Source organism: Hyphobacterium vulgare, from assembly GCF_042643335.1.
Lineage (GTDB): Bacteria > Pseudomonadota > Alphaproteobacteria > Caulobacterales > Maricaulaceae > Hyphobacterium > Hyphobacterium vulgare.
In genome coordinates this window covers 125,386-181,894 of record NZ_JBHRSV010000016.1, presented here as the reverse complement: position 1 = coordinate 181,894, position 56,509 = coordinate 125,386, and the positions used below count along the sequence as shown (strand labels likewise).

The 56,509-nt window shown below is 66.7% G+C and carries 52 protein-coding genes (1 of these 52 cut by a window edge); 26 read left to right on the top strand and 26 right to left on the bottom strand.

Annotated elements, in window-relative coordinates:
* The 3 genes in view from polA to ACFOOR_RS09045 are tightly spaced (at most 16 nt apart) and all read left to right on the top strand, a layout consistent with a single transcriptional unit that may run on beyond the window.
* Window positions 1-2,575: the 3' portion of a DNA polymerase I gene (gene polA, locus ACFOOR_RS09055; protein WP_343164566.1), read on the top strand. 212 nt of this gene lie to the left of the window's left edge; only the last 2,575 of its 2,787 coding nucleotides appear in the window; its start codon lies beyond the left edge, outside the window; it ends in the stop codon at window positions 2,573-2,575.
* A gap of 16 nt (window positions 2,576-2,591) precedes the next feature.
* Window positions 2,592-3,362 (top strand): hypothetical protein, encoded by a 771-nt coding sequence (locus ACFOOR_RS09050; RefSeq protein ID WP_343164565.1) that lies wholly within the window; start codon window positions 2,592-2,594, stop codon window positions 3,360-3,362.
* Window positions 3,359-4,525, top strand: coding sequence for a glycosyltransferase (locus ACFOOR_RS09045; protein ID WP_343164564.1), 1,167 nt, complete (start codon window positions 3,359-3,361; stop codon window positions 4,523-4,525). The genes ACFOOR_RS09050 and ACFOOR_RS09045 overlap by 4 nt, the downstream gene beginning before the upstream one ends.
* A 125-nt stretch (window positions 4,526-4,650) precedes the next feature.
* Here the strand turns inward: ACFOOR_RS09045 and rimM are convergent, their stop codons facing one another.
* From rimM to ACFOOR_RS09020, 5 genes are all read right to left on the bottom strand, one after another.
* Window positions 4,651-5,151 carry a ribosome maturation factor RimM gene (rimM, locus tag ACFOOR_RS09040; RefSeq protein WP_343164563.1) on the bottom strand — a complete coding sequence of 167 codons (501 nt, stop codon included), beginning with the start codon at window positions 5,149-5,151 and terminating at the stop codon, window positions 4,651-4,653.
* A gap of 152 nt (window positions 5,152-5,303) precedes the next feature.
* Window positions 5,304-5,798 (bottom strand): 30S ribosomal protein S16, encoded by a 495-nt coding sequence (rpsP, locus tag ACFOOR_RS09035; RefSeq protein WP_343164562.1) that lies wholly within the window; start codon window positions 5,796-5,798, stop codon window positions 5,304-5,306.
* 1 nt (window position 5,799) lies between these two features.
* Window positions 5,800-6,255: a hypothetical protein gene (locus ACFOOR_RS09030; protein ID WP_343164561.1), complete on the bottom strand. Its 456-nt coding sequence runs from the start codon at window positions 6,253-6,255 to the stop codon at window positions 5,800-5,802.
* Window positions 6,252-7,775 carry a signal recognition particle protein gene (gene ffh, locus ACFOOR_RS09025; RefSeq protein ID WP_343164560.1) on the bottom strand — a complete coding sequence of 508 codons (1,524 nt, stop codon included), beginning with the start codon at window positions 7,773-7,775 and terminating at the stop codon, window positions 6,252-6,254. Before ffh ends, ACFOOR_RS09030 begins: the two co-directional genes overlap by 4 nt.
* 173 nt (window positions 7,776-7,948) lie before the next feature.
* A complete protein-coding gene (locus ACFOOR_RS09020; protein WP_343164559.1) occupies window positions 7,949-8,581 on the bottom strand; it encodes an NYN domain-containing protein in 633 nt (210 codons plus the stop codon).
* Window positions 8,582-8,709: 128 nt separating this feature from the next.
* On the opposite strand from ACFOOR_RS09020, the gene ACFOOR_RS09015 reads away from it, so the two are divergent.
* A complete protein-coding gene (locus ACFOOR_RS09015) occupies window positions 8,710-9,717 on the top strand; it encodes a succinylglutamate desuccinylase/aspartoacylase domain-containing protein (RefSeq protein ID WP_343164558.1) in 1,008 nt (335 codons plus the stop codon).
* On the opposite strand, the gene ACFOOR_RS09010 is transcribed toward ACFOOR_RS09015, so the two are convergent.
* From ACFOOR_RS09010 to ACFOOR_RS08985, 6 genes are all read right to left on the bottom strand, one after another.
* On the bottom strand, window positions 9,684-9,851 hold the full coding sequence (locus ACFOOR_RS09010; RefSeq protein ID WP_343164557.1) for a hypothetical protein: 168 nt from the start codon (window positions 9,849-9,851) through the stop codon (window positions 9,684-9,686). The two genes, ACFOOR_RS09015 and ACFOOR_RS09010, sit on opposite strands and share 34 nt — an antisense overlap.
* 24 nt (window positions 9,852-9,875) lie before the next feature.
* Window positions 9,876-10,208: a hypothetical protein gene (locus tag ACFOOR_RS09005; protein ID WP_343164556.1), complete on the bottom strand. Its 333-nt coding sequence runs from the start codon at window positions 10,206-10,208 to the stop codon at window positions 9,876-9,878.
* Window positions 10,209-10,400: 192 nt separating this feature from the next.
* Complete coding sequence (locus ACFOOR_RS09000; protein ID WP_343164555.1) at window positions 10,401-11,681, bottom strand: dicarboxylate/amino acid:cation symporter; 1,281 nt, start codon at window positions 11,679-11,681, stop codon at window positions 10,401-10,403.
* A gap of 98 nt (window positions 11,682-11,779) precedes the next feature.
* Window positions 11,780-12,040, bottom strand: a complete 261-nt coding sequence (locus tag ACFOOR_RS08995; RefSeq protein ID WP_343164554.1) for a hypothetical protein — start codon at window positions 12,038-12,040, stop codon at window positions 11,780-11,782.
* Window positions 12,041-12,264: 224 nt separating this feature from the next.
* A complete protein-coding gene (locus ACFOOR_RS08990; RefSeq protein ID WP_343164553.1) occupies window positions 12,265-12,789 on the bottom strand; it encodes a carboxymuconolactone decarboxylase family protein in 525 nt (174 codons plus the stop codon).
* Between the two features lie 156 nt (window positions 12,790-12,945).
* Complete coding sequence (locus tag ACFOOR_RS08985) at window positions 12,946-13,497, bottom strand: peroxiredoxin (RefSeq protein ID WP_343164552.1); 552 nt, start codon at window positions 13,495-13,497, stop codon at window positions 12,946-12,948.
* Between the two features lie 151 nt (window positions 13,498-13,648).
* On the opposite strand from ACFOOR_RS08985, the gene ACFOOR_RS08980 reads away from it, so the two are divergent.
* A complete protein-coding gene (locus ACFOOR_RS08980) occupies window positions 13,649-14,548 on the top strand; it encodes a hydrogen peroxide-inducible genes activator (RefSeq protein WP_343164551.1) in 900 nt (299 codons plus the stop codon).
* Between the two features lie 111 nt (window positions 14,549-14,659).
* Here the strand turns inward: ACFOOR_RS08980 and ACFOOR_RS08975 are convergent, their stop codons facing one another.
* The gene (locus ACFOOR_RS08975) at window positions 14,660-16,882 is read right to left on the bottom strand and encodes a prolyl oligopeptidase family serine peptidase (protein ID WP_343164550.1); all 2,223 of its coding nucleotides are present in this window, start codon (window positions 16,880-16,882) and stop codon (window positions 14,660-14,662) included.
* 86 nt (window positions 16,883-16,968) lie between these two features.
* Between ACFOOR_RS08975 and dapF the strand changes: the two genes are divergently transcribed.
* From dapF to ACFOOR_RS08940, 7 genes are all read left to right on the top strand, one after another.
* A complete protein-coding gene (gene dapF / locus ACFOOR_RS08970; RefSeq protein ID WP_343164549.1) occupies window positions 16,969-17,778 on the top strand; it encodes a diaminopimelate epimerase in 810 nt (269 codons plus the stop codon).
* Between the two features lie 60 nt (window positions 17,779-17,838).
* Entirely contained in the window at window positions 17,839-19,317 is a 1,479-nt protein-coding gene (locus ACFOOR_RS08965) for a TrkH family potassium uptake protein (RefSeq protein ID WP_343164548.1), read from the top strand.
* 35 nt (window positions 19,318-19,352) lie between these two features.
* Window positions 19,353-20,663, top strand: a complete 1,311-nt coding sequence (gene mtaB / locus ACFOOR_RS08960; protein WP_343164547.1) for a tRNA (N(6)-L-threonylcarbamoyladenosine(37)-C(2))-methylthiotransferase MtaB — start codon at window positions 19,353-19,355, stop codon at window positions 20,661-20,663.
* Complete coding sequence (ftsY, locus tag ACFOOR_RS08955) at window positions 20,660-21,598, top strand: signal recognition particle-docking protein FtsY (protein ID WP_343164546.1); 939 nt, start codon at window positions 20,660-20,662, stop codon at window positions 21,596-21,598. The genes mtaB and ftsY overlap by 4 nt, the downstream gene beginning before the upstream one ends.
* Window positions 21,595-22,440 carry a DMT family transporter gene (locus tag ACFOOR_RS08950; RefSeq protein ID WP_343164635.1) on the top strand — a complete coding sequence of 282 codons (846 nt, stop codon included), beginning with the start codon at window positions 21,595-21,597 and terminating at the stop codon, window positions 22,438-22,440. The genes ftsY and ACFOOR_RS08950 overlap by 4 nt, the downstream gene beginning before the upstream one ends.
* A gap of 21 nt (window positions 22,441-22,461) precedes the next feature.
* Entirely contained in the window at window positions 22,462-23,112 is a 651-nt protein-coding gene (locus ACFOOR_RS08945; RefSeq protein WP_343164545.1) for an inner membrane-spanning protein YciB, read from the top strand.
* A 93-nt stretch (window positions 23,113-23,205) separates the two neighbouring features.
* Complete coding sequence (locus tag ACFOOR_RS08940) at window positions 23,206-23,760, top strand: MarR family winged helix-turn-helix transcriptional regulator (RefSeq protein WP_343164544.1); 555 nt, start codon at window positions 23,206-23,208, stop codon at window positions 23,758-23,760.
* A 95-nt stretch (window positions 23,761-23,855) separates the two neighbouring features.
* Here ACFOOR_RS08940 and ACFOOR_RS08935 read toward each other — a convergent pair whose 3' ends face one another.
* Window positions 23,856-25,532 carry a hypothetical protein gene (locus tag ACFOOR_RS08935; protein ID WP_343164543.1) on the bottom strand — a complete coding sequence of 559 codons (1,677 nt, stop codon included), beginning with the start codon at window positions 25,530-25,532 and terminating at the stop codon, window positions 23,856-23,858.
* Window positions 25,533-25,698: 166 nt separating this feature from the next.
* Between ACFOOR_RS08935 and ACFOOR_RS08930 the strand changes: the two genes are divergently transcribed.
* From ACFOOR_RS08930 to ACFOOR_RS08915, 4 genes are all read left to right on the top strand, one after another.
* Window positions 25,699-26,403, top strand: coding sequence for a response regulator transcription factor (locus tag ACFOOR_RS08930; RefSeq protein WP_343164542.1), 705 nt, complete (start codon window positions 25,699-25,701; stop codon window positions 26,401-26,403).
* Window positions 26,372-28,045, top strand: coding sequence for a stimulus-sensing domain-containing protein (locus tag ACFOOR_RS08925; RefSeq protein ID WP_343164541.1), 1,674 nt, complete (start codon window positions 26,372-26,374; stop codon window positions 28,043-28,045). The genes ACFOOR_RS08930 and ACFOOR_RS08925 overlap by 32 nt, the downstream gene beginning before the upstream one ends.
* A gap of 82 nt (window positions 28,046-28,127) precedes the next feature.
* The gene (locus tag ACFOOR_RS08920; protein ID WP_343164540.1) at window positions 28,128-28,535 is read left to right on the top strand and encodes a PTS sugar transporter subunit IIA; all 408 of its coding nucleotides are present in this window, start codon (window positions 28,128-28,130) and stop codon (window positions 28,533-28,535) included.
* Window positions 28,532-28,807, top strand: coding sequence for an HPr family phosphocarrier protein (locus ACFOOR_RS08915; protein WP_343164539.1), 276 nt, complete (start codon window positions 28,532-28,534; stop codon window positions 28,805-28,807). Before ACFOOR_RS08920 ends, ACFOOR_RS08915 begins: the two co-directional genes overlap by 4 nt.
* Before the next feature lie 12 nt (window positions 28,808-28,819).
* Here the strand turns inward: ACFOOR_RS08915 and ACFOOR_RS08910 are convergent, their stop codons facing one another.
* Window positions 28,820-30,418 (bottom strand): hypothetical protein, encoded by a 1,599-nt coding sequence (locus tag ACFOOR_RS08910; RefSeq protein ID WP_343164538.1) that lies wholly within the window; start codon window positions 30,416-30,418, stop codon window positions 28,820-28,822.
* A gap of 229 nt (window positions 30,419-30,647) precedes the next feature.
* Between ACFOOR_RS08910 and ACFOOR_RS08905 the strand changes: the two genes are divergently transcribed.
* From ACFOOR_RS08905 to ACFOOR_RS08895, 3 genes are all read left to right on the top strand, one after another.
* Window positions 30,648-31,109, top strand: coding sequence for an energy transducer TonB (locus ACFOOR_RS08905; protein WP_343164537.1), 462 nt, complete (start codon window positions 30,648-30,650; stop codon window positions 31,107-31,109).
* A 381-nt stretch (window positions 31,110-31,490) separates the two neighbouring features.
* Window positions 31,491-31,832, top strand: coding sequence for a hypothetical protein (locus tag ACFOOR_RS08900; RefSeq protein WP_343164536.1), 342 nt, complete (start codon window positions 31,491-31,493; stop codon window positions 31,830-31,832).
* Window positions 31,833-31,943: 111 nt separating this feature from the next.
* Window positions 31,944-34,433, top strand: a complete 2,490-nt coding sequence (locus tag ACFOOR_RS08895) for a sensor histidine kinase (RefSeq protein WP_343164535.1) — start codon at window positions 31,944-31,946, stop codon at window positions 34,431-34,433.
* Window positions 34,434-34,520: 87 nt separating this feature from the next.
* Here the strand turns inward: ACFOOR_RS08895 and ACFOOR_RS08890 are convergent, their stop codons facing one another.
* Entirely contained in the window at window positions 34,521-34,841 is a 321-nt protein-coding gene (locus tag ACFOOR_RS08890) for a 2Fe-2S iron-sulfur cluster-binding protein (RefSeq protein WP_343164534.1), read from the bottom strand.
* A gap of 115 nt (window positions 34,842-34,956) precedes the next feature.
* Between ACFOOR_RS08890 and tsaE the strand changes: the two genes are divergently transcribed.
* The 6 genes from tsaE to trxA are packed head-to-tail and all read left to right on the top strand — an operon-like array spanning window position 34,957 to window position 44,185.
* On the top strand, window positions 34,957-35,427 hold the full coding sequence (gene tsaE / locus ACFOOR_RS08885; RefSeq protein WP_343164533.1) for a tRNA (adenosine(37)-N6)-threonylcarbamoyltransferase complex ATPase subunit type 1 TsaE: 471 nt from the start codon (window positions 34,957-34,959) through the stop codon (window positions 35,425-35,427).
* Window positions 35,405-36,499 (top strand): aminoglycoside phosphotransferase family protein, encoded by a 1,095-nt coding sequence (locus ACFOOR_RS08880; RefSeq protein WP_343164532.1) that lies wholly within the window; start codon window positions 35,405-35,407, stop codon window positions 36,497-36,499. Before tsaE ends, ACFOOR_RS08880 begins: the two co-directional genes overlap by 23 nt.
* Complete coding sequence (locus tag ACFOOR_RS08875) at window positions 36,496-37,218, top strand: nucleotidyltransferase family protein (RefSeq protein ID WP_343164531.1); 723 nt, start codon at window positions 36,496-36,498, stop codon at window positions 37,216-37,218. The genes ACFOOR_RS08880 and ACFOOR_RS08875 overlap by 4 nt, the downstream gene beginning before the upstream one ends.
* Window positions 37,215-40,250, top strand: coding sequence for a double-strand break repair protein AddB (addB, locus tag ACFOOR_RS08870; protein WP_343164530.1), 3,036 nt, complete (start codon window positions 37,215-37,217; stop codon window positions 40,248-40,250). Before ACFOOR_RS08875 ends, addB begins: the two co-directional genes overlap by 4 nt.
* A complete protein-coding gene (gene addA / locus ACFOOR_RS08865) occupies window positions 40,247-43,789 on the top strand; it encodes a double-strand break repair helicase AddA (RefSeq protein ID WP_343164529.1) in 3,543 nt (1,180 codons plus the stop codon). The genes addB and addA overlap by 4 nt, the downstream gene beginning before the upstream one ends.
* Window positions 43,790-43,849: 60 nt before the next feature.
* Window positions 43,850-44,185, top strand: coding sequence for a thioredoxin TrxA (trxA, locus tag ACFOOR_RS08860; protein WP_343164528.1), 336 nt, complete (start codon window positions 43,850-43,852; stop codon window positions 44,183-44,185).
* An 87-nt stretch (window positions 44,186-44,272) separates the two neighbouring features.
* Here the strand turns inward: trxA and ACFOOR_RS08855 are convergent, their stop codons facing one another.
* The 11 genes from ACFOOR_RS08855 to aroA form a co-directional block, all read right to left on the bottom strand.
* Window positions 44,273-45,295, bottom strand: a complete 1,023-nt coding sequence (locus ACFOOR_RS08855; RefSeq protein ID WP_343164527.1) for a S41 family peptidase — start codon at window positions 45,293-45,295, stop codon at window positions 44,273-44,275.
* A 96-nt stretch (window positions 45,296-45,391) separates the two neighbouring features.
* On the bottom strand, window positions 45,392-46,714 hold the full coding sequence (locus ACFOOR_RS08850; RefSeq protein ID WP_343164526.1) for a bifunctional folylpolyglutamate synthase/dihydrofolate synthase: 1,323 nt from the start codon (window positions 46,712-46,714) through the stop codon (window positions 45,392-45,394).
* Window positions 46,715-46,720: 6 nt separating this feature from the next.
* Window positions 46,721-47,629: an acetyl-CoA carboxylase, carboxyltransferase subunit beta gene (accD, locus tag ACFOOR_RS08845; RefSeq protein ID WP_343164525.1), complete on the bottom strand. Its 909-nt coding sequence runs from the start codon at window positions 47,627-47,629 to the stop codon at window positions 46,721-46,723.
* Window positions 47,626-48,423 carry a tryptophan synthase subunit alpha gene (trpA, locus tag ACFOOR_RS08840; RefSeq protein ID WP_343164524.1) on the bottom strand — a complete coding sequence of 266 codons (798 nt, stop codon included), beginning with the start codon at window positions 48,421-48,423 and terminating at the stop codon, window positions 47,626-47,628. The genes accD and trpA overlap by 4 nt, the downstream gene beginning before the upstream one ends.
* 220 nt (window positions 48,424-48,643) lie before the next feature.
* Window positions 48,644-49,858, bottom strand: a complete 1,215-nt coding sequence (gene trpB, locus ACFOOR_RS08835) for a tryptophan synthase subunit beta (RefSeq protein ID WP_343164523.1) — start codon at window positions 49,856-49,858, stop codon at window positions 48,644-48,646.
* A gap of 196 nt (window positions 49,859-50,054) precedes the next feature.
* Window positions 50,055-50,693 carry a phosphoribosylanthranilate isomerase gene (locus tag ACFOOR_RS08830; RefSeq protein WP_343164522.1) on the bottom strand — a complete coding sequence of 213 codons (639 nt, stop codon included), beginning with the start codon at window positions 50,691-50,693 and terminating at the stop codon, window positions 50,055-50,057.
* Between the two features lie 68 nt (window positions 50,694-50,761).
* Complete coding sequence (gene mscL / locus ACFOOR_RS08825; protein ID WP_343164521.1) at window positions 50,762-51,181, bottom strand: large conductance mechanosensitive channel protein MscL; 420 nt, start codon at window positions 51,179-51,181, stop codon at window positions 50,762-50,764.
* Between the two features lie 75 nt (window positions 51,182-51,256).
* A complete protein-coding gene (locus tag ACFOOR_RS08820; protein WP_343164634.1) occupies window positions 51,257-51,592 on the bottom strand; it encodes an integration host factor subunit beta in 336 nt (111 codons plus the stop codon).
* A 94-nt stretch (window positions 51,593-51,686) separates the two neighbouring features.
* The gene (gene rpsA, locus ACFOOR_RS08815) at window positions 51,687-53,546 is read right to left on the bottom strand and encodes a 30S ribosomal protein S1 (RefSeq protein ID WP_343164520.1); all 1,860 of its coding nucleotides are present in this window, start codon (window positions 53,544-53,546) and stop codon (window positions 51,687-51,689) included.
* A 213-nt stretch (window positions 53,547-53,759) separates the two neighbouring features.
* Window positions 53,760-54,398 carry a (d)CMP kinase gene (cmk, locus tag ACFOOR_RS08810; protein ID WP_343164519.1) on the bottom strand — a complete coding sequence of 213 codons (639 nt, stop codon included), beginning with the start codon at window positions 54,396-54,398 and terminating at the stop codon, window positions 53,760-53,762.
* Complete coding sequence (gene aroA / locus ACFOOR_RS08805; RefSeq protein ID WP_343164518.1) at window positions 54,395-55,663, bottom strand: 3-phosphoshikimate 1-carboxyvinyltransferase; 1,269 nt, start codon at window positions 55,661-55,663, stop codon at window positions 54,395-54,397. The genes cmk and aroA overlap by 4 nt, the downstream gene beginning before the upstream one ends.
* A 162-nt stretch (window positions 55,664-55,825) precedes the next feature.
* On the opposite strand from aroA, the gene ACFOOR_RS08800 reads away from it, so the two are divergent.
* Complete coding sequence (locus tag ACFOOR_RS08800) at window positions 55,826-56,335, top strand: TIGR02300 family protein (protein ID WP_343164517.1); 510 nt, start codon at window positions 55,826-55,828, stop codon at window positions 56,333-56,335.
* The last annotated feature ends 174 nt before the right edge of the window (window positions 56,336-56,509 follow it).

The window sequence follows — 56,509 nt, the reverse complement described above, 5'->3', positions numbered from 1 at the left end:
TCATTCCGGCAAGTCCTTCCGCAACGATCTCTACGACCAGTACAAGGCCAATCGCCCGCCCGCGCCGGAAGACCTGGTGCCGCAATTCCCGCTGATCCGCGACGCGACGCGCGCCTTCGGCGTGCCGTGTGTGGAGCTGGAGAATTACGAGGCCGACGATCTGATCGCGACCTATACGCGCCAGGCCCGCGAGGCCGGGGCGCGGGTCACCATCGTGTCGTCCGACAAGGATCTGATGCAGCTGATCGAGGACGGTCAGGTCACGCTGTTCGACACGATGAAGAACAAGCGCATCGACTCCGAAGGCGTGCGCGAGAAGTTCGGCGTCACGCCCGACAAGGTGATCGAGGTGCAGGCGCTGATCGGCGACAGCGTCGACAACGTCCCTGGCGTGCCCGGGATCGGGCCGAAGACGGCGGCGGAGCTGATCGAGACCTATGGCGATCTGGAAACGCTGCTGGCCCACGCGGAAGAGATCAAACAGCCCAAGCGCCGGGAAAACCTGATCGCCTTCGCCGAGGCGGCGCGCCTGTCGAAGACGCTCGTCATCCTGAAACAGGATTGCGACCTGCCCGAACCGATGGAGGCGTTCGGCACGGCGGACCCGGACGCAGAGACGCTGACCGATTTCCTGAAATCGATGGAATTCCGCACGCTGACGCGCCGCGTCGAGGAGACGCTGGGCGCGCCGGTATCCGACGAGACGGGCAGCGCGACCGCACCGATCGACCGCTCGGCCTATGCCTGCGTCACCACGATGGCGGACCTCGAAGCGTGGATCGCAGAGGCGCAGTCGGCCGGGGTGATCGCGGTTGATACCGAGACCGACGCGCTGTCGGCCTGCGGCGCGAATCTCGTCGGCGTGTCGCTGGCGACCGCGCCGGGCCGGGCCTGCTACATCCCGCTGGCGCATGTCCACCCGGACGAGGGCGATCTGCTGGGCGGCGGCGCGGCGCCGGAACAGATCGCGCGCGAAGACGCGCTCGCGGCGCTGAAGCCGCTCCTGCAGGACCCGTCCGTCCTTAAAGTCGGGCAGAATCTGAAATACGATCTCGCCGTGTTGTCGCGCTACGGCGTGGATGTGCGCCCCTATGACGACACGATGCTGATCTCCTACGTCATGGAATCGGGCCTGCACGGCCATGGAATGGACGAGCTTTCCGAGCTGCATCTCGGTCACAAGCCGCTGAGCTTCAAGGATGTCTGCGGCTCGGGCGCGAAGCAGATCAGCTTCGACCGGGTGCCACTGGATAAGGCGACGGAATACGCCGCCGAGGACGCGGACGTGACGCTGCGGCTGCATGAAATCCTGAAACCCGCGCTCGGTCCGCGCGGCAAGCTGACCGTCTACGAGACGTTGGAACGCCCGCTGCCGCGCGTGCTGGCCGACATGGAACTGGCCGGCGTGAAGGTCGACCCGCAGCGCCTGTCGCGCCTGTCGGGCGAGTTCGCGCAGAAGATGGCCGAGCACGAGGACGAGGCCTACCGGATTGCGGGCCGGTCGTTCAACATTTCCAGCCCGAAGCAGATCGGTGAAATCCTGTTCGGCGAGATGGGCCTTCCCGGGGGAAAGAAGACGCAGGGCGGGGCCTGGTCGACCGATGTGTCGGTGATGGAGAAGCTGGCGGCGGAGGGCCATGAGCTGCCCGGCGCGATTCTCGGCTACCGCACCTATGCGAAGCTGAAATCGACCTATGCCGACGCGCTGAAGGCTGCGATCAATTCGTCGACGGGGCGGGTGCACACCTCCTTCTCGCTGGCCTCGACCTCGACCGGGCGGCTGGCCTCGACCGACCCCAATCTGATGAACATCCCGATCCGCACCGAGGAGGGCCGCAAGATTCGCGAAGCCTTCATCGCGGAGCCGGGCAATGTGCTGGTTTCCGCCGACTATTCGCAGATCGAGCTGCGCCTGCTGGCGCATATCGCCGACGTGCCGGAGCTGAAGAAGGCGTTCCGCGACGGGCTCGACATCCACGCCATGACGGCATCGGAAATGTTCGGTGTGCCGATCGAGGGCATGGACCCGATGGTCCGCCGCCGCGCCAAGGCGATCAATTTCGGCATCATCTACGGCATTTCCGCCTTCGGCCTCGCCGCCAATCTCTCGATCGGCCGGGATGAGGCGAAGGAGTTCATCGAACGGTATTTCGAGAAATTCCCCGGCGTCGCCGACTACATGGAGGCGAAGAAGGCCGAGGTGCGTGATCGCGGCTTCGTCGAGACCATTTTCGGCCGCCGCGTCCATCTGCCGGGGATCAAGGACAAGAATCCGAACATGCGCCAGTTCGCCGAGCGCCAGGCGATCAATGCGCCGATCCAGGGTTCGGCCGCCGACGTCATCCGCCGCGCCATGATCCGCCTGCCCGGCGCGATCGAGGCGAAGGGGCTGAACGCCCGCATGCTGCTCCAGGTGCATGACGAGCTGGTGTTCGAAGTGCCGGAGGGCGAGGCCCCGGCGCTGATCGCGCTCGCCAAGGCCGTGATGGAGACCGCCGCTCGCCCGGCGCTGGAAATCTCCGTCCCGCTGACGGTCGAGGCTGCCTCCGGCCACCATTGGGGCGAGGCGCACTGACCGGAAGGGCGAGTTCATGCAGCCGTCGAATGCCCCCCTGGCCATCTTTGCCCATCCCGGCCATGAATTGCGCATCCTGCATGCGCTCGGCGACCTGAAGGCGTCCTGCCTCTATCTCACCGATGCGTCGGGCTCGACCGGCGTTTCGCGAATCCCGCTGACGACGGACCTCCTCGCCGAGGCGGGATTGCCGGATCGAGTCCCGTTTCCATTCATCCCGGATGCGGCGCTCTATGCCGCGCTTCTGAACCGGGACAATGCGGTGATCGACGAGCTGCGCCGTGACCTGACGGCCCATGTGACGCGCCTGCTCCCGGCCTTCCTGATCACGGATTCCGCGGAAGGCTACAATCCGGCCCACGATTTCTGCCATTTCATGGCATTGGAACTGGGCCATGCGCTCGGGATCGAGGTCTATGACATCGCGCTCGATGGCGATCCGGGGGATTTCGGCTCCGCAAAGCCGGAGGATTGCCGCGTCTGGTCGCTCGACGGCGCGGCGCTGGCGCGCAAGCTGGCCTTCGTCCGCCAATACGCTGCACTCGCCGGAACAATGCTCGCGGAAGAAACCGGTCACTTGCTGGCGCTTTATGGTGAACAGGCGCAGGCGGACGAGATTCTCCGGCCCGCGCCGGGCTGGGACGCCTATGACGCGCGGTGGACGAGCGAGGCTCCCTTCTTCGAGCGCCATGGCCTGAAACGGGTGCGCGAGGGCAAGTACAGAACGGCGCTGTCGTATCGCGATCATCTCCGCCCCGTGCTGGCCGGAATGATGGTCCCGGCATGAGAATCCTGATCACCAATCACGGGCTCGACGCTCGCGCCGGAACGGAACTCTATGTGCGCGATCTGGCGCTTGGCCTCAAAGCCGCCGGGCATGCGCCGGTCTGCTTTGCCCCGGTCCTGGGCGAAGTGGCCGCGGAGATCAGCGCAGCGGGGATCGCGGTCACGGACACGCTCGAAGGGTTCGACGCGCCGGACATTCTGCACGGCCATCACCACCATACGACGGCGCTGGCCTGCCTTGCCTTCCCGGCGACGCCGGCGCTGTTCGTTTGCCACGGCGTCCTGCCCTGGCAGGAAGCGCCGCTGGCGCGGTTTTCCAACATCCGCCGCTACGCCGCGGTCAGCGAAGCCTGCCGCCGGAAACTGCTGGACGCGGGTATTCCCGCGGATCAGATCGTGATGCGTCTGAACGGCTTCGACGCGGCGCGGTTCAATCGGGGAGAGCCGGCGGCGAATGATGCGGACCGGAAGACGCGAGCGCTGCTGTTCTCGAACATCGCCCAGCCGGTTGACCTGCTGCCCTTTCGCGCGGCCTGTGCCGCCCACGGCATGCGGCTCGACCACGCCGGCCGGGCCGGGAAAGTCCTCGGAGCACCGGAAGAGGAACTGCCCCGCTACGGTCTGGCTTTTGCCAAGGGGCGCGCTGCGATCGAGGCGATGGCGTCGGGCTGCGCCGTCATGCTCGCCGACTATGGCCGGATCGGCCCGCTGGTCACCACGGCGAATTTCGGCGCCTTGCGGTCGGAGAATTTCGGCATCGCCGTGATCAACGACCCGCCTGACCAGGGGGTGCTTCAAGCAGCGATCGCCGCGCTCGACTGGGACGATGCGGCCCGGGTCTCGGCGCGGGTCCGCGAAGAGGCACCCTTCACGAACACGGTGGCGGACTATCTCGGCGACTATGCGGCGATACTGGAAGACGGTCCCGCCGATGCGTCGGGGATCGCGGACGAGGCCCGCGCCTATCTGTCCGCCATCCTGCCCCATCTCAGCGAGCGCGATGCGCTGGCCGGAAAGCTCTATCAAGAGACGGCGACGCGGCTCGACCGCGACCGCGAGCTTGCCGCCCTGATCGTGCGGGCGAAGGACGACCCGTCGGCCATGAAGGACCTGCTGGAGCGAGCGCGCTGGCTCGACCCGTCGAACCCGGATTTACAGGGTTAGATTCGAGATAACCCCCTCACCCTGACGCGCGTCCCTTTCAGGGCCGTACGTCTTTCCCTCTCCCTCAAGGGAGAGGGAGGGGACCCGGCCTGAGCCGAAGGCGAAGGTTGGGGAGGGTGAGGGGTCTATTCCTCCGCGTCTTGCACGCGGATGACGCAGCGGCCGGCATCGAGGTCGATCTCCGGCACCGCATCGCGGGTGAAGGGGTGGAAGAAGACCCCGTCCGGGCCGTCGATTTCGATCAGGGCCCCCGCCCCGAAATCGGGCACGGCGACGATCCGGCCCATCGGCGTTCCGTTCGTATCAAGGACGGAGAGGCCGATCAGGTCGGCGTGGTAGAATTCGTCTTCCTCGGGTTCGGGCAGGGCCGAGCGCGGGACGTAGAGAAGCGTGCCCTTCATCGCGTCCAGCGCCTCGCGCTGGAAGGTTTCCTCGAAGGTGACGATGAATTCGTTTTTGCCTGGCCGCCAGCGTTTCGGCGTCAGCAATGGCTTGCCCGCCGCGTCCCGCCAGGGGCGGTAGGCGAAGCAGCTTTCGGGGTTCTCGGTGAAGCTGAGGACGCGCGCCTCCCCCTTCACGCCGTGGGCGCCTTTCAGGGCGGCGATGCAGACGAGCGGGTCGGTCATTGGGCCTGTCTTCCCTCCTCCCCCTTCATGGGGGAGGTGCCCCGGACGTGTTCCGGGGCGGAGGGGGTGGCGGTTTATACGCTCACCCCACCCGGCGCTTCGCGCCACCCTCCCCATCAAGGGGAGGGAGGGCGTTGCCTATCTGGAAGGCCTCAGCCTTCCTTCTTGTCTTCGTCGGCAGCGGCTTCGGCCGGAGCCTCCTCAGCAGCGGCTTCTTCGACCGGGGTCTCTTCGGCGGCGGCTTCCTCAGCCGGGGCTTCTTCCTCGGCCGGGGCTTTCATGGCTTCCTCGGCGGCGGCCTTCAGCTCGGCTTCCTTCTCGGCCTTCTCGGCGGCGCGTTCCTGCGCCTTCTGGCCGGGCTTGCCCTTGTTCGGATTGTTGCTGTTTTCCCAGGCGAAGGTCTCGCCATCGAGCTGGGCAAGGAAACGGGCGACGCGGTCGGTCGGGCGGGCGCCCTTCCTGTACCATTCGCGGGCCTTCTCGATGTCGATCTTCACGCGCTCGCCGTCCTTCGGGAGCATCGGGTTGTAGGTGCCGATCTTCTCGATGAAGCGGCCATCGCGCGGATAGCGGCTGTCGGCGATCACGACGGAGAAGAAGGGACGCTTCTTCGCGCCGCCACGGGCGAGACGGATTTTCAGTGCCATGTCAGTTCAGTCCTTGGGCTTGGGGCGTTTGAGTTGAGAGATAAGAAATTCGGTTCGAGTCACAGGTGTCGAGGGAAGGAGTGTCGACATCTCCCTCCATTGGCGTTCCGTCATCTTCCATGAGGCGGAAGACGAATTGGGTTTCGACGCCGACGCGGGTTTCGGGCGCTGCGGTGTAGCGCCACGCGGCCATCGCATCGCGCGAAGCATTGATGAATTGCTGGGCCACGTAATCGGCCGCGCTCGACGGCAGATCGGCGGGCGCGGTCGTTCCGCACGCCACGCAGATATTCTCCGCCCGGCCCTGCGGGGTCACGTCGAAGCGGGCGCGGCAATTGGCCTGTATACCGAATTGCGCGCCAACAGCCGGATACATCGGCTCCTGCCGTTCGATGGGTTGCGGTCCATCTTCGGCCGCCTGAACCATCAGCGCGAGTATCAGCGCGGGCAGGATCATTTCTTGCCCCAGCCGATCGGCAGGCCGTCTGGCCCGAGCGGCGGCGTGCCGCCACCGGGCAGGCCAGGAAGCGTGTTGGTCGAGCCCGAACCGGGAAGACCGGGCAGGCCGCCGCCCTGTCCGCCCTTGCCGCCGCCGCGCATGCGCTCGATCAGTTCCGGGTTCGGGCCGCCGCCCGGCGGCGTCAGGCCGCCCATCAGGCCTTTCGGGCCCTTCTTGCCGACCTTCTTCATCATGTCCGCCATCTGGCGGTGCATCTTCAAAAGGCGGTTCACGTCCTGAACCTCGACGCCGGCACCCGCCGCGATGCGGCGCTTGCGCGAGGCCTTGAGGAGGTCGGGCTTGCGGCGCTCCTCCCGCGTCATGGAGGAGATGATCGCGCCCTGGCGCTTCAGCATCCTGTCGTCGAGACCGGCGGCGGCCATCTGGCCCTGCGCCGCCTTGTTCATGCCCGGCAGGAAGCCCATGATGCCGGCCAGGCCGCCCATCTTCTGCATCTGGGCGAACTGGTCGGCCATGTCCTCGAGGTCGAACTTGCCCTTCGCCATCTTCCTGGCGAGGCGTTCAGCCTTTTCCTTGTCAACGTCTTCCGCCGCGCGCTCGACCAGCGAGACGATGTCGCCGCGCCCGAGGATGCGTCCGGCCATGCGGGACGCGTCGAACACGTCGAGCCCGTCGACCTTTTCCGAGACGCCGACGAATTTCACCGGCAGGCCGGTGACATGGCGCATGGAGAGCGCCGCACCGCCGCGCCCGTCGCCGTCCATCCGCGTCAGGACGAGGCCGGTCAGCGGCAGGCGTTCGTTGAAGCGCCGCGCGGTCTCCACCGCGTCCTGGCCGGTCAGCGCGTCGGCGACCAGAAGCGTCTCGCGCGGGCGGGCGACGTCGGAGATCGCCTTCGCCTCGGCCATCAGCTCCTCGTCGATCGAGGTGCGGCCGGCGGTGTCGAGGATGACGACGTCATAGCCCTGCAGCCGGCCGGCATTCATCGCGCGGCGGGCAATCTCGACGGCGGTCTGGCCCGGCACAATGGGCAGGAAGCCGGCCTCGGCCTGTGCGGCCATCTGCTGCAGCTGTTCCATCGCGGCGGGGCGGCGCGTGTCGAGCGAGGCGAGAAGAACCTTCTTCTTCTCGGTCTTCTGGATGCGGCGCGCCAGCTTGGCGGCGGTGGTGGTCTTGCCCGAACCCTGCAGACCGGCCATCAGGATGGCGACAGGCGGCTCGCCCTCGAGCGACAGGCCTTCCGGTTCACCGGGTCCGCCCAGCAAATCGACCAGCGCGTCATGGACGATCTTGACGACCTGCTGGCCCGGCGCGACGGCCTTGATGACGTCCTCGCCGATGGCGCGCTCGCGCACCTTCGTCACGAAGTCCTTGACCACCGGCAGGGCGACGTCGGCCTCGAGCAGCGCGACGCGGATCTCGCGCAGCGCCGCGTCGACGTCCTTCTCCGACAGGATGCCGCGGCCCGTCAGGCTATCGAAGGCTTTTGAAAGCCGTTCTGTCAGCGCGTCGAACATGCGACCCCGGTCAAGTTGCCCATCGCGCAATGGCTATCGCACCCCGGTGGGCGAAAACTTCGCTGACCGGGGGACCTCGCCAGCCTCGTCGGGCTGGTCAAGGCAAGCGATGACGCTTGCGCTGTAGGCGGCGGGACATACGCGCGCGGGGCGGGGGAGTCAAGGAAATGCGCTTAGCCGGCCGTCCATTCCAGTGGACGACGGAGCAAATGCCCGTTCCGGCCGAGAACCGACTCAGGCAGTTGCGCGGAGGCAAGCCGCGAGGGCGTTGCATGACGGACAAAGGACGAAACGCTTTTGAGACGCTTGCCCGGAAGCTTTCCATCCAGCCAGACAAGACCAACCGTCTTCTGAAGATGATCGCGCGTCAGCCGCATCGGTTCACACAGATCGGTATCCTGGGAGACAACGAGCGCGACATCGTATCGATCGCTGAACCCATCATGGAGAAGATACGATGCCAGATTGACGTCAGACCCCTTCTCCTCGGTATCAAATACTTCGACGTATCGTTCAGGCTCGGCAACCAATGGCCTGACTTTTGTTTTCGACAGGAATCGGCCGTAGTGGAATTTAACTTCAGGCAGGGTGGCGAGCGCACTCAGATAGATCTGTTGACGCCGGGGGGCATCGGGGTCACCTGCTCTCGGGCTTATTCGAGCCGTGAAATATCGAAGCAAGACGATATCGTCATCGTCACCAAGCAGGCTTCTGGCGAGCTTGACCGGGTCCAACCATTTATGAGCGGACCCTTTGAGCGCCCTGTAATAAAGGTTGAACCCGTCGACATAGACAGCAACCCGCATCGCGACCCCCGGAAACCGCAAAGGCCGCCCAGATTACTCCGGTGCGGCCTTTGAGCTGACGGCACGCCGTCAGCGGGTATGGGCAATATATAAGTAACTCATTCTTACGAATCAACCTTAGGCATCCCTTGTCGGCCATATCTGTCTTCGACCGCCTCACCGCCCTGCCCGACCTCAACGGCGTCACCGGCCGGACGATACGGTCGGTGTTTCCGCGCCCGGCGCTGATCCAGCTCGACGGCCGCCGCCCCGAGCCGGTCTTCATCGCCGTGATGCAGCACGGCGACGAGACGGTGGGGCTCGATGTGCTGAAGCGGCTGAAGGCCTGGATGGAATCCCATCCCCTGCCGCGCACGCTGTGGGTTTTCGTCGGCAATGTCGAAGCGGCGGAAGCCGGCGTGCGGCGGCTGTCGGCCGACACCGACTTCAACCGGCTGTGGGCCGGCGGGACCACGCCGCTGCATGCGATGGCGGAGACGATCAAGGCGGAGCTGGCGGCCGCCAGACCCTTTGCGGCGATCGACTTTCACAACAATACCGGAGCCAATCCGCATTACACGCTGGTGCACGGGCTCGGGCCCGAGGACCGGCATCTCGCCAGCCTGTTCTCGCCCAACGCCATATTGACGCTGACCCCGCCGGCGATGATGTCGCTGGCGATGCGGCCGCTCTGTCCCTCGGTCACCGCAGAATGCGGCCAGGCCCGGGACGCGCAGGGCGGCGAGGCCGGCTTCGACTTCCTGATGGCGGTCCTGCATCTCGATCACTGGCATTCGGAGGAGGACCGGGCGCTCAGGCTCTACGAGATCACCGGCCGGGTCGAAGTGGCCCCGGACGTGGAGATCAGTTTCGAGGCGGGGACGGACGCTGATCTGGAATTGCCGGCGAATCTGGAGAAGTGGAATTTCTTTGAACGGCCGGCCGGCAGTGTGTTTGCGAGATTGCCGAACGGGCGTTGTCCGCTGTCGGTCATCGACGAGACCGGACGGGACCTGACGGATCGCTTTCTGACCATCGAAGGCGACCGGGTTGTGCTGAAGCGCGATGTCACGCCGGTGATGCTGACGACCTCGGTCCGCGCGATCCGCGATGATTGCCTGTGCTATCTGATGGAGAAGCCGGAAGCGCGCAGCTGACGCCGCCGCGCATTGTCCCAGGCGACGAGGGTGCCGGCCAGCATTGCGAACGGGACCGCACCCGGACCGAGAAACAGCCAGAGCCCGGCCCCGGCAATAAGGGCCGTCAGCGCGAAGTCACGCAGAACACGCATCCGCAAAGTCTGACGATTTCGGCCCTAGGCGCCAGCGGTATTGCCGCGCCGGGCGTCCCGCAGGGCCCGGACAATGCGCGGCAGGTGGATGGCGAACCAGATCCCGGTCCAGACATTGCCGAGCACGGGCAGGGGCAGGATCCAGAGAATGGCGACGAGCTTGTTGTCGTGACTGAACCAGATGATCAGGGCGGCGAACAGGAAGCCGATATAGAGATCGGCCAGCGTCACCACGCCCCAGGGATCCGACAACAGCACCGCGCCGAAGCCCATGAAGTCACCCGCGCCGGCCGCCCAGATGATCAGGGCGGCCAGAACGAGCGCAGCCACGAAGGGGAGGAGTTGGAGAATTTTCATGGCCACGATCCCTGAACAGCGCTCACACCCGATACGTTCCCCTGACCGCTGCGGATCAATGCCGCGCGGACCGACATTGAAAAACCGGCCGCGAACGCGGCAACACGTCGGTCTTCCTTCATGTCGGGCGGAATTTCTGATCAGCCGGGATCGCGAACCCGGCACTGCCGCACCCGCGACCGATTCCTGGCGTCACACCGTGGCCGGGGCGCGGAAGGTCTCCTCGTCCAGCTCGCCTTCCCATTTCGCGACCGTGACCGCGACCGCGGCGTCGCCGGTGACGTTGACCACGGTGCGGGCCATGTCCATCACCCGGTCGACCGGCAGGATGAAGCCGACGATCAGCGCGGTATGTTCCGGCGTCACCCCGAACGTGTCGAGCACGATGGCCAGAAGGAAGAGCGAGGCGGACGGGATGCCGGCAGCCCCGATCGACACGATCGCCGCGGTCAGCGCGATGAGGAGATAGTTGAGCGCGGTCAGCTCATAGCCGAAGGCCTGGGCGGTGAAGAGCGCCAGAATGCCGAGATAGAGCGCGGTGCCGTCCATGTTGATGGTGGCGCCGAGCGGCAGGACCGACCCGGAAACGGACCGCTTCACGCCGAGATTCTCGGTCACGTTCGTGATGGTGACCGGTAGCGTCGCCGAGCTGGACGAGGTCGAGAAGGCGACTGCCTGCGCGTCCGTGATGCCGCGGAAGAAGCGGATCAGCGGCAGCCGCAGCACAATCCGGATCAGGCCGCCATAGATCAGGATCATGTGGGTCAGCAGTCCGAGATAGACCGCCAGGATGAGCCAGCCGATCGAGGCGAAGGCCTCCAGCCCGTAGGCCGCCGTGGTATAGGCGATCAGCGCGAACACGCCGAACGGGGCGACTTCCATCACGATGTGGGTGACCTTGAGCACCACGTCCGAGGCGCTGTCGAAGAATTTCCCGACGACTTCGCCCTTTTCGCGCGCCATCAGGATGCCGACACCGAAGAGAATGGCGAAGAAGATGATGGCAAGCACGTCGGCATCGGCGAGCGCGGCGACGGGATTGTCCGGGACCACGCCCATCAGGCGTTCGACGATGGATGGTGCCTCGGTGCTGGTCGGCACCGCCTCGGCAGCACTCACCGTTTCGAACGCCCCTTCGCCGGGGCGCATGATCGTGCCGAAAAACAGGCCGATCAGGTTCGCGAAAAAGGTGGTCACGAGGTAGAGAATGATCGTCTTGGCGCCCAGGGAGCCAAGCTTTGCCGGTTCGCGCATCGCCACGACACCGGCGACCAGTGTCGTGAAGATCAGCGGCACGACCATCATCCGGATCAGGCGGATGAAGAGATCACCGACCGGCTGGACATAGGCGTGCAGCCAGGCGGCCGCAGCTTGCTGCCCCATGAGCTGTGTCATCAGGAGACCAAACGCGATGCCGAGGATGAGGGCACCGAGGACACGCTTCCACAGCGTGACGCCAAACCACCAATTCATGGATATCGCCCTCCCCGGCGCACAGGATCGTCGCCGTCACACTAAGGTGTGAAGGTGGCGCGTCAATCAGCGGAGGAAGATGGCGACCGGTGCGACCGTCAGGCTGCGCTGCGATCCTTGCCGGTGGTCAGCTTGATCGCCAGCACACGCAGGGAGAGCCCCGTCCAGACCACGCCGACGAGGAGGAGCAGGACGGCGATGCCGCCCACCGCCTCGATCCGGCCCAGCACCAGCGATGCGATCACCAGGACCACGGCTCCGAGCAGGCTGGAAAGCACACGCGACCAGCTGAAATCAGGATAATGCTCGGCATCGCGGCACGTATTCGACGAGAAGAAACGCCGCGAATCCGCTGCCACCCCGGTGTCGTGTCCGTGGCGATGAGGCAGGTGGGCTGCGTTATGGGCGTTGTTGAGCGATCTCATAATTAGTGACTATACGGACATTTTACAGAACTGTCAAAATTCTGTCGCACACGATTTTTGACGCGGCGAAACAGAGTGTTGCCGCAAAGAAAATGGGGCCCCGCAGGGCCCCATACACAAAATGTTGTGGTGATAAACGGCGTTCAGCCGTACGCATTTCAGGCCGCTTCGGCCCGTTTCACGGCCGCGACCGCATTCACGACGCTGGCGATCCGGACCACGGCCTGGACCTGTTCGGCGGTGACGCCGTGCTTGCGGACCTCGGCTTCGTGGCTCTCGATGCACATGCCGCAGCCATTGATGGCCGAGACGGCAAGCGACCAGAGCTCGAAGTCGGCCTTGTCGACGCCCGGATTGGCGAGCGCATTCATGCGCAGCTTGGCGGGAAGCTGCTTGTAGTCCGCCGACTTCACGAGGTGCAGGAAGCGGTAATAGACATTGTTCATGCCCATGATGGCGGAAGCGGCCTTCGCCGCGGTCAGGGCCTCGGGTGACAGCTTGGCCTCGGCCTCGGCGGCCAGCGCCTTCAGGGTTTCCGCTTCACCGGTCGCGTGGGCGGCAGCCAGAAAGGTGCCCCACTTGGTCTGGTCAGCCAGCACCGTCTCGCGGGCGAGGCTCGACAGGTTCAGCTTCAAATCCTTGGCGTAGTCGGGAAGGCTGTCTTTCAGCGTGTCCAGGCTCATGGCGCACTCCATCGTGTCCGCGCGGCGGGCGCGCGAAGCTTCGGGTTCCGATTGTCCGGGAAGGCGTCGCACCGGAACGAGCCGGCGTGCTTGGAGGGCAAGTCAGGACGGGGGATCCCGCCAGCACCGCCCCGGTGCGATCATGTCAGACGGCGATCAGGCCGCCAGCGTTTCGCCGCCAACCTGACGGTTGCACGGGCACAGTTCGTCGGTCTGCAGCGCGTCGAGGACGCGCAGCGTGTCTTCCGGGTTCCGGCCGACATTCAGATTGGTCACGTAAACGTGCTGGATGGTGCCTTCCGGATCGACGATGAAGGTCGCGCGCAGCGGCACGCCCTCGTCGGAACGGATGCCCAGCGCGTCGATCAGCGAGCCGGTGGTGTCGGCGAAATTCCAGATCGGCAGGCTGTTCAGGTCCTTGTGATCGCGGCGCCAGGCCAGCTTGCAGAATTCGTTGTCGGCCGAACCACCGAGCACGACGGCGTCGCGGTCTTCGAATTCGCCCGCGAGGTCGGCAAAGGCCTTGATCTCGGTCGGGCACACGAAGGTGAAGTCCTTCGGGTAGAAGAAGATGATCTTCCACTTGCCCTCGAACGAGGATTCGGTGATCGGCTCAAACGCCGACTCGCCGTTTTCCTCGTGGTGGTTGAATTTCGGCTTCACGCCGGTGACTTCAAATGCGGGAAGCTTCTCGCCAACGCCCAGCATGGGATTCTCCTCTTGATTTCGCAGCGAAACGCGGCACGCCGGACATCAGTGGGAGGGTCTGGCGGCCGCACTCTCGACGCTGATATGTTCGCAATCGCAACATTTATCCAATGAATTGTTTTTTGTGCCGGTATAGTTATATTCGATACCCATGAGCGCGACGCTTCCGACCCTCCGCCAACTCTCCTTCCTGCTGGCCCTGGCCGAGCATGGCAGTTTCTCCCGTGCCGCCGAGGCCAGCTTCGTGACGCAGCCGACCCTGTCGGCCGCGATCAAGGAGCTGGAAGGCATTCTGGGCGTGATCCTGGTCGAACGCGGGGCGCGGGGCGCGACGCTGACCCCGGCCGGCGAAGTCGCCGCGGAACGCGCGCGCAAGGCGCTGACCGAGGCTGAAGACCTGGTCCAGGCCGCGCGCGCGGCGGGCGAGCCGCTGACCGGCGCCTTCCGGCTCGGCGTGATCCCGACGATTGCACCCTTCCTCCTGCCGCAGGTCGTTCCGGCGCTGCGCAAACGCTTCCCGAAACTGGAGCTTTTCCTGCGCGAGGATCTGACCGGGCGGCTGTATGACGCGCTGAAGGACCGGCGGCTGGATGCGGCGCTCATCGCGCTGCCCTATGAGGGCACGGCGATCGAGACCGTTTCGGTGGGGCCGGACGAATTCTTCTTCGCCGCACCGCATGACCACAGGCTGGCGGCGCGCAAGACCGTCACCCTTTCGGATGTGGCGGGCGAAAAGCTCCTGCTGCTCGAGGACGGGCATTGCCTGCGCGATCACGCGGTCAGCGTCTGTGCCGATTCCTCGGTGCGCAATGATTTCGCAGCGACCAGCCTGCACACGCTGGCGCAGATGGTGCGCTCGGGCCTCGGCGTGACCCTGCTGCCCAGTCTCGCGGTCGAGGGCGGGCTGACCGAAGGCCTCGACCTGTCGGTGATCCCGTTCGACCCGCCGATCGTCGGCCGGGAGATCGGCGTCGCCTGGCGCAAGGGGTCGGCCCGCGAAGCCGAGGCGCGTATGATCGCCCAGGCGATCGGGGCATTGGTGAAGGACTAGAGGACTGACTTCCCCCTCCCCTCAAGGGGGAGGGCCAAACGCCCGCAGATACAATGAAAACGGGCGCCGGATGTCTCCAGCGCCCGTTTCGGTTCCGCTGTCAGGCGGGGATCAGTCCGCCGAGCCTTCCGGCGCGGTCTCGTCCATCAGCTTCTGCGTCAGGAAGACGTAGAGCATGGCGTCCCGCCGGGCGAGTTCGGGCAGGTTCGCCGCCGCCGAGTGACCGCCCTCGATGTTCTCGTAATAGAGATAGGGGTGACCGGTCTCCGACAGGAGGTGGGCGAATTTCCGCGCATGGCCCGGATGGACCCGGTCGTCCGCGGTCGAGGTGAAGAGGTAGATCTCCGGATAATCCCCGTTCGCATCGACATTGTGATAGGGCGAGATCGACTGCAGGAAGGCGCCCTCGTCCGGGTTGGACGGCGAGCCGTATTCCCCGACCCAGCTGGCGCCGGCCAGCAGGCGGTCGAAGCGCAGCATGTCGAGCAGCGGCACGGCCGAGACGACCGCATTCCACAGGTCCGGGCGCTGGGTGTACATCACGCCGGTCAGGAGACCGCCATTCGACCCGCCATAGACGCCGAGATGGCGCGGGCTGGTCAGGCCGGTGTCGATCATGTCCTCGGCCACGGCAATCAGATCGTCATAGATGCGCTGACGGTTCATCGTCAGGCCGGCCTGGTGCCAGGCCGGGCCGAATTCGCCGCCGCCGCGAATATTGGCGACGACATAGGCACCGCCGCGATCCAGCCAGAGGCGGCCGCGTACGCCGGAATAGCTCGGCGTGATCGAGACCTGGAAACCGCCATAGGCGTAGAGCAGGGTCGGCGTCGTGCCGTCCATCACCGTGTCTTCGCGGCGCACCACGAAATACGGGATCATCGTGCCGTCGGGCGATTGCGCCTCGCGCTGCTCGACGACGAGACCCTCGGTGTCGAACCGCTCCGGCGTCGACTTCAGCGGTGAGGTCGTGCGCTCAGCGACATTCACCCGGTAGAGCGAATCCGGCGTCAGGAAGCCCTGGGCGTTGAGGAAGGCGACGTCATGGTCCGGGCCGGTGCCGGTCAGGCCCAGCGTCATGTTGGCCGGGGTCTCGACGTCTTCGCGGGTCCAGCCATCCCCGCCATGGGTGAAGGCCGACAGGCCGCCCACGACATTGGCATCAATCTGGACCAGAAGCGCCGAGGCCGTCGCGCCGACGCCGCCGATGGATTCACGCTCGCCGGCGATGAAGACGGTCTCGACGGCGATCTCGCCGGTGTCGAGCCAGTTCTGGTAGCCGAAGGACAGGAGCGCGCCCTGCGGGAAGGTCTCCCCGGCGCCGTCCGGCGACCATTCCTCTTCGATGGTGAAGACCAGCTGGCCGTCATAGAGCGACTGGATCGAGGATTTCGCCGGCAGCGGCAGCTGCACCGGGTCGCGGCCTTCCGGCAGCGCCCACCAGGTGGTGTCGTAGAAGGTGTTGGCTTCGGACACCATCATGTGGTGCGCGCCGCCCGTGCCTTCGGTGCGGAAGGCCCAGACACCGACATCACTGGTGTCGCCGCGCAGCACTTCGACGGCGTCTTCCAGCGGCGTGCCGCGTTCCCAGCGGCGCACGATGTAGGGATAGCCCGACTCGGTGGAGGTTTCCGGGCTGGTCGCCAGCATCACCAGGAGCGTGTCCTGATCGACCCAGGCGACGCCGCCCTTGGCTTCCGGCGTGACGAAGCCGTCTTCAACGAAGCTGCGGGTCTGCATGTCGAATTCCCGGCGATGCGCGGCATCACGGCCGCCATCGGACAGGGTGATCATGCAGCGCAGGTTTTCCGGCGACAGGCAGTCGGCGCCGCGCCAGACCCAGTTGATGCCCTCTTCCTCGGACAGGGCGTCGAGGTCGAGGATGACCTCCCATTCCGGGCTGTCGGTCTCGTAGCTCTCAAGCGTCGCGCGGCGCCACAGGCCGTGCGTGTTGGCGGCGTCCTGCCAGAAATTGTAGATGTGGCCGTCACGATAGGACCCGTAGGGGATGCGGTCCTCGCTCTGATAGATTTCCAGCGCCTGCTGGTAGAATGCCTCGAAGCGCGGATCGTCCTGCAGACGCGCGAAGGTGCGCTCGTTCTGCGCTCGCGCCCAGTCCAGTGCCTGCTCTCCCTCGACCTCTTCGAGCCAGATGCGCGGATCGTTTTCCGGATCGATGGCAACGATGTCGCGTTCGGCGGTCTGGTTGTCGGTCATGCCGGTCTCGGCCTCGGTCGTTTCGGTCTCGTCGGCCTCGTTGGCGGTTTCGGTGGACGGGTTGCAGGCGGCGAGAAGCGCCGCGGCAGCAACCGACATCGCGATACGCAGTGTCATGTCATACTCCCCAGGACAAGCTGTCCGGGCCACACATAGCCTGAAGGGCGTTTGACGCAAAGCCGCGCCGGGATTACCGCTGCGTCATGAAAGGCCTTCTGATGAACGGGGCGGGCAACGCCTTCCTGCTCGCCGACATTCGCGGCGGCGGCGCGCAGGCGTTCACGCCGGAGCGGGCAAGGGCGCTCGCGGCGGCCCATCATCTCGACCAGATCCTGCTGATCGCCGGAAATGCGGACGCTCCCGTGATGCGCGTTGTGAACGCCGATGGCGGCGAGGTCGGGGCGTGCGGCAATGGTGCGCGCTGCGTCGGCTGGTATCTGATGCAGGCCGGCGGCATGGACACGGTGACGATGGGCTCGCTTGGCGGAGACCTGGTGGCCGAGACCGCCGGCGCGATGCGAGTCCGGGTCGATCTCGGCCCGGCGCGGACCGGCTGGCGCGAGATTCCGCTGGCGCGCGAAATGGACACGGTCACGCTGGAACTGGCGGTCGAGGCTCCCGGCCTGTCGCTGGCCGGACCCGGCGCGGTGTCGATGGGCAATCCGCATTGCGTCTTCTTCGTCACTGACGTGGACGCCGTGCCAGCCGAAACGATCGGACCGGTGCTGGAACACGACACGCTGTTTCCCGAACGCGCCAATATCGGCTTCGCGCAGGTGATCGCGCCCGACCGGATCCGTGTGCGGGTCTGGGAGCGCGGTGCAGGCCTCACCCGGGCCTGCGGCACCGGCGCGGCGGCCGCCGTCGTCGCCGGGCACCGCAAGGGGCTGACCGGACAGGCCGTCACGGTGGTCGCCGATGGCGGGGAATTGCAGGTGGAATGGCGAGCCGACGGCCATGTCACGCTGGAAGGCCCGGTCGCCGTGGACGGCGAAATCGCAATTCCGGTCTGACCCGGCTTTCTTGCGCCCGCCTGCCAGGAGGCGTAAAGCGCCCGGCCTGACGGACAAGTCATGGTCCGCCGCGAAGCCTTCGAGGGCATGTTGCGCGATTTCCGGGTCATCTTCCTGACCTCCGGCTGGCTGCTCGCAGGCATGTCCGTGCTGGCCCTGATGCATGCGATCGGGTCGAGCCTGGCGCGCGACAGCGAGGCCGGGGCCTTCTACGCGACGGCCGTGATCGGCTTCGTACCGGCTGCCGTGGCACTCGCGGCCGGCTGGGGCGCGAAGCCGGAGCTCCGGTTCCGGCAGGCGGTGGTGATCACGGTGATGGCCTGGTTCGGCCTGCCCATCTTCTGCGCCCTGCCCTTCATGCTCGGGACCTGGCAGCTGTCCTTCGTCGATGCGGTGTTCGAATCCGTGTCCGGACTGACCACGACGGGATCGACCGTCGTCTCCGGGCTCGATGACAGCCCGCCCTCGCTCCTCCTGTGGCGCTCGGTCCTGCAATGGATTGGCGGGGTCGGGATCATCGCCCTGTCGATCGCCATCCTGCCTTTCCTGAAAGTCGGCGGGATGCAGTTGTTCAAGATGGAATCCTCCGACACCTCGTCGGAGCGGCTGATCGCGCGGCCCAACCAGCTGGCGATCGCCATCGGCTCGATCTATCTCGGCCTGACCCTGGCCTGCATGATCGGCTACCGGATCAATGGCATGACCGGGTTCGAGGCGCTCAACCACGCGCTGACCACGGTCTCGACCGGCGGGTATTCGACCTCGGATTCCTCGCTCGGGCATTTCTCGACCGGCACGCACTGGGTCGCCATCGGTTTCATGGCGGCCGGCGCCCTGCCCTTCCTGGCCTATGTCCGGCTGACGCGTCAGAACATGCGCACGCATGGCACGGGAATGGGGCAGATCGGCCTGTTCTTCATGATCGTGGCGATGGCGGCCGGCCTGATGTTCGTTCTGCGGCTGATCGAGGACCAGTCCTTCGCGACCGCCCTGCGCGAGGCGCTGTTCAACGTGGTCTCGGTCATCACGACAACCGGGTATGCGACGGCCGACTACCAGCTCTGGGGGCCGTTCGCGATGGCGGTCTTCTTCTTCCTGACCTTCGTCGGCGGGTGCGCCGGTTCAACGTCGGGCGGGTTCAAGATGTTCCGCTTCGAGGTCCTCGCCAAAGCGCTGCTTCAGAATCTCAATCGCACCGCTCAACCGCATTCATTGTCGCCTGCGCGCATCAACGGCCAGCCGCTTGGTCCCGGCGACGTCGCCTCGGTGGCGCTGTTTTCCGCGGTCTATGTGGCGACATTCGCCATCGGGGCGCTGGTGCTGTCCGCGACGGGGCTCGACCTGATGACCTCGCTGTCGGGGTCGGCGACGGCGCTGGCCAATGTCGGCCCCGGCCTCGGTGCGATCATCGGCCCGGCCGGCAATTTCTCCGGCCTGCCGGATTCCACGAAGCTGGTGCTTGGCGCAATCATGGTGCTTGGCCGGCTGGAAGTGTTCACCGTCCTCGTCCTGTTCGTGCCGCGCTTCCACACGGCTTGACCTCACCCCCCCGCTCGCCCACTTAGTCCGGCTTCATGGCCACGCTGATCGAGAACAAGGCCCCGTCTGCGAACGCAGATGCGATGGCCGGCCCGGACATAAGGACCTTTGGCTGCCGGCTGAATGCCTGGGAGAGCGAGATCATGCGCGATCACGCCCGGGCGGCCGGCCTTGGCGAGGCAATCATCATCAACACCTGCGCGGTGACGAATGAGGCGGTGCGCCAGGCACGCCAGTCGATCCGACGCGCCCGCCGCGATCATCCCGACGCGTCGATCATCGTCACCGGCTGCGCCGCGCAGATCGAGCCGGAGCGCTTCGCGGCGATGCCGGAAGTCACGCGTGTCGTCGGCAACATGGAAAAGATGAAGGCCGAGACGTGGGAGGCCGTGGCACGCGGCGATGCGGCCCGCACCCTGGTCAACGACATCATGAGCGTGCGCGAGACGGCCGGCCATCTGGTCGACGGGCTGGACGGCCGGACCCGCGCCTATGTACAGGTGCAGACCGGGTGCGACCATCGCTGCACCTTCTGCATCATCCCCTATGGCCGCGGGAATTCCCGGTCCGTCCCGGACACGGAGATAACCGACCAGATCCGCCGCCTGGTGGATACCGGGCACCAGGAGATCGTGCTGACTGGCGTCGACCTGACGAGTTGGGGCGCGGATCTCGACGGCGAGCCGAAGCTGGGGCGTCTGGTGAAGGCGATCCTGAAGGATGTGCCGGACCTGCCGCGCCTCAGGCTGTCCTCGATCGATGCGATCGAGATCGATCCGGACCTGTTCGAGGCGGTGACGGGTGATGCGCGCATCGCGCCGCACCTTCACCTGTCGCTGCAGGCTGGCGACGACATGATCCTGAAGCGGATGAAGCGCCGCCATCTGCGCGATGACGCGATCCAGCTTTGCCAGTCGCTGAAGGCGGCGCGGCCGGACATCGCCTTCGGCGCGGACCTGATCGCCGGCTTCCCGACCGAGACCGAGGAGATGTTCGAGAACTCGATCAAACTGGTCGACGACTGCGATCTCGCCTATCTGCACGTCTTCCCGTTCAGCCCGCGCCCCGGCACGCCGGCCGCCCGCATGCCGTGGAGCGGCGGCGGCGTCGCGAAAGAACGCGCCGCGCGGCTGCGCGCCAAGGGCGACGCGGCGCTCGCCCGGCACCTTTCGGGCATGATCGGGTCAACGCAGGCCGCGCTGGTGGAACGGCCGGGTTTCGCGCGGGCGCCGAATTTCGCGGCGATCCGTTTCGATGAGCATTCCCCGGCGCGTGCCGGAGCGATTGTCGATCTGGTGATTTCCGGCCATGACGGGCAGGAACTGACCGGAGAGGTGAAGGCGTGAAGGAGGGCGAGAAAAAGCCGGGCTTCTTTTCCCGCCTGACGTCCGGCCTCCGTCGCTCCTCGGAGAAGCTGACCGAAAGCGTCAGCGCGGTGTTCACCAAGCGCAAGCTCGATGCCGCCGCGATCGAGGAACTGGAAGAGTTGCTCATCGCCGCCGATCTCGGACCGGCCGCCGCGATGCGAGTGACCGACCGGCTGGCCAGGGACCGGTTCGACAAGGACGTCACCGACGAAGAGGTAAAGGACGCGCTCGCCGCGACGATCGAGGAAACGCTGAAGCCGCTCGAAGCCCCGCTCGACTTCTCGTCTGGCCCCCGGCCGGAAATCGTCCTCTTCGTCGGGGTCAACGGCTCGGGCAAGACGACGACGCTGGGCAAGATCGCCGCGACCCTGACCCGCGCGGGCAAGAAAACGCTGCTGGTCGCGGGCGACACCTTCCGCGCGGCGGCCGTGGAACAGGTCTCGGTGTGGGGCGAGCGCGCCGGCGCGCCGGTGGAAAAGCGCGAGATCGGCGCGGATGCGGCGGGGCTCGCCTATGACGCCGTGTCCCGCGCGCAGCGCGACGGCTTCGACGTCGTGCTGATCGACACCGCCGGGCGGCTGCAGACCAAGACCGCGCTGATGGACGAGCTTCGCAAGATCGTCCGTGTGATCCGCAAGCTCGACGAGACGGCACCACACCGGGTCATTCTGGTGCTCGACGGGACGGTCGGGGCCAATGCGGTGTCGCAGGCGGAAGCCTTCCTCGAAGCCAGCCAAGTCACCGGCCTCGTCATGACCAAGCTCGACGGGACGGCGAAAGGCGGGGCGCTGGTGCAGGTCGCCGACAGATTCCAGTTGCCGGTTCACGCGATCGGCATCGGCGAAGGCATCGACGACCTTCAACCCTTCGATGCGCGGGCCTTTGCCCGCGCCCTGTCGGGCCTGGCCGGCTGAACGCGGCGGCGCTCGGCGCGCTGGCCATGCTGGGCTCTGCCGTGCTGCACGCCGGCATGGGGCTTCTGACGAAACAGTCCCAGGACCGTCTGGTCTTCCGCGCCCTGATGATGATGGCCGGCGCGCTGCTCTATTCCCCCGTCCTCATTCTGTTTCCGCCACCGCCCTGGGAGGCGTGGCGCTTCCTGCTGATCGGGGCGGGCCTGCATTTCGCCTTCCAGATGGCGATGATTTCCGCCTTCGAGCGCGGCAACATGAATCTGGTCTATCCGGTGATGCGCGGTGGTGCGCCGGCGCTCGCGGGGATCGCGGCCTTCGTGTTCCTCGGCGAGACGCTCAGCCCGATCCAGATCGCCGGTCTGTCACTGGCGACGGCGATGATCATCGGTTTTGCCTGGCCGGAGAAGGGACAGGCCCCGAAGGCCGCGGCCATCGCCTTTGCGCTGTGTGCGGCCAGTATGACGGCGCTCTATTCCGTAAACGATGCATCGGGCGTACGGGCGGCGCATTCCCCGCTCGTCTACGTCGCCTGGTTCTTCGTGGTGTCGTCCGTCCCGGTGACGGTGGTGTCCCTCGTCCGGCGCGGACGCCGATGGGCGGGGCTCGCGAAGGGCGAACTGCGGATGGCCGGGGTCGCGGCGCTGTTCGGCGCGGCGAGTTACGGCCTTGCGCTTTACGCCTTTTCGCTCGCAGACGTCGCGCCGATGGCGGCGATGCGGGAGACGTCGGTCGTGTTCGGTGCCATCCTCGCCGCGCTCGTGCTGAAGGAGCCTTTCGGCCTCAAGCGCACCGTGCTGGCAATCCTTTTGGCCGCCGGCCTCGTATTGCTACAGATTGGCTAGATCAGGATTCGGAGACGGGACATGAGCGAGACTTCCAGCAAGGCGGCGGGCCAGGGGGCACGCCTGCTGACAGATGTCGGGCCGGTGGCGCTCTTCATCCTGACCTATTTCCTGGGCCGGCGCGTGGTGGGCGAGGATGCCCTGTACTGGGCGACAGGCCTTTTCATCGTCGCCATGCTTGCCGCCCTTGCCTATGCGCGCACCGCGCACAAGCGCTGGCCGCCCATGCTTTTGCTGTCGGCGGTGATCGTCACGGTCATGGGCGGGCTCGGCATCCTCCTGAAGGATCCGATCTTCATCTATGTGAAGCCGACGATCGTGAACCTCTTCCTGTCCTATCTGATCCTGTTCAGCTTCGCCTTCGGCGTGAATATCTGGAAGTTTTTCTTCAAGGAGGTTTTCGACCTGCCGGACCGGGCCTGGACGATCCTGGCGATCCGCTGGGCGCTGTTCCTGCAATTCCTCGCCTTCCTCAACGAACTGATCTGGCGCCATATCTCGGACGGTGATGTCGCGGAAAGCGCACGCTGGTTCGCCGATTTTTCCGTCACCGAAGGCTTCTGGGTGAATTTCAAGCTCGTCATCATGGGGCTGACGCTGGTCTTCGGCCTGCTCAACATTCCGATCGTGATGAAGCATCAGACAACGGACGAAGCCGCCAAATCCGAATAAACAGGGGGTTCCTCCGTCCCCGGAACGTTGTCATTGAATTGAGACGCGCCTCGGCTAGACTGCATCGAGAGGACAGCCAGCGGAGGCGATCCCATGGGCAAGACACCGGAATTCGATCTCGCGGGTTCGCCCGGCCATCTCCTGCATCGTGCGCAGCAATTCGCGGCCGAGCATTTCGCCAAGGCGATGCCGGACGACATGAAGCTGACCCAGCGCCAGTTTGCGGTGCTCGCCGCGACGGCCGGGCAGGAAGGCCTGACCCAGACCGATCTCGTCCGGGCGACGGGTATCGACCGGTCGACGCTGGCCGAACTCGTCTCGCGGATGGTGACGCGCAAGCTGCTCCGACGGGAGCGGGTGCCGGGCGATGCCCGCGCCAATGCCATTCACCTGACCGATGAGGGCCGCACCGTCTATGACACGGCGCTGGCCAGCGCCGTGGCGGCCGATGCGTCGATCATGGAGTCGCTGCCGAAGAACAAGCGCTCCAGCTTCCTGGAAACCCTGCGCCGGATCGCGATGTCGATCGAGGAGGCCGAGGCCAAGCTGAAGGCCGACGCGCTGAGAGAGAAGGAAGCGGTCAAGAAGGCGGCGAAGAAAGCCTCCAAGAAGGCCCGGAAGAAAGACAAGAAGAAAAAGAAGAAGTGACGGCCGTCAGGTCGTCATCCTCGCGCAGGTGGGGATCCATTTCGGGGGCAGCGCTCGGGTCATCCCGATATCGATCGGGATCGCGTCGCCGGGCCTCAGGCCGCCAGCGACTTCATCAGTGTTTCTATCTCGCCCAGCTTCGTGCGTTCGCCGTCGGCGCGCGCTTCGCTCAGGCCGGCCTCGGAGCGCAGCAGTTTCACCGCCCGTGCCTGCGCTTCGGCGACGCATTCGCCGAGCGGGAGCACGCCGGTTGCCGCGAGCTTCAGAAGCGAGGTGACCCGGTCGAGGACAGGACGATCGCTGTTCGCGACCTGGTCGAGCAGGTTGCTTGCCTCCAGCAGCTTCCTGCCCAGCTTGTCGAAGGCGCGTGACAGGTCGGCGAGGTCTTCGTCCGGATAGTGTCCCTTCAGGGCGCGGGCCTGGTGACGCGCGAGGCGGGCCAGTCGGTCGAGTGCATTTCCCGGTCCGCGCGTGAACCAGCTCTCGGTCCTGTGAGCGCCGAGCGCGGCACGGATATATCCTGCGAGCTTCTTCTTGTTCTGTTCACCGACGATGTTCTCTTCCAGCGCCAGAAGCCGTGCGATTTCCGTGTTGGCGTCCTCGGCATCCTCGAGATAGTCGGCGATCGTTTCCGGGGTGAGCAGTCGGGCCGAGCGCTGCGAAAAGGCATCCTGGAGCGAGTCCACCGGCAATTCCGGCCCCTGGGCCAGCACGAGTTGCTGGGCGAGGGCGCGGGCGAGCTTCACTTCAGAGGCGACGCAGTCGGGCTTCATCCGCCGCGGCTTTCTCAGCTGGGCCAGAAGGCGGCGTGCCACCGCCGTGCGTGTCGCGGACAGTGACTTGATCATGCCGGCGAGCTGACGTGCGGCTGCCGGAGCATCGCACAGATCTTCGGCATCGGGCTTGCCGCAATAGATGTCCGCCAGACGCTGCACCTCGCCGCCCAGATCGCTCACGTCACCGACGAGACCGGCAATGCCGCTGTCGAATGCCAGGATTTCCGACAGGAAGGTATCGGTCTCGGTGAGGGCAATCTCGCGCAATTCCGGATCTGCCGGCAGATCGTCCGTGAAGCCGATCAGGCATTTCACCTTGTCGCGATAGGACCGTTCCTCGCTGAGGCGGTCGGCGATCGCGGCCCGCAACCGATAGATATTCGGTTTGGCACAGATCTCTTCAACCGTGCTGGCGAAGGACCGTCCGGCGGGAAAATTGGGAAGCTTCTTGTTGCGGCCGTCCTGATAGATGCGGGTCAGCGCGCGCCCGATCAGATCCTGCAGCTGGCGGGTATAGGCGTGGACATTGGCCTCGCCGTCGCGGGCACTGGCCACGGCCACCTTCTGGATGGCGTGCTGCAGCTCGGTGCCGCCGGTCTCCAGCATTTCGACGAGGTCGGGCCGGTGAAGCAGTTCCATCGGACTGGCCTGCTGGCGTTCCAGCCATTGGGCGAGCGTACGGTGGATCGTGTCGCGGGCGGCGGGATTGGACAGATCGTCCGGTGTCAGACAGGGCAGGGAGGCATCCCCGGCCTTTTCCTTTTCCTGCTCGAATTTTTCCGCACCCTTCTCGAACACGGTCGAGGAGCGGAAGGTCCGCGAGCCGTCATCATAGCGCTCCTTGGACACGCGGACCGAACCGGTCGGAAGCGTCGTCAGCAGCTTTTCGGCGAGCGCGATCGCTTCCTCGCGATCCTCGCGCGCCTCGGCAAGCGACCAGCCGGCCTTGCGGTGGCGCTTCACGAAGATCTCGTAGTGAATGCCGTCAGCCGCCATTCCCGTCCCCAGTCACGCTATTTGTCCCGGCCGGTTCAGGCCGGTCACGAGAATGCCACAGACAGGTTTAAGACCGGGTGAACCATGGGGGCTTTGTGACGCGCCCCGGCTTGGATAGAGTTGCCACAATTTCGGGGAATCGCCTCAGGCGAGGAAGGGCAGACACTTGGCTACGATCGCGCTGGTCGACGACGACGAGAATATCATCACCTCGGTTTCCATCTTTCTCGAGGGCGAGGGCTATCACGTGCGGGTCTACAATGACGGCGCGTCAGCCCTGGCGGCCCTGTCGGAAAGTCCGGCCGATCTCGGCATTTTCGACGTGAAGATGCCGCGCATGGACGGCATGGAGCTGCTTCGCCGGTTGCGGCAGACCTCGAACATGCCGGTGATCTTCCTGACCTCGAAGGATGATGAGTTCGACGAGGCGCTCGGCCTCAATCTCGGGGCGGACGACTACATCACGAAGCCCTTCTCGCAACGGCTTCTCGGCGAGCGGGTCAAGGCGGTGCTGCGCCGCGCGCGCCCCGAACCGGCGACGCCGGGCGAGCCGGAGCCGGGCGACCGCAAGCCGATCATGCGCGGACGGCTTCTGCTCGACCCGAACCGCCATGCCTGCTCCTGGGATGGCGAGCCGGTACGCCTGACGGTGACCGAGTTCCTGATTCTGCAGGCCCTGGCCACGCGCCCGGGCTATGTGAAAAGCCGGGACGCGCTGATGGACGCGGCCTATGACGATCAGGTCTATGTCGACGACCGCACGATCGACAGCCACATCAAGCGGATCCGCAAGAAATTCCGCGAGACCGACCGGGAATTCGACGCGATCGAGACGCTTTATGGCGTGGGGTATCGCTATAAGGAATCGTGACCGGTCCGAGGGCGATGACGCCGGTTTCCGCTGGCCGCGCCTGTCCTGGCCGCGCCTGACCCGGCCACGATGGTCCGCGCCGCGCCTGGCGCAGATCATCCTGGCCGCGAACGGGCTTGCGCTCCTCATCCTGATCATCGGCATGCTGGCCGTGTCGGAGACACGGCGCGGCCTTGTCGAGGCCAAGATCGACGCGCTGCGGGCGGAAGGCGAACTGATCGCCAACATCCTCGCCGAGGGAGCTGCGGAGAGCGATCCGACTCCGGTCCTGCTCGATGGCGAGGCGCGGGCGATATTGCGCCAGCTCTATGTTCCCGAAGACGTGCGCGTGCGGATTTTCGACAAGGGTGTGCGCACGGTCGCCGACAGCCACCTTCTGGTCAGCCGGTTCGATGTCGAGCCCCTGCCCGATATCGGCGATACCGGCGCGCCGGGCCGCGACCAGCGGCCCGTGTTCACGCGCCTTCTGGAAGGACTGGGCGCGCTCCTGCGCACGCAGGAAGAACGTGAGGCGCTGCGCCGCTCGCTGCGCGACGAGGTCGATCTCGCGATACTCGGCGAGGCGGTGTCAGGCGTCCGGCGGCAGGAGGACGGAACGCGGGTCGTCTCGGTCTCCATCCCGATCCAGCCGGTGCAGGCCGTGGTCGGCGTGGTGACGCTCGAAAGCTTCGACCTCGACGCGCTGATCGCCTCCGAGCGGCGGGCCTTGCTGCCCTTCATCCTGCTGGCGGCTGTCGTCACCATCCTGTCCTCGCTGGCGCTCACCGTGTTCATCGCGCGGCCGGTGCGCCGCCTTGCGCTGGCGGCTCACGAAGCCCGGCTCGCAGGCGGACGCCGGGTAAAGATGCCTCATCTCGAAGGGCGCAAGGACGAGATCGGCGAATTGGGACTGGCCCTGCACGCCATGACCGAGGCGCTGTATGACCGGATGGACGCGATCGAGCAGTTCGCGGCCGATGTCGCGCACGAGCTGAAGAATCCGCTGACCTCGATCCGGTCGGCGGTCGAGGTGCTGCCCAAGGCCGCCGATGCCGAGCGCCGCGACCGGCTGCTCGCCGTCATCCAGTCCGATGTGAAGCGGCTCGACCGGCTGATCACCGATATTTCGCGCGCCTCTCGCCTCGATGCCGAGCTGGCCCGCGAGGATACCGCGCCCGTCGATCTGGCGGCGTTGTTGCGCGACATCGTCCAGTCCTACCGGGACTCGCGCGGGGATGGGCCGGAGATCGTGTTCGAGCCGGCCGCCGAGGCGGCCCCGATACGGGGCCGCGCCGGACCGCTGGGCCAGGTGGTCCGCAACCTGATCGACAACGCGATCACCTTTTCGCCGGAGGACCGTCCCTCGAAAGTCCGGGTGTCGCTGTTTCGCGGGCACCGCGACGGTTTCCCGGCCTGGACCGTCACGGTCGAGGATGACGGGCCGGGAATTCCCCCGGACAATCTGGAGACGGTTTTCAAACGCTTCTACACCGACCGGCCCAGGGGCGCGGCCTTCGGAACGCATTCCGGTCTCGGCCTTGCCATCGCCCGGCAGATCGTCAAGGCGCATGGCGGCTCGATCCTCGCGGAAAACCGCACCGGGCCGGACGGGGCGGTGAAGGGCGCGCGCTTCGTCATCCTGCTTCCCGCCGACCGCGGCTGATGCCTGCGACAGGGTGTCAGCGCACAAAGGCCTTTTCCCCGGCGCCCTGGCACGATTAGATGCGCAGGCTTGGGGAGGTCGCATGATCGGACTGGTTGTTGTCACGCATGGTCGACTGGCGGAGGAACTCGTTGCCGCCGCCGAGCACGTCGTGGGGGAATTGCCGGCGTGCAGCGCCGTGTGCATCGGACCCGACGACGACATGGAGCAGCGGCGAGACGATATCCGCGAGGCCGTCGAGTCGGCTGACCGCGGCGAGGGTGTGCTGATCCTGACCGACATGTTCGGCGGCACGCCATCCAACCTGGCGATTTCGCTGCTGGAAAAGGGGCGGATCGAGGTCGTCGCCGGGGTCAATCTGCCGATGATGATCAAGCTGGCCGAAGCGCGCGAGGACCAGGACGTGGCGACGCTCGCCGACACCGGTGCGGCCGCCGGACAGCGCTATATCGCGGTGGCGTCTCGGGTGCTTGACGGCTCCGCCAAGTGAGTTCCGTCGTCCGCAAGGTCACGGTGCGCAATGCGCGCGGCCTGCATGCACGCGCCGCGGCAAAATTCGTCGAGACACTGCGCGGTTTCGATGCCGAGGCGCGCGTGGCGACCTCAGCGGAAGCGATCGACGCCGATTCGATCATGGAATTGCTGATGCTGGCCGCCGGGCCGGGCACCGAGCTGACGCTGGAGACGCGCGGGCCGGACGCGGAAGCGGCGGCCGATGCGCTCGAAGCGCTCGTCGCCGCCGGCTTTCACGAGACCGACTGATCCGGTTCGCCGTCAGGACTGGCGGTCGGCATCCTCACCGGACGGCGCGTCGTGCGCCATCATCGGGTCATGATCAACGTCGGATGCCAATTCCGGCGTGTCCGCCTCGTCCGGGAGGTCGGGCGCGTCCGCCTGGGTCGTGATCGTGTCTTCGCCCGCCGGTTCGGGCTGCGCCGCCAGCGGCGGAGGTTCCGGCAAGCTCATGTCGCGGTCCGAATTGTCCGGCATTTCGGGTTCGGGCGCGCGCAGGCTGACGACGGCGTCGCCCGGCTCGGTCTCGCCGCGGGCGCGGGCCAGTTCGGCGTCGGACGGCAGGTCGTCATCGGCTTCGAGGGTCTGCGTGTCCTCACCGGCCATGGCGGCCGCGAGCGCGCCGAAGGCGGCGCTGGTCCGGGCGTCCCGGGTCAGCGTGGTATCCTCGGCCGTGGCAGTGGCGCTCAGCGTACGCGGCGCGTCCTCGACTTCAGTCGGGGGGGAGGCGGCTTCGGGAATGTCCGGTTCGGACACCGCTTCGGGAGCTTCGGCAGCGGGTTCGGCAGCCTCGGCGGCGAGGCCTTCGGCCGCGTCTTCGGCCGGATCGGCATGGGTGCGTTCCGCCGCGTCATTGGCGGCTTCGGAGACCTGTTCCGCTTCGTCGTCGGCAGGCGCATTTTCGGCCGGTTCCGCAGCGTCCATCGCGACAGCGCCAGCCGACAGGGTCGCCACCGCCATTGCGGGTTCGGAACTGCGGGCCGCCGGCGGGCTGACCACGCTTTCCTGCGGCGGGTTGCGCAGCATGTGTTCCGACAGGCGCGCGACACGGCCGCGGAAGCGCGAGGCATCGCGCACCCGGTTGATGAATCCGGCCAGGCTGAAGAAGAGGACGAGGCCGCCGATCGCCATCAGGACGATCCCGGTGGCGCCGTCGACACCACCGAGGACGAGGCCGGCCGACAGCGCGGCGGCGATGAAGAGCGGCACCCAGACCACGCGCCAGGTACGGCCGACATAGGCGATGAGGCCCAGCAAGGCGAGGCCGGCGCCAAGCAGGACGGCATTCGCTGCTTCGGCTTCCACAATGCCGGTCGAGGCGACGACGCGGTCAAGCCCGCCAATGCTGGCAGCCGGATCGGCCCCGATCAGGAAGCCGGCCTGGGACGCGACGAGGGCGACAAGGTCGAATGCCGGCAGGCCGGCAAACAGGGACGGGTTCAGCTCGAGGAAGGCGGCCCGCAGGGCTGGCCAGACGAGCACGATGGCAAACAGCGCCACCGCGATCATCGACAGCCACCAGTTCGCGCCGCGCGTGATCCCGGCGCGGGACAGGGCGCGGGTCGCGTCGGGGGCGGCCGGTTCCCAGCTGTTGGTGCGATAGTTGATCACCGAGACCGGGCGCGACTGGCGGTCGGGGCCCGACTGCGCGCGCAGGACGGCGATGCTGTCACCAGTCTCCATCGGCGCATCGCCGTTGGCGAGCCGGACCGTGTGCAACCCGCCATCCATGTCCTGAAAGCGGCGCTCGGAGGCGCGCTGACGGCGGTCCGGACTGGCGATATGGCCGGTCGTGGCAAAGAATTCGAGCTGGCGGCGCCCATAGGACTGACTGGCATGGGCCGTCGGCAGAACTGGCATCGGCTTACTCCCCTTGCGCCGCAGGATCGCACCAGAACCGTATCGCTCTGGCGCACAAGCGGCGAACTCCACTCCATCACCCTACAAGTTTGGGGCCATGTTAGGCCAAAACGGTAACAGTTTGTTCAGTCCTGTGGCAGGGGTTTCTTGTCTGAGGCGAAGCAGGCGCGGGGGCCGGGGCCGCAACCGACCGCTTGCGGGATGCGGCAAAGCCGCTAGCGTGCGCGACATGCGCCTGATTTCCCTTCTGCCCGCCCTGTTTCTCGCCGCCTGCTCGACGCTTCCCGCGGCGGTGTTGCCCGATGCGATGACGCCCGACCGGCTCGATCCGCGCGAGCGGCCCTTCCGCCCGCGCTCGGACTATCCGGTGCCGCCGAATGTGGACTCCCTGATCGGTCCGGAAGACTGCCAGGGCTCGCAGCTCGCCGCGCAACGGTTCGAACTGCCGGACTATCCGGTCGGAGCCTATGCGCGAGGCCTGCAGGGCTGGGTCGTGGTGCGCTTCCACGTCTATGACACCGGCAATACGCACCGGGTGCGGGTGGCGCGGGCGGTGCCGTCGGGTCCGTTCGACGGCGTCGCGGTCGCGGCGGTGGAGGACTGGCGCTTCCAGGGGCTGCCCGAAGGCATGGCGCTGACCAATTGCGTCGTCCTGTTCGAATTCCGCATGGGTGAGGTGCGGATAAGGTAGCCCTTTTCCCTCCCCTTGAGGGGGAGGGACGCGAGCGACGCCCGTCAGGGCGACGGGAGCGGGGTGGGGTGAGAGGCCCTTCAAAAAAACACCCCCACCCCGGTCGGCTGGCTGACGCTCAGCCTCCCGGCCCTTCTCCCCTCGAAACGCTCCACTGGAGCGTTTCGCCCTGAGGGACGGGTCGAAGCCTCAAGCGGGAGGGCGAACGCAGGCGATCTTCAAGCCTTTTCCGCCCCGGATTTACCTGTCCCCGCGGAGGCGGGGATTTCGGGGCCCACCCACAATGCGAACCCGTCTCTGACGGTAGGTCCCGGCACAAGGCCGGGACGGCGTTGATCTTCGATTGTAATACTATATCATCACGTGCGGGAGGCGCCTCGAATGCCCGCATGGGTCCGCTGGATACTCGCCGCACTCGGCGCAGCCGCCGTCACGGGCGGGCTGTTTGTGGCGATGCCGTCGATGATCCGAATCGGCGATCCGGAACCGGGGCGCGCGCTGATTGCGTGGCAGGAGGCCAATCCGCCTGAATATGGGGGCGCGTTCGATCCTGAGCAGTTGCGCCCTTTGTGTCTGTGTAGTCCCCCGGCTGCTGGAAACGATACCGAGTTGTTTGACCACTCATTGGAGCATGTCCACGCATTCATCGACTTCCAGCTTGCCTACCATCGTGCTGTCACCTTCCGCGTGCGCCAATCGAACCCGGATCAGGCCCCAGATTAATCCCTCACCCGACTGCCTTAGCGTTCGCCGCAGCGGCGCGTTAACGCTAAAGTCCCGATTCGGACGAATCATGGGCGCGCGTCCAATCGAGGGGGCCAACGGAAACGGGGCATGTCCGCAGGCGCTGAAAGCATCCAGATCGCGACCCTCGTCGTCACCGCCGGGGCGGTGATGTTCGCCGTCGCGGCGAGCGTCTGGGCGATGCGCGTCACCACGGGCGCGCGCGCCGCGCAGGCGATCTGGAAACGCCGCGTCACCGATCTCGAAGACAAGCTGACCCGCGCCGATTCCACCTTTGGCGCCTATCCCGGCCTTGTTCTTGTGTGGGACACGCCGCCCGATCTCGCCGGCGGCGCGGTCGAGGACTGGGCCAAGCCGCGCATTTTCGGCTCGCCCTCCGCGCTGGCCAGCCTGCTGAAATTCGCCGAAGCCGCCGACGGGCCCGATCCGGGCAGTCTGCTGCTGGAAGGCGTGGCCGATTACGAGGCCCGCGCCGCCGATGGCGAGGAAACCACGCTGCGCCGCCGCTTCGCCCAGCTGGTGACCGAGGGCAAGCCGCTGTCGCTGACCATTCTGGGGCCCGAGGGCCGCTTCCTCGAGGCCGATGGCCGTGCCGCCGGCCTGCAGATCGCGCTCTTCCTGTCCGACGCGACCATCCGCGGCATGGAAATCTCCGGAGCGCGCGGCCGGGTGGAGGAAAGCCGCCGAACTGTCGAAGCGGATCCGGCCGCCTTCCTCGACACGCTGGAACGCGCGCCCTTCCCGGCTTGGCGGATGAATGCTTCGGGGCGTCTGGAATGGGCCAATGCCGCCTATGCCGCCGCGGTCGACGCCAAGGACGCCGCCGACGCCGTCGCGCGCCAGATCGCGCTCGATCCGGGTCTGAAAGGCCAGGCCGGCGAAGCGGTGAAGGCCGGCGAGGCCGTCGCCAAGACGCGTCCCGTGGTGATTGCCGGCAAGCGCCGCGCGCTCGATCTCGTCACATTCCCGGTGTCCGGCGGAGCGGCAGGGTTCGCGCTCGACGTGACCGAGGCGGAAGAGTCCAAGGCCGCGCTCAAGCGCTTCCGCCGCGCACATGACGACACGCTCAACCACATGGCCGAGGCGGTCGCCGTGTTCGACCGCGGCCAGCGCCTGGTCTTCCACAATACGGCGTTCGAACATCTTTATTCGCTTGACCCGTCCTGGCTGAACGACCGGCCGAGCCATGGCGAATTGCTCGACCGGCTGCGCGAAAAGCGCCTGCTTCCGGAACAGGCCGACTATGCGGCGTGGAAGAAGGGCGAGCTCAACCGCTATGACGCCGCGCCCGGCGAGGAAAGCCCCGACGAGCTGTGGCCGCTGCCCGACGGGCGCACGCTGCGCGTCGCGCGCCAGCGCCATCCCTTGGGCGGGCTGATGCTGATCTTCGAGGACAAGACGGACGAGCTGGCCCTGCGCGCGCGCTACAACACGCTGATCAACGTCCAGCGTGCGACACTCGACAAGCTGCACGAGGCCGTCGCCGTGTTCGGTTCGGATGGCCGGCTGCGCCTGCACAACACGGCGTTCGAGGGTTTGTGGAAGCTTTCGTCGACCGATCTCGAGGGCCAGCCCGCCTTCGAAAGCATCGTGAAACGCTGCGAGAGCCTGCACCCCGACGCCGAGGCCTGGGCGGAGATGAAGGCGCGCGTGACCGATCCTTCACCGCAGGCGCGCAAGCATGTGACCGGCGAATGGGTGCGCTCGGACGACAAGGTGCTGACCTATCTGTCGCGGCCGCTGCCCGACGGGGCGACGCTGATCGCCTGGGACGATGTCACCGACTCCCGCCGGATCGAGGAGGCGCTGCGCGACCGCGCCGAGGCGCTGGAGGCGTCCGACCGGATCAAGAGCGAGTTCGTGGAGCATGTCAGCTATCAGCTGCGCACGCCGCTCACCACGATTTCCGGCTATACCGACATGATCATGCAGGGCTTTGCCGGCGAGCTGTCGGAGCGCCAGCAGGGCCCGATGACGGCGATCAAGGAAGCCTCCGAAGAGCTCGCCAAGCTGATCGACAACGTGCTCGACGTCGCCGCGATCGATGCCGGACAGCTGGAACTGGAACTGGGCGATGCCGATCTCGGCGCGATTGCGGAAGAAAGCGCCGCCTTCTTCGCCGCCAAGGCCGAGCATGCCGGGGTGAGGATCTCGCTCGACGACCGGACCGGCGAGGCCAGCCTGATCCGGGCCGATGCGCGGCGGCTGAAACAGGTCGTGCTGAACCTTCTGTCGAACGCCATCCGTCACACGCCGAAGGGCGGCACGGTGACGATCGCGCTGGAGCACCGGGACGGTAGCGCGACGATTGCGGTGAAGGACGAGGGCGAGGGGATCGATCCCGAACGCCTGGCGCGCGTCTTCGAACGTTTCGAACGCGGCGTGCGCGGCGGAGCCGGGCTGGGCCTGGCTCTGGTCAAGGAGATCGTCGAGCTGCACGGCGGCTGGGTCGATCTCGAATCCGAACCCGAACGCGGCACCACGGTCGTGGTTCACCTGCCCGAGGAGGCGGCCGAAGCCCATGCCGCCCCCGAGCTGGACCTCAAGGGCCGGCTCAAGGGCGAAGCCAAGGCGGTTTAGGGCATTCGTCATTCCCGCGAAGGCGGGAATCCAGAGCAACCGAAAGACTGGACTCCCGCCTGCGCGGGAGTGACGGAATTGTGAATCCTACCCCTGAAACTCAGGCATCCGCACAACAAGGCCGTCGAGCTCCGGCGTGACCTTGATCTGGCAGGAGAGCCGCGAATTGGCCTGCACCTCGGAAGCAAAATCGAGCATGGAATCCTCCATCGAGGAGCGCTCACCGGCTTTCGCCCGCCAGGCCTCGTCGACATAGACATGGCAGGTGGCGCAGGCGCAGGCGCCGCCGCAATCGGCATCGATGCCGGGCACCATGTTGCGGATTGCGCCCTCCATGACGGACAGGCCATCCGGCACGTCGATCTCGTGACGGGTTCCGTTGTGCTCGATATAGGTGATCTTGGCCATGTCGCTTTCGTCTTGAGGCTGGTGCGTTTCAGCGCAGGCAATTGGCGGGCGAGGCGCGCGAAGTCAAGCTTGACCCCGCTTGCCCGCATCGCGGCGCTTCGCTAAGCGCGGAGGCATGACCGGTGTGTCGCTCGATTTCTCCCTGAAGGACGCTGCCGCGACCGCCCGTCTCGGCGCGGCACTCGGTGCACGCCTGCGCGGCGGGGACACGGTGTTGCTGGTCGGCGATCTGGGAGCGGGCAAGACGACGTTCGCGCGCGGGATGATCGCGGCGCTGGCCGGCGTCGATGATGCGCCCAGCCCGACCTATACGCTGGTCCAGTCCTACGAGACCGCGGACGGGACGCCGCTTGTCCACGCCGATCTCTATCGGATCGAGGACGAGGGCGAACTGGGCGAGCTGGGCCTGGACGATGCGTTCGACGATTCCATTGTCCTGATCGAATGGCCGGACCGGCTCGGACAGCGCGCACCGAAGGAGGCCCTGACGCTGAAGCTGAGCCTCGCCCCGGAAGGACGCATGGCGCATATCTCGGGCGGGACGGAATGGAAGGACAGGCTCGATGGATTCGACCCGCGCGGCTGAACGCACAGAATTCGTCGCCGGGGCGGGTTGGGGCGATGCGCAGGTGCAGCCCTTTCCGGGCGATGCCTCGACGCGGCGCTATTTCCGCCTGACGCGGGGTGGCGAGACCGCCATCCTGATGGACGCGCCGGCCAAGGCGGAAAGCGCGGCGTGTCCGCCGGACGCAACGCCGGCAGAACGCGCCACGCTCGGCTACAATGCGCTCGCCCGGCTCGCCGGTCCCAATCTGACGGCGTTCACCGGGCTGGCCAGCGAACTGACCGCGCGCGGCTTCTCAGCGCCGTGCATTCTTGCCGCCGACATCGGGCGGGGCTTCCTGCTGCTCGAAGATCTCGGCGACCGGCTGTTCGTGCATGCCATCGCGGACGGCGAGCACGAGGCCGCGCTCTACGAGCATGCGATCGACACGCTGGCGGCACTCTACCGGTCGAGTTTTCCAGACCGCTTGAGCTATTCCGGGGCGGAATGGCCGCTGCTGGACTATGACGCGCCGGCGCTGGGTGCCGAGACGGGACTTTTCCTCGACTGGTATGCAAAGCATCGCGCCGGCACCGTCAGTGACGCAGCCCGCGCCGAGTGGGACGCGATCTGGTCCGACATGTTCGGCGCGCTCGACGTTCATGCCTCCGGTCCCGCGCTGCGCGACTATCATGCGGAAAACCTGCTCTGGCTTCCGGACCGCGACGGCCCGGCAAAGGTCGGCCTGCTCGACTTCCAGGACGCGCTCTTTGCCCACCCGGCCTATGACCTCGTCTCGCTGATCGAGGATGCGCGCCGCGACGTGGACCCCGCGCTCGCCGAACCGTTGAAGCGCCGCTTCATGGACAAGGCGGCGCTTTCCGGCGCTGACGCGTTCGACACCGCCTATGCGGTGCTCGGTGCGCAACGGAATGCGAAAATCCTCGGCATTTTCATCCGCCTGTCGGAGCGGGACGGGAAGCCGAAATATCTCGACTTCCTGCCGCGCGTCGCCCGGCATTTCGTCAACGATCTCGCCCATCCCGCCCTCGCGCCGCTCAAACGCTGGACCGAGACGCACGCCCCGGCCGTGTTCGACGAGGCGAAACGATGACGGCGATCACGACCGGCATGGCGCTGGCCGCGGGGCTGGGCACGCGGATGCGCCCGCTGACGGACGACCGGCCGAAGGCGCTGGTCGAGGTCGGCGGCAAGGCGTTGCTGGATCATGCGCTCGACCGCTTCGCTGCGGCGGGGGTCTCGCGCACGGTCGTCAACATCCACCATCTCGCCGACCGGATGCGGGCGCATATCGAGGCCCGGTCGGGTTCGCCGGAGATCGTGATCTCCGACGAGACGGACGCGCTGCTCGAGACCGGCGGCGGCATGGTCAAGGCGCTGCCGCTTCTGGGAGAGGACCCGGTCCTGGTCAGCAATATCGACGCGGTCTGGGTCGATCGCGGCACGCCGGAGCTGAGCCGCCTGATGCAGGCCTGGGACGAGGCCCGGATGGATGTGCTGCTTCTGCTCGCGCCGATGGAGCAAACGCTCGGTTTCGACGGGGCGGGGGATTTCTTCCTTGGCGATGATGGCCGCCTCGACTGGCGCGGCGACCGCACAAGCGCGCCCTACGCCTATGCCGGGGCCCACATTGTGCATCCGCGCGTCTTCGCCGGTGAAAGCGTGCGCCGCTTTTCGCTGACCGGGATCTGGAAGCGTTTATCCACCGAAGGCCGACTGCATGGCCTTCCGATGAAAGCATTCTGGATGCATGTTGGCGATCCGCGTGCCCGCGACGAGGCGGAAGCACGCCTCGCCGCGGGGATGATGTGACCGACAGCGTCTTCAAAACGCCCAGTCCACGCATATTCACCCTGCCGCCGGGCAGCGACTTCCTGCGTGCCGTGGCGCGGCAGGTGCTGGCCGAGACCGAAGCCACGGGTCCGGAAAGCCTCGCCGACATCACCATCCTGACCCCGACGCGGCGGGCGGGCCGTGCGCTGATCGAAGCCTTTGCCGCCGAGCGGGGCGGAAAGGGCGCGGCCATTCTGCCGATGATCCGGCCGATCGGGGATGTCGACGCCGACGAACCGCCCTTCGAACCCGGGGAACTGGCCGATGCGGCGGCGCCGGCGATCGACCCGGCGCGGCGGCATTTCGAGCTGACGCGGCTGATCCTCGCCAGGGAGGAAGCCGCCGGGCGCACGATGACGCTCGGCGCGGCGATGGCGCTGGCCGAACCGCTGGCCGTGCTGATCGACGATTACTGGACCGAGGAGACGGGGGATTTCGCCGCGCTCGGCGAGCAGATCGCCAGCGTCCTGCCGGCCCATCTCCAGGAATCGGTGGATTTCCTGTCGATCGTGGGGGCGTTGTGGCCGAAACGGCTGGCGGAACTCGGGATGAGCGACCCGGCACAGCGCCGGTCCGCGCTGTTGCGTGCGCTTGCCGAACGCTGGCGCGAGACGCCGCCGCGCGGGCCCGTCTTCATCGCCGGTTCGACCGGTTCGATCCCGGCGGCCGCCGACCTGATGGCTGCTGCGGCGATGCTGGAAAAGGGCTGCGTAATCCTGCCCGGGCTCGACACCGAGGCCGACGATGCGGCCTGGGACGCCATTGATGTCCTCGACTCGCAGCACCCGCAATGGCCGCTGAAGGCCTTTCTCGACCGGATGGGCGTGAGGCGCGGCGATGTGAAAGTGCTGCCGAGCGAGGGCGAGACCGACGCGATGCGCGCGCGTCAGCGAGTGATCGCCGAAGCCCTCCGGCCCGCCGAGGAGACGGCCGACTGGCTGAAGCGTATCGACCGGATCGCGGGCGGTCAGGGTGCGGACTATCTGAAACGCGGATTCGACGGTCTCTCGCTGCTTGAAGCCCCCGGTCCGGACGCCGAGGCGCTCGCCATCGCGCTGATGCTGCGCGAGACGCTCGATACGCCGGGCAAGACCGCCATGGTCGTCACGCCCGACCGGGCGCTGGCGCGGCGGGTCTCGGCGCATCTGCAGCGCTTCGGCATCAAGCTTGATGATTCCGCCGGTCTGCCGCTGTCGGGAACCGGGGCGGGCGGATTCCTGCAGCTCGTGCTCGACCTCGCGCTCGAACCCGGGTCCGCACTGGCCTTCACCGCGCTGGCGGCATCGCCCCTGTTTGCGCTGGGGCAGGCACGGGACAGTCGTCTGGCCCTGCTCCGGGCGATCGATATCGGTCTGCGCGGACCCCGCCCGGGATTGGATTTCGCGGCGCTGAAGCGCCGCCTGACCGACCCCGGGAACCACGCCCGACCACATGATCCCGAACCGGCCCTTGCCCTGATTGACCAGCTGGACTCGCTCTTCACGCCGCTTTTGCACCGCGAAGCCCGGCCCGCTGCCGACTGGGCACGGGCGCATGCGCAGATCGCCGAAGCGCTCACCGCGTCAGACCGTCCGGGTACGGAGCGGCTCTGGGCTGGCGAGGGAGGGGAGGCGGCGGCGGACCTGATCCGCTCCTTTCTCGACGAGGCAGAAACACTGCCGGACCTGACACTCGTGGACTATGCCGCCGCCTGGCGCGACATGGCCGGGGCGCGCCGGGTGCGGCCGCAGGGCGATCTGCATCCGCGGTTGAAATTGCTCGGCCCGCTGGAGGCACGCGGGCTCAGTGCCGACCTTGTGATCCTCGCAGGCCTGAATGAAGGCGTCTGGCCCGCCGGTCTCGGCGCCGATCCGTGGATGTCGCGCGGCATGCGGCTGGAAGCCGGGCTGGGCGCGCCCGAGCGCCGGATCGGCCTGTCAGCGCACGATTTCGCGCAGGCCGCCGCTGCGCCGGAGGCCATCCTGACCCGTTCGACCCGGGTCGATGGGGCCCCGGCGGTCGCCTCGCGCTGGGTCTGGCGGTTGGAAATGCTGGCGCGCGGCACGGATGCCGATGGCCGCCTTCTGAAACCCGGACGCGACTGGCTGGCCCTGGCCGGGGTGCTTGACCGGCCCGAAAGTGTCTCGCCCGCCCCGCCCCCGGCGCCCACCCCGCCGGCCGAGGCGCGGCCAACACGGCTTTCGGTGACCGCGATCCGGAAATGGATCCGTGATCCCTATGCGATCTATGCCGGGCAGATCCTGCGCCTGAAAAAGCTCGATGCTGCCGATCTCGAGCCGGAACACCGCGAACGCGGTTCGGCCTGGCATGGCGTGTTCGAAGCTTTCGTGCGCGAGTTCGGCGACCGGATGCCGGAGAATGCGGAAAGCTGGCTGGCCGAGCACGGCGCGGCCGCGATCGAGGTGGCCGGATTCGATGACAGCCGCCGCGTTCAGGAAGAGATCCGCTTTGCCCGCGCCGCGCGGTACTTCCTCGACTGGCACCGGGCCCGTCTGGCGCTGGGCCTGAAACCCGCCGGCATCGAGGTGACGGGCAGCTGGAGTGACCCCGAGACCGGATTCACGCTGCATGGCCGCGCCGACCGGATCGATCGGACGCCGGACGGGTGTCTTGACCTGATCGACTACAAGACGGGAGTCCCGCCCAAGCCGAAGGCGACGAAAGCCGGGTTCGAACCACAATTGCCCCTGACCGCTCTGATCGGCAGTGAGGGCGGGTTCGAGGATGTCGATGCCGGCGAGCCCGGCGGGCTGATCTATGTGCGGATTTCCGGCGGCGCGGAACCGGGCGAGGAAGTCCGTGTGGACAAGGAAGACCCGTCGTTGGAACTGCGCGATCAGTATCTCGGCATCCTGCGCAAGCTGATTGCGGAATACGCCGACGCGGCGACGCCCTACCTCTCGCAGCCCCGCGCGCAGTATACGGACGATTATGGTGACTTCGACCAGCTCGCCCGGCGCGGCGAATGGGCTGACAGCGCCGCGGGTGACGGAAAGGAGGAGGCGTCATGACCTCCGTCATCGCTCGTGCCAGCGAGGCGCAGGCCCGGGCCGCCGATCCGGGCTACAACATCTTCGTCGAGGCCAATGCCGGATCGGGCAAGACGCGCGTGCTCGTCGACCGGGTCACGCGCCTCCTTCTCAACGAGGTGGCGCCGGACACGATCCTCTGCCTGACCTACACCAAGGCGGCGGCGGGCGAGATGAAGACGCGCCTGTTCGACCGGCTGGGCGGCTGGTCCGTGTTGGCCGACGAACCGCTTGAAGCGGAGCTGAAGCGGCTGATCGGGGAGCCGTCGCGCGACGACCTGACCCGCGCCCGCCGCCTGTTTGCCCGCGCGCTCGAGACGCCCGGCGGCCTGAAGATCCAGACCATCCACGCCTTCTGCGAAGGCCTTCTGAAGCGGTTTCCGCTTGAGGCCGGAGTCCCGCCCGGTTTCGACGTGGTCGACGAGGCCCATGCCGAGCGCTTCCGCCGGACGGCCCGCAGCGCCGTGATGCGTGCCGCCGGGCGAGACAAGGGAATGCGGTCGGCGCTCGAAACCCTCGCGGCGCGGTCGAGCGAGGCGCTCGACCAGGTCCTGACCGAAGCCGTCTTCGACCGGCAGCGCCTCGGTGATTTGTTCGAAACACCGGGGACGGAGAGTCTGATCGCCAGATTGCATGAAGCGCTCGGCATTCCCGAAGGCCTGACCGCCGACGCGGCCCGTATCGAGGCATGGGAAGATACCGATTTTGCGCGTCTAAAAGCCGCTGAAGCAGAAATGCAGCATGCCGTGAAGGACACCGAGCGAAAGCACGCGGCTGCGATCGGAGCAGCGTTTGCAGCGCCGTCTTCCGTTTTGGCGTATGAGGCGTATTGCGCGGTCTTCCTGACACAGAAGGGCGAGCCACGGGCAGAGAGCAGATTTCTGACCGTCGACTTCAAGCGCGACTTTCCACTGATCGCCGACTTCATTCTCGATGAGCGCGAACGGATAGTTGCTTCGATCACCCGCGTCCGTGCCGCCCAGGTCGCGGGCGATACCGCGGCGGCGCTGCGCATTGCATCCGTGTTTCTCTCCGCATACGGCGAAGCGCTGACCACGGCGCGCAAACTCGACTTCTCCGACCTTGTGCATGCCGCGGCGCGTCTGCTGAAGCGCTCCGAGGCCGCGGACTGGGTGCGCTACCGGATGGATGGCGGGATCCGCCACATCCTGGTCGACGAGGCGCAGGACACCGCGCCGGAACAATGGTCGCTGATCGAGGCGATTGCCGACGAATTCTTCACCGGCGGGCGGGAGACGGAGGAGACAGTCTTCTGCGTCGGCGACGAGAAGCAGTCGATCTATTCCTTCCAGGGGGCCGATCCGAAAGGCTTCATCGCCTGGGGCGAAAGGCTGGCCGGCAAGGCGACGCTGGCGGAGAAAAGGTTCGACCGGCCGGGGCTGGCCGCCTCCTTCCGCTCCTCCGGTCTCGTCCTCGCCGCCGTGGATCTCGCCTTTGGCCCAGAGGGCGGCGCACCCGAGGTGAAGTTCGTCGTCACCGAAGCTGAGCAGTATGCGCGCAGCGAGACCGCCTTCACGCGCTATCAGTCGCACCTTCCGGCCTTCGACAAGCCGGGCACGATCGAGATCTGGCCGCTGGTGCCGAGGCCAGAGAAAGCCGAAGCGGTTGATCCGTTCAGCCCGGTCGATCTCGACTCGCCCGGCAGTCCGAAAATGCAGCTGGCCGCCGCCATCGCCGGCGAGATCGAGCGCATGCTGAAAGCCGGTGAGGCGGTCCCCGACCGCGATGCGCCCAGCGGCGAACGCGCGGTGCAGCCGCAGGACATCATGATCCTGGTGAGGAAGCGCGACGGCTTCTTTTCCGAAGTCATCCGTCAGCTGAAAATCCGCAATGTGCCGGTCGCGGGGGCGGACCGTATGGTGCTGACCCAGCAGGTCGCGGTGCAGGACCTGCTCTCGCTGGCCCGCTTCGCGCTCAATCCGGATGACGAGCTGTCGCTCGCCGAAGTGCTGAAATCGCCCTTCTTCCACGCCGCGGGCGGGCCTTTCGTGCTCGATGACGCGGCGCTTTACGACCTCGCCTATGGCCGCGGCGGCAAGACGCTCTGGCAGGTGCTGCGCGAGAGCCGCGAGGCGCGCTTCGCCGAGGCGCGCGAGGCGCTCGAACGCGTGCTTGGCTCGGCCCGGACGACGGGTGTGCACTCGGTGTTCGCGCGGTTTCTCGGCGAGGTGACGTCGACCGGCGAAACGCGGCTGAAACGGGTGTTCGCGCGCCTCGGCGAGGAGCAGCGCGACGCGATCGAGGAATTCCTCGCCCGGGCGCTCGCCTTCGAGCGTGAGGAGACGCCCTCGCTGACCCGTTTCGTCGGCGCGATGGACCGGGAGACGGGCGAGATCAAGCGCGAGATGGAGGCCGGGCGCGGCGAGGTCCGGGTGATGACCGTGCATGCCTCGAAAGGCCTGGAAGCCCCGGTTGTCTTTCTGCCCGACACGGTGTCACCGCCGTCTCCCGGGTCAAAATCCTCGCTGTTCCGCTCTGCGGATTTCGGCTGGGTCTGGGGGTTGAAGAAGGACGCCGAGCCGGACCTTCCCGCCGCGCTGCGGGCTGCCGAAGCCGAGCGCGCCGAAGGCGAGAGCTGGCGGCAGCTCTATGTCGCGCTGACGCGGGCGGAGAGCCGGCTCGTTGTGTGCGGCGCGGCGATGGGGAACCGCAAGGAGGGCCTCGCCGAACGCAGCTGGTATGACCGGCTGAACACGCTTTGGGCCGGGGAGAGCTGGACGGAGTTCGCCTCTCCCGTGCCCGGCGCAATTCTGCCCGGCCGCCGCCTGGGCGAGGCCCCGAAGGCACTGGGCGCGGTGACCGGCAAGACCAGGGAGGACACGGTCCCGGACTGGGCAATTTCCGCCGCACCGGTCGAGCACGCGCCGCGCCGGTCAATGGCGCCGTCGCAACTGGCTGCGGAAAGCGAACCGGCGGCGCTGTCGCCCCTGTCCGGCAGCCAGGACCACCGCTTCCGGCGCGGCAATCTGGTGCACAAGCTCTTGCAGACCCTGCCCGACCTGCCGGATGAGCGGCGCGCGGGCGCAGCCGAGCGTTATCTGGAGCGGCAGCCCGACCTGCCGGACACCGAGCGGGCCGAGATCGCTGCCGAGACGCTCGCTGTTCTGAACCATCCCGATTTCGCGCCGATCTTCGGCCCCGGCAGCCGGGCGGAGGTGTCGATCGGCGGACATGCGCCTGGACTTCCCGAAAACGTGACCTTGAGCGGCCAGATCGACCGGCTGGTGGTGACGGGGCAGGACGTGCTTGTCATCGACTACAAAACCAACCGTCCGCCTCCCGGCGACCTGGCCGGGGTGGCGGACATCTACTGGATGCAGATGGCCGCCTACCGCGCGCTGCTGCAGGCGATCCATCCCGGAAAGACCGTCCGGTGCGCCCTTTTGTGGACGGACGGGCCGCGGCTGATGGAATTGCCCGGCGACTCACTCGATGCTGCACTCGCGAAAGGCTTCGCCGCACAGGCGGCAAAGCTTGACGATGCCGCAGCCGCTTCCTAGGTGAGGGCCGGTTTCCGGTGATCGCCGGAATGAGTCGCAATCTCTGCAAAGGAGCCGATCATGGCGACCAAAGCCGTCAGCGATGATGCTTTCGAATCCGACGTTCTCAACGCACAGACTCCCGTGCTGGTGGACTTCTGGGCGGAATGGTGCGGACCGTGCAAACAGATCGCCCCGGCCCTCGACGAGATCGCCAGCGAAATGGCTTCGAACATCACCGTCGCGAAGGTGAATATCGACGACAATCCGATGACGCCGGCGAAGTATGGCGTGCGCGGCATCCCGACCCTGATGATCTTCAAGAACGGTCAGGTCGTGTCGACCAAGATCGGTGCGATGGCCAAGGGCAAGATCGAGGAATGGATCAAGGACACGCTGGCCAGCGTAGCCGCCTGATCCGATCTGCCAACAGACACATGAAAAGCGGGCTGCCCTTGCCAGGGTGGCCCGCTTTTTTATGCGCTGGCTTATATGCGGCGATGCCTACTGCCGCGCGAGCGTCAGCGCGGCGTCCATTGCGGTAGCAGCGTCGGTTGCGATATCCGGCACCACGCCATGGCCTTCGATGCGGCCATTGGTCATCGAGTAGTAATCGGCGATCGGCAAAGCGAGCTGGTATCCGCCTGGCAGGTCATACAATGTCTGCGACAGCATTTCACCGGCCGTGGTCTCGCCGATGAGCGTGGCCCGTCCGGACGCCTTGAGGGCATCCGACGCCATCTCGGCCGCGCTGGCGGTCTCATTGCTGGTCAGCACATAGACCGGCCCGTCAAAGCTGGGCTCGACCGGCTGAAAGGTGATCCGCGTGACCAGGTTTGCCTGGACGTCGGCCCAGAAGGAGAGGACCGACCAGCCCTCCCAGGGCTCAAGGCCGGCGATGTCCGCGCGGCCCGGGGCGTGATCCATGGTCGCATTCCACGGCTGCGAGATGAAGGCACCGGCATCGAGCGGGGTGTCGATAATGTGCGCCACCAGCGGCCGCACGGCAAAGGCGCCGCCGCCATTTTCTCGCAGATCGACAATCAGGGCAGAGGCGTCGTGATGGGCGATCTCGTCAAAGGCCGCATCGATCTCCTCGATCGTGTCCTGGCCCATCATCGTATTGACCGTCAGCACCGCGATATCGCCGTCCCAGCTCAGGACGGCGCCGCCGCCTCCAATGCGCATGCTGTCGAAATAGGCGCCCATCTGGGCAACCGTCTGGTCGCTCTGCCGCAGCACGACATGGGAGAAGGGCCCTGAGCGCCAGATGGTGCGGAAGCCCGATAGGAATTCCTCGTCCGTGGTGGCGGTCGAGGCGAGATTGGAAACAGCCTGTTCGACGGCGGCATAGGCCGGCCCCTCGAGCTCTGCCGGGTCATAGTGGTGGGCGCGCATGGTTGCGTTGATGGCATCCGCCAGCTCGGTGAAGTCGGTATGGGCGGCCACGTCCTGGGCCAGTGTGATGGCCGGCGTGAGCAAGGCCAGCGTGAGAACGCAGGCGGTGAGTTTGAGGGCGTTGGACATTTGGCATTCCTGTCGGTGAACGGGCTTTCTGTGACCCCATGATGTTCCGACAGGGCAGGTTGGATGCAGGCTGCGGCTTCACGCTCGCGTGAACGGTCAGCCGGGCGTGCGCTCAGGCGTCACGCCCTCGATCTCGGCGAGCAATTGCCCGGCGAGATAGAGCGAGCCGCAGACGAGGATGCGCGGCGCGGGCCTTGTGATGGTCAGCGCCCGGCCGATTGCGGCCGTGAGCGTGATTCCGGTATCGCACATGATGTCGGCCGCCCGACCGGCGGCCTGGACCTCGGCGACGGATTTCGACGGCTCGCGTCCGGTGTCGAACTCGACCGCGATCACCCAGCGCGCCAGATCGGTGAAATGTTTCAGATAGGCATGCGCATCCTTCGAGGCGGAGAAGCCGCAGACCAGAACGAGCGGCATGGAGCGGCGCGCCTCGAGATCCGCCATGGCGCGCGCGAGCGCTTCCCCGGCCGCCGGGTTGTGGCCGCCATCGACCCATAATTCGCCGCCGCCGCCCTCGACCAGTTCGGCGAGCCGGCCCCGGGTCAGGTGCTGCAGCCGGGCAGGCCAGCGCACGGCTGACAGTCCGGCCCGGACCTCTTCCTCGCCCAGGCCCAGCGCGCGCGCGGCGGCGATGGCGATGCCGGCATTGTCGACCTGGTGCCCGCCGATCAGGGCCGGGGCGGGCAGATCCCAGACGAGGCTTTCCTCCTCGAACACGATCCGCCCCTGTTCGCTCCAGCAGCGCCAGTCGCGGCCGTGCAGCGTCATCGGTGCTGACAGGCGGAAGGCCTGACGTTCGATCGCATCGAGCGCCTCGCCCTCCTGCGGGCCGATGATGGCGGGTATGCCGGGCTTCAGGATGCCGGCCTTCTCGCCGGCAATGCCCCCGAGCGAATCGCCGAGATAGTCCTGATGGTCGAGGCTGACCGGGGTGATCACGGTCAGTTCCGGCCGGGCGATGACATTGGTCGCGTCCCAGCGCCCACCCAGCCCCACTTCGAGGATCAAACGGTCGGCTGGCGTCTCGGAGAAGAGGAGGAGGGCGGCGGCGGTCGTCGCCTCGAAGAAAGTGATGCTCTGGCCGCCATTGGCCGCCTCGACCCGTTTCAGCGCGTCCAGCAGGCGGGCATCGTCGACCGGCTGGCCGAACAGCTCGATGCGTTCGTTGAAGCGGACGAGATGCGGCGAGGTGTAGAGGTGGACGCGTTCGCCGGCCGCTTCGCACATGGCCTTGAGGAAGGCGCAGACCGAGCCCTTGCCATTGGTGCCGGCGACATGGACGACGGGCGGCAGCTTTTCATGCGGATGGCCGAGCGCGGCCAGAAGCCGTTCGATCCGGTCCAGCGACAGGTCGATCGAGCGCGGATGCAGGCCGGCGAGGCGTTTCAGCACCTCGCCGGTGGTCTCTCCGGTCATGACGAATCAGCCTTCGCGGGAGTCCGGCAGGGCGACGGCACGGCTTTCGGACTCGGCGGCCGGGTTCGGCCCGGTGCGCTTCATCAGCGTGCGCAAGATGCGCGACAGCACGCCGCGCAGGTCGCGGCGGTGCACAACCTTGTCCACCATGCCCTTGTCGAGCAGGTATTCGGCGCGCTGGAAGCCCGGCGGCAGCTTTTCCCGGATGGTCTGTTCGATCACGCGCGGGCCGGCAAAGCCGATCAGCGCCCCCGGTTCAGCGATGTGGACATCGCCCAGCATGGCGTAGCTCGCGGTCACGCCGCCCGTCGTCGGGTCGGTCAGGACGACGATATAGGGCAGGCCCGCCTCGCGCAGCTCCTCGACCGCCAGCGTGGTGCGGGGCATCTGCATCAGCGACAGGCAGCCCTCCTGCATGCGCGCGCCGCCCGCGGCGGTGAAGACGACCATGGGCGTGCGGTGTTCGATCGCGGTGTGGGCGGCCTTGATGAAGCCTTCGCCCGCCGCCATGCCCAGCGACCCGCCCATGAAGGCGAAATCCTGAACCAGGACGGTGGTTTCAACGCCGCCTATATTGCCGACGCCGATCGCCATCGCGTCCTCGCGGCCGGTCTTCTTGCGGGCCGCGGACAGGCGCGAGGTGTAGGGCTTGTCGTCCTTGAATTTCAGCGGGTCCTTCGGGACGTCCGGGATCGCGATTTCCCGCCAGTCGCCGTCAAAAGTGAATTTGAAGCGCAGGTCCGGGCCGATGCGCATGTGATGCCCGGCGGGCGTCACATAGAGGCCGGCTTCCAGATCCTTGTGGAAGACCATCTCGCCGGAGACCGGGCATTTCACCCAGAGATTCTCCGGCGTGTCGCGCTTGGAGAACATTTTCTGCACGCCCGGAGGCGTGAGTTTTTCAAGCCAGCTCATGAAGCGTCCCGCATTGCACCGCGTACCGCGGCCGACAGGCGTTTGACCAAGTCTATAGCAGCTTGTGTGCCGCCGTCATGGTTGGCGCTGACAATCGCCGACCCGACGACGACGGCGTCCGATCCCTTGGCGATTTCCGCGGCCGCCTCTTCGGTGCGCACGCCGAAGCCGACCACGACCGGCAGGCCGGTGGCGGCGCGCACGCGCGCCACGGCGGCGCTGACATCGGTCGCCGCGCCGATCCCCGCCCCGGTCACGCCGGTCGTGGAGACGTAGTAGACGAAGCCGCCCGAGCCTTCGGCGACGGTCTTGAGGCGCTCGTCATCGGTCGTCGGCGTGGCGAGGCGGATGACCGAGAGGCCGTGCTGTGCGAGGGCGTCGCGCAGGGGTGCGTCCTCCTCTGGCGGCAGGTCGACGCAGATGATGCCGTCGACGCCCGCTTCCGCGGCGTCTTTCGCGAAATCCGCCCAGCCATAATGGTGGATCGGATTGGCATAGCCCATCAGGACGAGGGGCGTGTCGGCGTGCCTGGCGCGGAAGGCGCGGGCGAGCTCCAGCGCCTTCTTGGTCGTCATTCCGACCTTCAGCGCGCGCTGTCCGGCCTCCTGGATCGCCGCGCCATCGGCCATCGGGTCGGTGAAGGGCAGGCCGAGCTCGATCACGTCGGCCCCGGCACCCGGCAGGGCATCCAGCAGGGCTTCCGTGTCGCCGTCCCCGGCCATGACATAGGCGACGAAGCCGGCGCGGTTCTCCACGCGCAGGCGGGCGAAAGTTGTGGTGAAGCGGGAGGTCATTCTACGAAATTTCCCCGCTTTGCATCCTCGACGGCGTTCAGAAAGTCCCGCCATTGCGCCGAGTCCAACGGCTCTCGGTTGCCTGCCGGACTCAAGCTGCCAAGAAGCACTTCAAGGGCATCTGGGGTTGCCCCGCGATTCCAGTAGGCGTGCAGAAAATTCCGCATCGCTTCGAAAGCAATGCCGACTTCTACCTTCTCGCTCGCTCGCGGATCACTGATCACAGCCCCACCCCCAGATGGTCCGCCACCGCGAAGACGTCCTTGTCGCCGCGGCCGCACATATTCATCAGGATCACGCCGTCCTTGCCCAGTTCCCTGGCCAGGTCGCGGACCCGCGCCAGCGCGTGGGCGGGTTCGAGCGCCGGGATGATGCCTTCCAGCTTGGCGCAGAGCTGGAACATTTCCAGCGCCTCGGTGTCGGTCGCGGAGACATATTCCGCGCGCCCGGCATCATGGAGGAAGGCGTGTTCCGGCCCGATACCCGGATAGTCGAGCCCGGCGGAGATGGAGTGGGCGTCGATGATCTGGCCGTCCGCGTCCTGCAAGAGATAGGTGCGGTTGCCATGGAGAATGCCCGGCTCGCCGCCATTGAGGCTGGCGGCATGTTCGCCGGTCCCGATCCCCCTGCCCGCGGCCTCGACTCCGATCAGGCGGACGCTCTCGTCCTCGAGGAAAGGGTGGAAGAGGCCCATGGCGTTCGAGCCGCCGCCGATGCAGGCGACCGCCGCGTCGGGCAGTCTGCCAATCCGGTCCAGCATCTGGGCGCGCGCCTCGCGGCCGATCACCGACTGGAAGTCGCGGACCATGGCCGGATAGGGGTGCGGGCCGGCGACCGTGCCGATGACGTAGAAAGTGTCTTTCACATGCGTGACCCAGTCGCGCAGCGCCTCGTTCATCGCGTCCTTCAGCGTGCCGGTGCCGGAAGTGACGGGCACGACTTCCGCGCCCAGGAGCTTCATGCGGAAGACGTTGGGCTTCTGCCGCTCGATGTCCGTCGCGCCCATATAGACGATGCAGGGCAGGCCGAAGCGTGCCGCGACGGTGGCCGTGGCGACGCCGTGCTGGCCCGCGCCGGTTTCCGCGATGATGCGGGTCGCGCCCATGCGTTTCGCCAGCAGGACCTGGCCGAGGCAGTTGTTGATCTTGTGCGCGCCGGTGTGATTGAGCTCGTCGCGCTTGAACCAGATGTCCGCGCCGCCGAAGGCTTCGGTCAGACGTTCGGCGAAATAGAGCGGGCTGGGGCGGCCGACGAAATCGCGCGCGAATTCATCGAGCTCCGCCTTGAATTCCGGGTCGGTCTTGGCCGCCTCATAGGCCTTTTCGAGCCGGAGAATGTTCGGCATCAGCGTCTCGGCGACGAAACGGCCGCCATACTCGCCGAAGCGGCCTTGCGCGTCGGGCCATTGCGAGAAGGCGTTGGGGCGTGCGGTCATTGGTCCAGATTCCTTTTTCCTCCCCCGTTTACGGGGGAGGTGTCGGCGCAGCCGACGGAGGGGGAAAATCCCCCCGCGCAGTTGTTTTGGGGTCCCCCCACCCTGACCCTCCCCCGTTGGGGGAGGGAAAGAAGCGCCGGCGCGACTCCCTCCCCTTGAGGGGAGGGTTGGGGTGGGGTGCACACGGCAAAACACGTCATGTTCGGCACTCTTCGAGGAAACGGGCGATCAGGGCGTTGTCCTTCACCCCCGGCGCGGATTCCACGCCCGAGGAGACGTCCACCGCCCCGGCTCCGGAGGCCGAAACGGCGGCGCGGACATTGGCGGGGGTCAGCCCGCCGGACAAGAGCCAGGGGCGGGAAATCGCAGCGCCTTTCAGGAGTGTCCAGTCGAAGGCCTCGCCCCAGCCGCCCGGACGAATGGCGTCCATCGGCGGTTTGGCATCGAACAGGAGCATGTCGGCGGCGTCCGCGAAAGCCTCGATGGCGGCAAGGTCGGTCGCGTCGCGGATCGGCAAAGCCTTGATCACACCCCTGGCGGCACAGGCTTTCGCCTCGCGCACACGGTCCGGGCTTTCCGAGCCGTGCAGCTGGATCCAGTCGGGCTTCAGCGTGTCGCGGATGTCGGCCAGCAAGGCATCGCTGGCATTGACGGTCACAGCGACGATCTCCGCTTTCCCGCGCGCCCGGTCCGCCAGCCGGGCGGCGTCCGCCGGGTCGATGTGACGCGGGCTGGGCGGAAAAATCACGAAGCCCAGAAAGCGCGCACCGCCGGCGAGCGCGGCATCGACCGCGTCCGGCGTCGTCAGGCCGCAAATCTTGGCGTCGACCGGCATGGCGCATCCCCGAAATGAAAAGGGCGGGGCTTCACGGCCCCGCCCGTCCCGATTGTCAGATAGTCCGCTCAGCCCTTCTTGAGAAGGTCGCGGATCTCTTCCAGCAGTTCTTCATTGCGCGGCTTGGCCGGCGGCTGTTCCGGCACGTCGTCGGCCTTCTTTTCCTGCAGCCGGTTCATGCCCTTGATCATCAGGAAAAGGGCGAAGGCCAGGATCAGGAAGGAAATGATGTTGTTGATGAAGAGGCCGTAATTGATCGTCGCGGCCCCGGCCTCCTGTGCGGCGGCGAGGCTGTCAAACTGTTCCGCGCCCAGCACGATGAAGAGGTTGGTGAAATCCACCCCGCCCAGAAGCAGGCCCAGCGGCGGCATCAGAATGTCGTCCACGAAGGAGCGGACGATGGTGGAGAACGCCCCGCCGAGAATGAAGCCGACCGCGAGGTCGACGACATTGCCGCGCATGGCGAATTTCTTGAATTCCTCGAACATGAATCAATCCCTCCCCGGATTTCGTATCCGGAGAGAAGATGAACCGTAAAGCCCGGAAGGGAAAGCGAAAATGGCCTAGCGCGAAGCGTCGACGCGTTCGCGGAGTTCCTTGCCCGTCTTGAAGAAGGGCACGAATTTTTCCTTCACCGAGACCGGTGTGCCGGTGCGCGGATTGCGGCCGTCGCGAGCGGGGCGGTGACGCACGGAAAAGGCGCCAAAGCCGCGCAGTTCGACCCGGTCGCCGCGCGACAGGGCCTCGGCGATCTCGTCGAACACGGTGTTGACGATCCGCTCCACATCCTTGTGGAAGAGATTGGGATACGCCTCGGCGAGACGGGCGATCAGCTCGGACTTGATCATGCCATTCATCCTCGGGCTTTCATGGAGTTGAAGCGTGCCTGTATCAGCCAGTGGCGTCAATGAAGTCCGCGCATTTCCCGCAAAAAGTGAACAGCCGGAGGGTTGCCCCTCCGGCTGTCCGTCACGTCAGTGAATGCCAGTCGGATCAGGCGCCAGCCTTCACCGCCTCGCGCACTTCGTCGACCTTGGCGCTCTTCTTGATCTCGATGCCGTTGGCTTCGGCATAGTCGACCAGTTCGGCCTTGGTCATGGCGTCGAAGTCCGGCGTGTCGCCGCCCGTCTCCGCCTTCTTGGCCGGAGCCTTCTGGGCCGGGGCGTCGCCGCGTTCCTTCAGGGCCGCGCCGAGGATGTCACCCAGTGAAGCACCCGAATCCGACGAACCGTATTCGCGCACGGCTTCCTCTTCCTCGGCGATTTCCAGCGCCTTGATGGAGAGGGAGACGCGGCGGGTGCTCTTGTCGATATTGGTGATGCGGGCATCGAGCTTGTCGCCGACCGCAAACCGCTCCGGCCGCTGTTCGGCGCGGTCGCGGGCGAGGTCGGACTTACGGATGAAGGCCTTCATGCCGGCATCGCCGAACGCCACCTCGATACCGCCGGTCGTCACTTCCGTGACGGTGGCGGTGACGGTGTCGCCGCGGCGGGCCCCGGTGGAGTCCATCGGATCCTTGGCCAGCTGCTTGATGCCGAGCGAGACGCGCTCCTTCTCGACATCGATGTCCAGCACCTTGGCCTCGACGACATCACCCTTCTTGTAGTCCTGCACGGCGGCGTCGCCGGAGCGATTCCAGTCCAGGTCGGAGAGGTGGATCATGCCGTCGATCTCGTCGTCGATGCCGACGAAGAGGCCGAATTCGGTGATGTTCTTGATCTCGCCCTTCACGGTCGAACCGATCGGGTGCTTCTCGGCCAGCACGTCCCACGGATTGCGCTGGGTCTGCTTGATGCCGAGCGAGATGCGGCGCTTGTCCTCGTCGACGTCCAGGACCATGACCTCGACCTCTTCGGAGGTGGAGACGATCTTGCCCGGATGGACGTTCTTCTTCGTCCAGGACATTTCGGAGACGTGGACCAGGCCTTCGACGCCCGGTTCCAGTTCCACGAAGGCCCCGTATTCGGCGATGTTGGTGACGCGGCCCTTGAAGGTGGCGTTGACCGGATACTTGGCCTTCACGCCTTCCCACGGATCGCTCATCAACTGCTTCAGGCCGAGCGAGATGCGCTGGGTTTCCGGATTGATCTTGATGATCTGGACCTTCAGCGACTGGCCGACTTCCACGACTTCGCTGGGGTGGCCGACGCGGCTCCAGCTCATGTCGGTGACATGCAGCAGGCCGTCAATTCCGCCGAGGTCAACGAACGCACCGTAATCGGTGATGTTCTTGACCACACCGTCGCGGGTCTCGCCCTCGGCCAGCTGGCCGACGAGCTCGGCGCGCTGTTCGGCGCGGCTCTCTTCCAGAACGGCGCGGCGGGACACGACGATATTGCCGCGCGGCCGGTCCATCTTGAGGATGGCGAAAGGCTGTTCCATGCCCATCAGCGGGCCGACATCGCGCACCGGGCGGATATCGACCTGCGAGCCCGGCAGGAAGGCCGAGGCGCCGCCGAGGTCGACGGTGAAGCCGCCCTTGACGCGGCCGACGATGGCACCGTTGACCGGGTCTTTCTTGGTGAAGGCCTTTTCGAGGCGATCCCAGCTCTCTTCGCGGCGCGCCTTGTCGCGCGAAATGACCGCCTCGCCCATCGCATTCTCGATGCGCTCGAGGAAAACTTCGACCGTGTCGCCGACCACCGGGAGCTTGGCGCCCGGACCGGTGAATTCACGCAGCGGGATGCGGCCTTCGGTCTTCAGACCGACGTCAACCACCACGAAATCATTCTCGACCGCGGTGACACGGCCATCGACGACAGAACCCTCGGCGAGGTCGCGGCCGGCGAGGCTGGCTTCCAGCATGGCGGCGAAATCGTCGCGCGAGGGGGTAAGGGTTTCGTTGTTCGACATGGAGTTTGGTGTTTCCAAAGGGCGCGCGGGAGGCCGTCACTCGGACCGGCCGGGCGGCGAAAGCCGCGTTCAGGGCGCAACCCCGTTCTTTTGAACCGGAACAGGTCCCGCGAAGGACATGCCCGGGCTCGGGTTCAACAGGTGAACGGCGAAACGGACCGGCCGCCGGGAGGCAAGCTCCCCGGCGCGGACGGGTCCGAAGCGTCGTCCGGCTTAGATGCCAGGCTGCGTACCCGTCTTGTCGGAGACGATACGGATCGCGGCGCTGACGGCCGCGTCTATACTCAATTGGCTCGTATCCAGCAAGACGGCGTCGTCGGCTGCACGCATCGGCGCGTCCGCGCGCCCCGAATCGCGGGCGTCGCGCTCGGCCAGCTGTTTCGCGATCGTGGCGAGGGCGACGGTCTCGCCCTTTGCGGTCAATTCCTTCCAGCGGCGTTCGGCGCGCACCGAAGGGTCGGCATCGACATAGAGCTTCACGTCGGCATCGGGGCAGATCACCGTGCCGATGTCGCGCCCGTCGAGCACCGCGCCGCCGGGGCGGGCGGCAAAGCCGCGCTGCAATTCGAACAGCGCCTGCCGGACCCGGGGCTGGGCCGCGACGATGGAGGCATTCAGCCCGGCTTCGGCGGTGCGGATCTTCGCCTCGTCGATCGCCTCGACATCAAGCGTCCGGGCGGCATGCTCGGCGGCATCGGGATCGGTCGGATCGCCGCCGGCCTCGACAACCGCCACTCCGGTCGCGCGGTAGAGCGCGCCGGTGTCGAGATGCGCAAGGCCGAACGCCTTGGCCAGCGCTTTCGCGATCGTGCCCTTGCCCGAGGCCAGCGTGCCGTCCACCGCGATGATCATGCCGTTCCCATCCGCGCGCCGAGTTTGCGCATGTCGTCCAGGAAGCCGGGATAGCTGGTCGCGATCATCGCTGCATCATCAATCCGCACCGGAGACTTCGCTGCGCAACCCAGGACGAGGCCGGCCATGGCGAGGCGGTGATCACCGCGGGTGATCACGGTCCCGCCGCCCGGGGCGCCGGCAGGTCCCATGCCCGACACGATCAGGTCGTCGCCCTCGATCCGGACGGTCACGCCATTGGCGGCAAGGAGGGCGGCGGTTCCGGCGAGGCGGTCGCTTTCCTTGGCGCGCAGTTCGGCCAGGCCCCGGAAGCGGCTCTCGCCTTCGGCGAAGGCCGCCGCCACGGCGAGGATGGGGTATTCGTCGATCATCGACGGGGCGATCGCTGCCTCGAGATCGACGGCCCTGAGCGCACTGCTTTCCACCGCGAGATCGACCGTGTCCTCGCCGGCCATGACGGCACCGGGGGTGCGGGCCAGTTTCGCGCCCATGCGTTCGAGAACCCGGTAAATGCCGTCGCGCGCCGGATTGGCGATCACGCCGGTCAGCGTCACTGCCGAGCCGGGCATGATCAGCCCGGCCACCAGCGCGAAGGCCGCCGAGGAAGGGTCACCCGGCACCTCGATCCTTGTTCCGGTCAGCGCCTGCGGCCCGGTCAGGCGGACGATGCTTCCATCGGCCTCCACCCGACCGCCGAAAAGCGGCAGCATGCGTTCGGTATGATCGCGCGTCGGGGCCGGCTCGCGGACCACGGTCTCCCCCGCCGCGCCGAGCGCCGCCAGCAGAATGGCCGACTTGACCTGGGCCGATGCGATTTCCGGCGACCAGTCGACGGGGTTCAGGCAGCCGCCGGATATCCGCGCCGGCAGGCGGCCGCCGGTCGACGTGCATCCGGCCCCCATCGCCGTCAGCGGATCGAGCACCCGCGCCATCGGCCGCGAGGACAGGCTGGCATCGCCAGTGAAGTCCGCCGTCGCGCCCGTCCCGGCGACCGCGCCCATCAGCAGCCGCACACCGGTGCCGGAATTGCCGAGATCGAGCGCCCGGTCCGGCGACCGGAATTGTCCGCCGGTCCCGACCACGCGCCAGCCCTCGGCGTCGCGGTGAACGCCCGCCCCGAGCGCCGCCACGGCCCGTGCGGTGGCGAGCACGTCTTCGCTCTCCAGCAGGCCGGTGATCCGGCTTTCGCCCGCGGCGAGCGCAGCCATGATCAGCGCGCGGTGGGAAACCGACTTGTCACCGGGCGCGGCGATGCATCCGGACAAGCCGCGTCCTGGCTGCGATATTGCTGGTATTTCATGATGTTGAGAGGTCAACAGCGCGGCTTCCGGAAGGTGGGATTGCGGACGGGTCTGCATCAGGTTTTGACAGCGCCGCGCTGTCGTGGCAACGGACGCGCCGACCTACGAATGTTCATGGGGGTTCCTGTGGCCAAAGCTGACCTTGGCGAAAAGCGTATCTGCCCTGAGACCGGCAAGAAATTCTACGATCTGAACAAGGATCCGATCGTTTCTCCGTTCACCGGGAAGGAGTATCCGCTGTCCTATTTCGAGGCAGTGGTGGCGGAATCCTCCCGCAAGTCGGCGAAGCCGGCCGGCGACGACGCCAAGGCGGCCAGGAAGAAGCCGAAGGACGCCGAGGACGAGGTTGACGAGTCCGAAGAGGACGAGGTCGACGAGGCGGAAGTTGAAGCCGACGAGGAAGACGAGGACGCCGAGGCGGACGAGCTCGATCTCGATGTCGACGCGCCGATCCTCGAGGACGAGGAAGACGAGGAAGACGACGTGAAGACCAAGGGCGATGTGCCCGAGGGCTTCTCCGATGCCGACGACGAAGACGATCTCGACGAGGACGAGGACGAGGACGACATTCTTCTCGATGACGAGGATGATGACGAATTCGAACTCGAAGATGACGAAGACGAGGACGATCTCTAGGCGCGGACCGGACCTGCACAAAGGCCCGCACAAGCGGCTTGATCGCCGCCGCGCCTTTGACTAGTTTCCGCGCCTTCTAGGCCGCACCCCAATGCGGCGACACGGGTTTCAGGGGCCATAGCTCAGTTGGGAGAGCGCTTGAATGGCATTCAAGAGGTCGGCGGTTCGATTCCG

Excerpts from the sequence above, each read along its gene's own strand:
- ACFOOR_RS08985 (WP_343164552.1), bottom strand. The coding sequence starts at position 13,497 with ATGCTGGGCGTTGGCGAGAAGCTTCCCGCATTTGAAGTCACCGGCGTG.
- ffh (WP_343164560.1), bottom strand. The coding sequence starts at position 7,775 with ATGTTCGACGCGCTGACAGAACGGCTTTCAAAAGCCTTCGATAGCCTG.
- ACFOOR_RS08910 (WP_343164538.1), bottom strand. The coding sequence starts at position 30,418 with ATGCCAGTTCTGCCGACGGCCCATGCCAGTCAGTCCTATGGGCGCCGC.
- ACFOOR_RS08895 (WP_343164535.1), top strand. The coding sequence starts at position 31,944 with ATGTCCGCAGGCGCTGAAAGCATCCAGATCGCGACCCTCGTCGTCACC.
- ACFOOR_RS08990 (WP_343164553.1), bottom strand. The coding sequence starts at position 12,789 with ATGAGCCTGGACACGCTGAAAGACAGCCTTCCCGACTACGCCAAGGAT.
- ACFOOR_RS08940 (WP_343164544.1), top strand. The coding sequence starts at position 23,206 with ATGGGCAAGACACCGGAATTCGATCTCGCGGGTTCGCCCGGCCATCTC.
- ACFOOR_RS09045 (WP_343164564.1), top strand. The coding sequence starts at position 3,359 with ATGAGAATCCTGATCACCAATCACGGGCTCGACGCTCGCGCCGGAACG.
- dapF (WP_343164549.1), top strand. The coding sequence starts at position 16,969 with ATGAAAGGCCTTCTGATGAACGGGGCGGGCAACGCCTTCCTGCTCGCC.
- ACFOOR_RS08935 (WP_343164543.1), bottom strand. The coding sequence starts at position 25,532 with ATGGCGGCTGACGGCATTCACTACGAGATCTTCGTGAAGCGCCACCGC.
- ACFOOR_RS09020 (WP_343164559.1), bottom strand. The coding sequence starts at position 8,581 with ATGCGGGTTGCTGTCTATGTCGACGGGTTCAACCTTTATTACAGGGCG.
- mtaB (WP_343164547.1), top strand. The coding sequence starts at position 19,353 with ATGGCCACGCTGATCGAGAACAAGGCCCCGTCTGCGAACGCAGATGCG.
- ACFOOR_RS08830 (WP_343164522.1), bottom strand. The coding sequence starts at position 50,693 with ATGCCGGTCGACGCCAAGATTTGCGGCCTGACGACGCCGGACGCGGTC.
- ACFOOR_RS09010 (WP_343164557.1), bottom strand. The coding sequence starts at position 9,851 with ATGCGTGTTCTGCGTGACTTCGCGCTGACGGCCCTTATTGCCGGGGCC.
- tsaE (WP_343164533.1), top strand. The coding sequence starts at position 34,957 with ATGACCGGTGTGTCGCTCGATTTCTCCCTGAAGGACGCTGCCGCGACC.
- trpB (WP_343164523.1), bottom strand. The coding sequence starts at position 49,858 with ATGACCGCACGCCCCAACGCCTTCTCGCAATGGCCCGACGCGCAAGGC.
- accD (WP_343164525.1), bottom strand. The coding sequence starts at position 47,629 with ATGAGCTGGCTTGAAAAACTCACGCCTCCGGGCGTGCAGAAAATGTTC.
- mscL (WP_343164521.1), bottom strand. The coding sequence starts at position 51,181 with ATGTTCGAGGAATTCAAGAAATTCGCCATGCGCGGCAATGTCGTCGAC.
- trxA (WP_343164528.1), top strand. The coding sequence starts at position 43,850 with ATGGCGACCAAAGCCGTCAGCGATGATGCTTTCGAATCCGACGTTCTC.
- ACFOOR_RS08875 (WP_343164531.1), top strand. The coding sequence starts at position 36,496 with ATGACGGCGATCACGACCGGCATGGCGCTGGCCGCGGGGCTGGGCACG.
- cmk (WP_343164519.1), bottom strand. The coding sequence starts at position 54,398 with ATGATCATCGCGGTGGACGGCACGCTGGCCTCGGGCAAGGGCACGATC.
- ACFOOR_RS08925 (WP_343164541.1), top strand. The coding sequence starts at position 26,372 with ATGGCGTGGGGTATCGCTATAAGGAATCGTGACCGGTCCGAGGGCGAT.
- rpsA (WP_343164520.1), bottom strand. The coding sequence starts at position 53,546 with ATGTCGAACAACGAAACCCTTACCCCCTCGCGCGACGATTTCGCCGCC.
- rimM (WP_343164563.1), bottom strand. The coding sequence starts at position 5,151 with ATGACCGACCCGCTCGTCTGCATCGCCGCCCTGAAAGGCGCCCACGGC.
- ACFOOR_RS09000 (WP_343164555.1), bottom strand. The coding sequence starts at position 11,681 with ATGAATTGGTGGTTTGGCGTCACGCTGTGGAAGCGTGTCCTCGGTGCC.
- ACFOOR_RS08920 (WP_343164540.1), top strand. The coding sequence starts at position 28,128 with ATGATCGGACTGGTTGTTGTCACGCATGGTCGACTGGCGGAGGAACTC.
- addA (WP_343164529.1), top strand. The coding sequence starts at position 40,247 with ATGACCTCCGTCATCGCTCGTGCCAGCGAGGCGCAGGCCCGGGCCGCC.
- ACFOOR_RS08855 (WP_343164527.1), bottom strand. The coding sequence starts at position 45,295 with ATGTCCAACGCCCTCAAACTCACCGCCTGCGTTCTCACGCTGGCCTTG.
- ACFOOR_RS08965 (WP_343164548.1), top strand. The coding sequence starts at position 17,839 with ATGGTCCGCCGCGAAGCCTTCGAGGGCATGTTGCGCGATTTCCGGGTC.
- ACFOOR_RS08975 (WP_343164550.1), bottom strand. The coding sequence starts at position 16,882 with ATGACACTGCGTATCGCGATGTCGGTTGCTGCCGCGGCGCTTCTCGCC.
- ACFOOR_RS09050 (WP_343164565.1), top strand. The coding sequence starts at position 2,592 with ATGCAGCCGTCGAATGCCCCCCTGGCCATCTTTGCCCATCCCGGCCAT.
- ACFOOR_RS08880 (WP_343164532.1), top strand. The coding sequence starts at position 35,405 with ATGGATTCGACCCGCGCGGCTGAACGCACAGAATTCGTCGCCGGGGCG.
- ACFOOR_RS08900 (WP_343164536.1), top strand. The coding sequence starts at position 31,491 with ATGCCCGCATGGGTCCGCTGGATACTCGCCGCACTCGGCGCAGCCGCC.
- rpsP (WP_343164562.1), bottom strand. The coding sequence starts at position 5,798 with ATGGCACTGAAAATCCGTCTCGCCCGTGGCGGCGCGAAGAAGCGTCCC.
- ACFOOR_RS08905 (WP_343164537.1), top strand. The coding sequence starts at position 30,648 with ATGCGCCTGATTTCCCTTCTGCCCGCCCTGTTTCTCGCCGCCTGCTCG.
- ACFOOR_RS08850 (WP_343164526.1), bottom strand. The coding sequence starts at position 46,714 with ATGACCGGAGAGACCACCGGCGAGGTGCTGAAACGCCTCGCCGGCCTG.
- ACFOOR_RS08945 (WP_343164545.1), top strand. The coding sequence starts at position 22,462 with ATGAGCGAGACTTCCAGCAAGGCGGCGGGCCAGGGGGCACGCCTGCTG.
- ACFOOR_RS09030 (WP_343164561.1), bottom strand. The coding sequence starts at position 6,255 with ATGATCCTGCCCGCGCTGATACTCGCGCTGATGGTTCAGGCGGCCGAA.
- trpA (WP_343164524.1), bottom strand. The coding sequence starts at position 48,423 with ATGACCTCCCGCTTCACCACAACTTTCGCCCGCCTGCGCGTGGAGAAC.
- ACFOOR_RS08980 (WP_343164551.1), top strand. The coding sequence starts at position 13,649 with ATGAGCGCGACGCTTCCGACCCTCCGCCAACTCTCCTTCCTGCTGGCC.
- ACFOOR_RS09005 (WP_343164556.1), bottom strand. The coding sequence starts at position 10,208 with ATGAAAATTCTCCAACTCCTCCCCTTCGTGGCTGCGCTCGTTCTGGCC.
- ACFOOR_RS08890 (WP_343164534.1), bottom strand. The coding sequence starts at position 34,841 with ATGGCCAAGATCACCTATATCGAGCACAACGGAACCCGTCACGAGATC.